The 57,671-nt window shown below is 68.3% G+C and carries 39 protein-coding genes (1 of these 39 cut by a window edge); 4 read left to right on the top strand and 35 right to left on the bottom strand.

Annotation, left to right across the window (positions count from 1 at the left end):
• A protein-coding gene (locus IMX13_RS08690; protein ID WP_193396204.1) for a hypothetical protein crosses the window boundary here: on the top strand, positions 1-717 show its 3' portion. Its footprint begins 243 nt before the window's first position; the window shows 717 of its 960 coding nt (coding positions 244-960); its start codon lies beyond the left edge, outside the window; it ends in the stop codon at positions 715-717.
• 33 nt (positions 718-750) lie between these two features.
• Here the strand turns inward: IMX13_RS08690 and ribD are convergent, their stop codons facing one another.
• The 5 genes from ribD to IMX13_RS08665 all read right to left on the bottom strand — a co-directional run bounded on the left by ribD (position 751) and on the right by IMX13_RS08665 (position 5,090).
• Positions 751-1,836: a bifunctional diaminohydroxyphosphoribosylaminopyrimidine deaminase/5-amino-6-(5-phosphoribosylamino)uracil reductase RibD gene (gene ribD / locus IMX13_RS08685; RefSeq protein WP_193396203.1), complete on the bottom strand. Its 1,086-nt coding sequence runs from the start codon at positions 1,834-1,836 to the stop codon at positions 751-753.
• 120 nt (positions 1,837-1,956) lie between these two features.
• Positions 1,957-2,478 (bottom strand): transcriptional regulator NrdR, encoded by a 522-nt coding sequence (gene nrdR, locus IMX13_RS08680; protein ID WP_053518899.1) that lies wholly within the window; start codon positions 2,476-2,478, stop codon positions 1,957-1,959.
• A gap of 215 nt (positions 2,479-2,693) precedes the next feature.
• Positions 2,694-3,128: a hypothetical protein gene (locus IMX13_RS08675; protein WP_065175824.1), complete on the bottom strand. Its 435-nt coding sequence runs from the start codon at positions 3,126-3,128 to the stop codon at positions 2,694-2,696.
• Between the two features lie 82 nt (positions 3,129-3,210).
• Positions 3,211-4,464 carry a serine hydroxymethyltransferase gene (gene glyA, locus IMX13_RS08670; RefSeq protein ID WP_065175825.1) on the bottom strand — a complete coding sequence of 418 codons (1,254 nt, stop codon included), beginning with the start codon at positions 4,462-4,464 and terminating at the stop codon, positions 3,211-3,213.
• A gap of 146 nt (positions 4,465-4,610) precedes the next feature.
• Positions 4,611-5,090: an RcnB family protein gene (locus tag IMX13_RS08665; protein WP_065175826.1), complete on the bottom strand. Its 480-nt coding sequence runs from the start codon at positions 5,088-5,090 to the stop codon at positions 4,611-4,613.
• Between the two features lie 251 nt (positions 5,091-5,341).
• Here IMX13_RS08665 and ettA point away from each other — a divergent pair, with 251 nt between their 5' ends.
• Both ettA and IMX13_RS08655 read left to right on the top strand, forming a co-directional pair.
• Entirely contained in the window at positions 5,342-7,006 is a 1,665-nt protein-coding gene (gene ettA, locus IMX13_RS08660; protein ID WP_005415249.1) for an energy-dependent translational throttle protein EttA, read from the top strand.
• Between the two features lie 84 nt (positions 7,007-7,090).
• Complete coding sequence (locus tag IMX13_RS08655; protein ID WP_074901828.1) at positions 7,091-8,407, top strand: NCS2 family permease; 1,317 nt, start codon at positions 7,091-7,093, stop codon at positions 8,405-8,407.
• Positions 8,408-8,448: 41 nt separating this feature from the next.
• Here the strand turns inward: IMX13_RS08655 and bcsZ are convergent, their stop codons facing one another.
• From bcsZ to IMX13_RS08590, 13 genes are all read right to left on the bottom strand, one after another.
• Positions 8,449-9,585, bottom strand: a complete 1,137-nt coding sequence (gene bcsZ, locus IMX13_RS08650) for a cellulose synthase complex periplasmic endoglucanase BcsZ (RefSeq protein ID WP_053518890.1) — start codon at positions 9,583-9,585, stop codon at positions 8,449-8,451.
• The gene (gene bcsC, locus IMX13_RS08645) at positions 9,569-13,150 is read right to left on the bottom strand and encodes a cellulose synthase complex outer membrane protein BcsC (protein ID WP_193396202.1); all 3,582 of its coding nucleotides are present in this window, start codon (positions 13,148-13,150) and stop codon (positions 9,569-9,571) included. The genes bcsZ and bcsC overlap by 17 nt, the downstream gene beginning before the upstream one ends.
• Positions 13,147-15,522 (bottom strand): cellulose biosynthesis cyclic di-GMP-binding regulatory protein BcsB, encoded by a 2,376-nt coding sequence (bcsB, locus tag IMX13_RS08640; RefSeq protein ID WP_193396201.1) that lies wholly within the window; start codon positions 15,520-15,522, stop codon positions 13,147-13,149. Before bcsB ends, bcsC begins: the two co-directional genes overlap by 4 nt.
• Entirely contained in the window at positions 15,519-18,146 is a 2,628-nt protein-coding gene (bcsA, locus tag IMX13_RS08635; RefSeq protein ID WP_065175829.1) for a UDP-forming cellulose synthase catalytic subunit, read from the bottom strand. The genes bcsB and bcsA overlap by 4 nt, the downstream gene beginning before the upstream one ends.
• Positions 18,143-18,898 carry a cellulose biosynthesis protein BcsQ gene (gene bcsQ, locus IMX13_RS08630; protein ID WP_053518884.1) on the bottom strand — a complete coding sequence of 252 codons (756 nt, stop codon included), beginning with the start codon at positions 18,896-18,898 and terminating at the stop codon, positions 18,143-18,145. The genes bcsA and bcsQ overlap by 4 nt, the downstream gene beginning before the upstream one ends.
• Positions 18,895-19,071: a cellulose biosynthesis protein BcsR gene (gene bcsR / locus IMX13_RS08625; protein ID WP_080375313.1), complete on the bottom strand. Its 177-nt coding sequence runs from the start codon at positions 19,069-19,071 to the stop codon at positions 18,895-18,897. The genes bcsQ and bcsR overlap by 4 nt, the downstream gene beginning before the upstream one ends.
• On the bottom strand, positions 19,071-20,699 hold the full coding sequence (bcsG, locus tag IMX13_RS08620) for a cellulose biosynthesis protein BcsG (RefSeq protein WP_193396200.1): 1,629 nt from the start codon (positions 20,697-20,699) through the stop codon (positions 19,071-19,073). Before bcsG ends, bcsR begins: the two co-directional genes overlap by 1 nt.
• Complete coding sequence (gene bcsF / locus IMX13_RS08615; RefSeq protein WP_193396199.1) at positions 20,699-20,875, bottom strand: cellulose biosynthesis protein BcsF; 177 nt, start codon at positions 20,873-20,875, stop codon at positions 20,699-20,701. Before bcsF ends, bcsG begins: the two co-directional genes overlap by 1 nt.
• A complete protein-coding gene (locus tag IMX13_RS08610) occupies positions 20,872-22,410 on the bottom strand; it encodes a BcsE family c-di-GMP-binding protein (protein ID WP_193396198.1) in 1,539 nt (512 codons plus the stop codon). Before IMX13_RS08610 ends, bcsF begins: the two co-directional genes overlap by 4 nt.
• Before the next feature lie 215 nt (positions 22,411-22,625).
• Positions 22,626-23,660, bottom strand: coding sequence for a fimbrial protein (locus IMX13_RS08605; protein ID WP_193396197.1), 1,035 nt, complete (start codon positions 23,658-23,660; stop codon positions 22,626-22,628).
• Entirely contained in the window at positions 23,651-26,215 is a 2,565-nt protein-coding gene (locus IMX13_RS08600) for a fimbria/pilus outer membrane usher protein (protein ID WP_065175834.1), read from the bottom strand. Before IMX13_RS08600 ends, IMX13_RS08605 begins: the two co-directional genes overlap by 10 nt.
• A 91-nt stretch (positions 26,216-26,306) precedes the next feature.
• Complete coding sequence (locus IMX13_RS08595; RefSeq protein ID WP_053518872.1) at positions 26,307-27,035, bottom strand: molecular chaperone; 729 nt, start codon at positions 27,033-27,035, stop codon at positions 26,307-26,309.
• 85 nt (positions 27,036-27,120) lie between these two features.
• On the bottom strand, positions 27,121-27,660 hold the full coding sequence (locus tag IMX13_RS08590) for a fimbrial protein (RefSeq protein ID WP_053518870.1): 540 nt from the start codon (positions 27,658-27,660) through the stop codon (positions 27,121-27,123).
• Positions 27,661-28,115: 455 nt separating this feature from the next.
• On the opposite strand from IMX13_RS08590, the gene IMX13_RS08585 reads away from it, so the two are divergent.
• The gene (locus IMX13_RS08585) at positions 28,116-28,481 is read left to right on the top strand and encodes a hypothetical protein (protein ID WP_053518868.1); all 366 of its coding nucleotides are present in this window, start codon (positions 28,116-28,118) and stop codon (positions 28,479-28,481) included.
• Here IMX13_RS08585 and pncB read toward each other — a convergent pair.
• From pncB to purL, 17 genes are all read right to left on the bottom strand, one after another.
• Positions 28,478-29,659: a nicotinate phosphoribosyltransferase gene (pncB, locus tag IMX13_RS08580; protein WP_053518866.1), complete on the bottom strand. Its 1,182-nt coding sequence runs from the start codon at positions 29,657-29,659 to the stop codon at positions 28,478-28,480. The genes IMX13_RS08585 and pncB overlap by 4 nt on opposite strands.
• A gap of 73 nt (positions 29,660-29,732) precedes the next feature.
• Positions 29,733-30,572 carry a glycosyltransferase family 2 protein gene (locus IMX13_RS08575; RefSeq protein ID WP_111186328.1) on the bottom strand — a complete coding sequence of 280 codons (840 nt, stop codon included), beginning with the start codon at positions 30,570-30,572 and terminating at the stop codon, positions 29,733-29,735.
• A complete protein-coding gene (locus tag IMX13_RS08570) occupies positions 30,569-31,420 on the bottom strand; it encodes a glycosyltransferase (RefSeq protein ID WP_193396196.1) in 852 nt (283 codons plus the stop codon). The genes IMX13_RS08575 and IMX13_RS08570 overlap by 4 nt, the downstream gene beginning before the upstream one ends.
• Positions 31,421-31,552: 132 nt before the next feature.
• A complete protein-coding gene (gspD, locus tag IMX13_RS08565; protein WP_065175838.1) occupies positions 31,553-33,754 on the bottom strand; it encodes a type II secretion system secretin GspD in 2,202 nt (733 codons plus the stop codon).
• A gap of 9 nt (positions 33,755-33,763) precedes the next feature.
• On the bottom strand, positions 33,764-34,570 hold the full coding sequence (locus IMX13_RS08560; RefSeq protein ID WP_193396195.1) for a general secretion pathway protein GspN: 807 nt from the start codon (positions 34,568-34,570) through the stop codon (positions 33,764-33,766).
• Positions 34,560-35,258, bottom strand: a complete 699-nt coding sequence (gene gspM / locus IMX13_RS08555; protein WP_164151713.1) for a type II secretion system protein GspM — start codon at positions 35,256-35,258, stop codon at positions 34,560-34,562. Before gspM ends, IMX13_RS08560 begins: the two co-directional genes overlap by 11 nt.
• Positions 35,239-36,396: a PilN domain-containing protein gene (locus IMX13_RS08550; RefSeq protein ID WP_128989084.1), complete on the bottom strand. Its 1,158-nt coding sequence runs from the start codon at positions 36,394-36,396 to the stop codon at positions 35,239-35,241. Before IMX13_RS08550 ends, gspM begins: the two co-directional genes overlap by 20 nt.
• Positions 36,393-37,256, bottom strand: a complete 864-nt coding sequence (locus tag IMX13_RS08545; RefSeq protein ID WP_074902114.1) for a general secretion pathway protein GspK — start codon at positions 37,254-37,256, stop codon at positions 36,393-36,395. The genes IMX13_RS08550 and IMX13_RS08545 overlap by 4 nt, the downstream gene beginning before the upstream one ends.
• A complete protein-coding gene (locus IMX13_RS08540) occupies positions 37,253-37,885 on the bottom strand; it encodes a type II secretion system protein J (RefSeq protein WP_193396194.1) in 633 nt (210 codons plus the stop codon). Before IMX13_RS08540 ends, IMX13_RS08545 begins: the two co-directional genes overlap by 4 nt.
• Positions 37,882-38,298, bottom strand: coding sequence for a prepilin-type N-terminal cleavage/methylation domain-containing protein (locus IMX13_RS08535; protein WP_053520017.1), 417 nt, complete (start codon positions 38,296-38,298; stop codon positions 37,882-37,884). Before IMX13_RS08535 ends, IMX13_RS08540 begins: the two co-directional genes overlap by 4 nt.
• A complete protein-coding gene (locus IMX13_RS08530) occupies positions 38,298-38,792 on the bottom strand; it encodes a GspH/FimT family pseudopilin (protein ID WP_074901860.1) in 495 nt (164 codons plus the stop codon). The genes IMX13_RS08535 and IMX13_RS08530 overlap by 1 nt, the downstream gene beginning before the upstream one ends.
• Before the next feature lie 6 nt (positions 38,793-38,798).
• Positions 38,799-39,242: a type II secretion system major pseudopilin GspG gene (gene gspG / locus IMX13_RS08525; RefSeq protein ID WP_053520019.1), complete on the bottom strand. Its 444-nt coding sequence runs from the start codon at positions 39,240-39,242 to the stop codon at positions 38,799-38,801.
• Between the two features lie 48 nt (positions 39,243-39,290).
• Positions 39,291-40,511 carry a type II secretion system F family protein gene (locus IMX13_RS08520; RefSeq protein ID WP_065175845.1) on the bottom strand — a complete coding sequence of 407 codons (1,221 nt, stop codon included), beginning with the start codon at positions 40,509-40,511 and terminating at the stop codon, positions 39,291-39,293.
• Between the two features lie 24 nt (positions 40,512-40,535).
• Positions 40,536-42,257 (bottom strand): type II secretion system ATPase GspE, encoded by a 1,722-nt coding sequence (gspE, locus tag IMX13_RS08515; RefSeq protein ID WP_193396193.1) that lies wholly within the window; start codon positions 42,255-42,257, stop codon positions 40,536-40,538.
• A gap of 140 nt (positions 42,258-42,397) precedes the next feature.
• Positions 42,398-44,251 (bottom strand): S8 family peptidase, encoded by a 1,854-nt coding sequence (locus IMX13_RS08510; protein ID WP_065182835.1) that lies wholly within the window; start codon positions 44,249-44,251, stop codon positions 42,398-42,400.
• Between the two features lie 157 nt (positions 44,252-44,408).
• Positions 44,409-52,865 (bottom strand): ESPR-type extended signal peptide-containing protein, encoded by an 8,457-nt coding sequence (locus IMX13_RS08505; RefSeq protein ID WP_193396192.1) that lies wholly within the window; start codon positions 52,863-52,865, stop codon positions 44,409-44,411.
• 441 nt (positions 52,866-53,306) lie between these two features.
• The gene (gene purL, locus IMX13_RS08500) at positions 53,307-57,191 is read right to left on the bottom strand and encodes a phosphoribosylformylglycinamidine synthase (RefSeq protein ID WP_193396191.1); all 3,885 of its coding nucleotides are present in this window, start codon (positions 57,189-57,191) and stop codon (positions 53,307-53,309) included.
• Positions 57,192-57,671: the final 480 nt, after the last annotated feature.

Raw genomic sequence — 57,671 nt, 5'->3', positions numbered from 1 at the left:
TTTGTAGACGAGGCAACCGCGCGCAACCGCTTTGCCAGCCAGGGCGTCCGGGTCGACCGTCTGGAATCGGTCACCAGCGAGGGGCGGACGATTCCGGTGGTCATTGGCAGCCAGATCGCCCACGGTTACACCTTCGACAAGTGGGTTGCGCTGTTCAGCGGCTCTCCAACGGTCATGATCACGATCCAAGCCCCGCGCGAACATGGGCTGACGCACAAGCAGGCAATGCGTGCTCTGGCCTCGGTGACCCTTGGCGCACAGGCCACGCTTGAGCAGAAAGTCGCCGCCATGCCCTTCAGCGTCAGACCCGAGCCACCCTTCCGGCTGATCGACACCCATGCAAACTCGGCCGTAATCCTTACGGCCGGTGAACTGGATACGGATCCCGAGGGTCGCCAACCTCTGGTGGTCGTCGCCTCCCAGCTTTCTCTGCCGTTTGATTCGGACGATCTGGCGGAGGTATCCGATCAGTTGATTGCTGGAACTGTCCGCATCCAGGGAGGGACCGTTGCCTCGAGGAGCAACGTGCCGTTCGGCGGCATCGAGGGACACCGCGTTGATGGACTCACACCCGACGGGCGTCACTACCGCCACTACCTTGCACTCTGGCCAGGTGAGCGGTTTGTCCGTCTGGCCGCGATTCTGCCGGCGGAGAGCACGCAGGACGTGGAAGAGGCGATTGATGCCATCGCCGCCTCGGTCCGATTCCACGAATGACAGTGCAGACCGGGGACGGCATCTGCTACCGCATCATGTGCGCAGCAGCAGGCGCAGGTCCTCACCTACCTGGCATTGCTCGACCACGCGCAGCCGGCGTTGCTGCTGCATCGCCTCGATGCCCAGTCCGGCCAGCAGCGGGCGGGCGCGTTCCCCCAGCAGGGTGGGCGCCTGGTACAGCAGCAGCTCATCCACCCAACCGCCGCGCAGCAGCGCACCGGCCAGCGTAGCGCCGGCTTCGGTATGCACTTCGTTGATGCCGCGCCCGGCCAGCAGGGTCAGCATCGCGCCAAGATCGAGACGGCCGTCGGCACTGGGCACGCTGGCGAATTCGGCATCGGCTGCATCGGGTGCACTGACCGCCGCATCATGCAGGTACAGCGTCGGTGCCCCACCCTCGCGCACGCGGCTGAACTGCAGGGAACGCAGGCGCGAATCGAGCACGACGCGCAGCGGCGGCATCACGTCGACGTCCCGCAGGCGCACGGTCAGCATCGGATCATCAGCCAGGACGGTATCGGCACCGGTCAGGATCGCGCCGGCGCGTGCACGCCAGTGCTGCACGTCTTCGCGCGCCGCTGCTCCGGTGATCCATTTGGACGCGCCGTCGGCCATCGCCGTACGCCCGTCCAGGCTGGCGGCCAGCTTCACCCGCAGCCACGGGCGATTGCGCTCCACGCGTGACAGAAAGCCCTTGTTGAGCTCGCGTGCCTGCGCCGCCATCAGCCCTTCGGCGACCTCGATGCCGGCGCCGCGCAGCAGGTCGAATCCGCCGCCATCGACCTGCGGGAAGGGATCACGCAGCGCAGCGACCACACGCGATACACCGGCCTCGATCAGTGCCAGTGCGCAGGGGGGTGTGCGCCCGTAATGCGCGCAGGGCTCAAGGGTGACGTAGGCAGTGGCACCGCGCGCCTCATCACCGGCCTCGCGCAACGCGAATACTTCGGCATGCGGGCCACCGGCACGCTGGTGCCAGCCCTGCCCGACCACACGTTCACCATGGGCGATCACGCAGCCGACCATCGGATTGGGGCGGGTGGTGTAGGCGGCGCGCTCGGCCAGGCGCAGCGCGCTGGCCATGTGCAGATGGTCGAGGACGGAGAATGGGGTGGTCATCTGGCCATGGTAACGCTGCCGGTGTTGATCCATGCCATCGGTGCCAACCAAGGTTGGCACCCACCAGTGAATGCGGCCATCGGTGCCAACCGAGGTTGGCACGGGCCACCGCAGAGGCGGTCAGCCCTTCTTCTTCTTGGCCAGGGCGATCACATCGCCCAACAGCTGCAGTTGTTCGGTGCTGGCCGGCAGCTCGCGTTCGAGTTTTTCGATTTCCTCGCGGAAATCGGCCACATCCTCGAAGCTGCGGTAGACCGAAGCGAATCGCACGTACCCCACGTGATCGAGCTTGCGCAGCTCGTTCATCACGAACTCGCCCACCTTGATCGAAGGCACTTCACGCTCGCCACTGAGGCGCAACTGATGGACCACCGCACGCACCGCCGCTTCGATCTTGTCTTCCGGCACGGCACGCTTCTGCAGCGCGCGATCAAAGCCGGCGCGTACCTTGCGCTGGTCGAAGGCCTCGCGGGTGCCATCGCTCTTGACGATGGCCGGCAGCTTCAGTTCGACGGTTTCCAGGGTGCTGAAGCGCTCGTTGCAGGCCTCGCACTCACGCCGACGGCGGATCGTCGCGCCGTCTTCAGAGACGCGCGAGTCGATGACCCGGGTATCGGCATGTTGGCAGAAGGGGCAATACATGGAACGCCTGGCTCAGGGGACAACCTAATGCCACGGTCATGGCAGCGTCGCAAAGGTACCTGAGAAGGGGCTTTCCGGCAAATTTCATGTGCGGTACGGTCCCTCGTCAAGGGCAACCCTGCAGCCGTCCCAGATGCACCCAGATACTCAGAAACACCCTGATGCGTGAGGCTGGACATGCCATCCCTACACCACCATGCGACTTGCCTGAAAAGTCAGGCGCCCGGAAGGTGAGCAGGCCGCCAGCGCAGCCAGGCCAGATGCGCCGCGGGCAGCAACAGCGGCGGGCCGAACAGCAACAGGCTGAAGCCGTCCATGCGTTCGGTCAGGCCGACCACCAGCCCCAGCACGACGGCGGGCACTGCTGCCAGCGCGCCCAGCGCCAGCAACGCCCACCACACCCGGCCCACTGCCTGCAGGCCAGACCGGCCCTGCAGGAGGAAACCGGCGCCGATGTACAACCAGGCAACAATGCCCAGCGCCCCGGCGGTGCCCCAGCACACCAGCAGCAGCCGGCTCGGCAGGCGGGTTTCCTGCGTCAGGCCGGAGTACACGCCCACCAGGGCCACGGTGCCTCCCAGCAGCACGCCTGGCAGCCCGAACAGCAGGGCCTGCACGAGGTGCAGGCGCTTGTGCAGACGTTCATCCATACGCTCATCCATGTGCGTTGCTCTCCCTGGGCCGGGGTCAGAGCCCTTCCCCTGCGGGACGGGATCCGACCCCATTACCCGATCAACCGTAGACCGGGTACTTGCGGCACTGCGCGCTGACGGCATCGCGTACGCGGGCGATCACGGCGTCATCGTTCGGCGCATCGAGGACATCGGCGATCCAGTTGGCCAGATCCACGCAGTCCTGCTCGGTGTAGCCACGGGTGGTCACCGCCGGCGTACCCAGGCGCAGGCCGGAGGTCACGAACGGCGAACGCGGGTCGTTCGGCACCGAGTTCTTGTTGACGGTGATGTGCGCCTTGCCCAGTGCCGCTTCCGCGTCCTTGCCGGACACGTCCTTGCCGATCATGTCCACCAGCATCAGGTGGTTCTGGGTGCCGCCGGAGACGATCTTGTAGCCGCGCGCGATGAGCGTGCTGGCCATCGCCTGGGCGTTCTTCACCACCTGCTGCTGATAGGTCTTGAAGGCCGGTTCCAGCGCTTCCTTGAAGGCCACCGCCTTGCCGGCGATGACGTGCATCAGCGGACCGCCCTGGATACCCGGGAACACGATCGACTGCAGCTTCTTGACCAGGTCCTCATCGGCACCCTTGGCGACGATGATGCCGCCGCGCGGGCCGCGCAGGGTCTTATGGGTGGTGGAGGTGACGACGTGGGCGTGGTCCAGCGGGCTCGGATAGACGCCGGCGGCGACCAGACCGGCGACATGGGCCATGTCGACGAACAGGTAGGCGCCGACCTTGTCGGCGATGGCGCGGAAGCGTGCCCAGTCGATCACCTGCGAGTAGGCCGAGAAGCCGGCCACGACCATCTTCGGCTTGTGCTCCAGGGCCAGGCGCTCGACTTCGTCGTAGTCGATCAGGCCCTGGTCGTTCACGCCGTACTGCACGGCGTTGAACAGCTTGCCCGAGGCGTTCACCTTGGCGCCATGGGTGAGGTGGCCGCCGTGGGCCAGGCTCATGCCGAGGATGGTGTCGCCCGGCTGCAGCAGCGCGAAGTACACGGCCTGGTTGGCCTGCGAGCCGCTGTGTGGCTGCACGTTGGCATAGTCGGCGCCGAACAGCTGCTTGAGGCGGTCGATCGCCAGCTGCTCGGCGATGTCCACGTATTCGCAACCACCGTAGTAGCGCTTGCCCGGATAGCCTTCGGCGTACTTGTTGGTCAGCTGGCTGCCCTGCGCTTCCATCACTGCCGGGCTGGTGTAGTTCTCGCTGGCGATCAGCTCGACATGGTCTTCCTGGCGCTGGGTCTCAGCGGCGATGGCCTTGGCCAGTTCGGGATCGTAGGATTCGATGCGGACGTCACGCGGGAACATCGGGTACTCCAGCAGGCAGGGAAAGGGGGTGTACGGCTCAGCCCCTGATTGTAGCCCCGCACCGGCCGGCTGGGGCCGAAACGGACGGGGCCGGATCCCTCGAAGGAATCCGGCCCCGTATGGTTCCGAGTGATGTTGCGGGGTCCTCAGCGGCTGCTGAGCACGTACTGGGCGATCACGCCGGTGGCGATGGCCACCAGCAGCATGTTGCCGCGGTCATCGCGGATCCAGTGGTGGCCATGCGGCGGACGGCGCAGGTGGTAGCGCGGATAGTCGTTCACCACGTAGATCGGGCCGCGATAGTAGTCGCGGTAGCGGTGCCCCACCTTCCAGCCATAGCCGGGGCCGTAGGCAGGGCGGTAGACCACACGCGGCGGCGGTGCCGGGCGGTAGTAGCGGTCATGGTCACGGTGCCACTCGCGGCGGTCCTGCCGGTAATCGCGCCGGGCCTCACGGCGGTCGCGCTCCCAGTCACGACGGTCCTGTCGCCACTCGCGACGATCCTCCCGCCACTCGCGGCGGTCGTGACCGCGGCCGCGGTGGTCGTCGTCGGCAAATGCCGGGGCAACCGCGCCGAGCGCCAGCACAGAGGCCACGGCTCCGGCCATTACTCGATTGATGCGCATGTCAGACCTCTGCTTGGGTGGTGGTGACCCCATATTGCGCACCGGATCTGAACCGTTTCCGGCTGGAAACGCTTCCCGCTTCAGGACTGTGACGGCGATTCAGGCCGCGGCCAGCCCGGCCGGCTCCCCGTGGCGCGGCGGGTAACCGGTTCCGGCTATAATTGGCGGTATTCCATTCAAGTCTGTGCCCGCTGCCGCACCGGGAAACCTCCCGTGACGGTCGGGCGCAGGGTCGCGCCTACGGAGACCTCATGTCCTCGCAATACATCTACACCATGAACCGCGTGTCCAAGGTGGTCCCGCCCAAGCGGCAGATCATCAAGGACATCTCGCTGTCCTTCTTCCCGGGCGCGAAGATCGGCCTGCTGGGCCTGAACGGCGCCGGCAAGTCGACCGTGCTGAAGATCATGGCCGGCGTGGATACCGATTTCGAGGGCGAGGCACGCCCGCAGCCGGGCATCAAGGTCGGCTACCTGGCGCAGGAACCGGAACTGGACCCGAACAAGACCGTGCGCGAGTCGGTCGAGGAAGGCGTGGGCGAAGTGCTGCAGGCCCAGGCTGCGCTGGAGGCGGTGTACGCCGCCTACGCCGAGGAAGGCGCCGACTTCGACGCACTGGCCAAGGAACAGGAGCGCCTGGAGGCGATCCTGGCCGCCGGCGACGCGCACACCCTGGAAAACCAGCTGGACGTGGCTGCCGATGCGCTGCGCCTGCCGCCGTGGGATGCCAAGATCGCCAACCTGTCCGGCGGTGAAAAGCGCCGCGTCGCGCTGTGCCGCCTGCTGCTGCAGAAGCCGGACATGCTGCTGCTGGACGAACCGACCAACCACCTCGACGCCGAGTCGGTGGAATGGCTGGAACAGTTCCTGGCGCGCTACACCGGCACCGTGGTGGCCGTTACCCACGATCGCTACTTCCTGGACAACGCCGCCGAGTGGATCCTGGAACTGGACCGCGGCCGCGGCATTCCGTGGAAGGGCAACTACACCGAATGGCTGGTGCAGAAGGATGAGCGCCTGAAGCAGGAAGAAAACCAGGAAAAGGCCCGCCAGAAGGCGATCCAGAAGGAACTGGAGTGGTCGCGCCAGAACGCCAAGGGCGGCCGTTCCAAGGGCAAGGCCCGTCTGGCCCGCCTGGAAGAGCTGCAGTCGCAGGATTACCAGAAGCGCAACGAGACCAACGAAATCTTCATCCCGCCGGGCGAGCGCCTGGGCAACATGGTGATGGAGTTCAAGAACGTGTCCAAGAAGTTCGGCGACCGCCTGCTGATCGACAACCTGTCGATGCTGATTCCGCCGGGCGCGATCGTCGGCATCATCGGCCCGAACGGCGCCGGCAAGTCGACGCTGTTCAAGATGATCACCGGCCAGGAGAAGCCGGATTCGGGCGAGATCGTGATCGGCCCGACCGTGCAGCTGTCCTACGTGGACCAGAGCCGCGACAAGCTGGAAGGCAACCACAACGTCTTCCAGGAAATCGCCGGTGGCCTGGACATCCTCAACATCAACGGCATCGAGATCCAGTCGCGCGCCTACATCGGCCGCTTCAACTTCAAGGGCCAGGACCAGCAGAAGATGGTCGGCTCGCTGTCCGGTGGTGAGCGTGGCCGCCTGCACATGGCCAAGACCCTGCTGCAGGGTGGCAACGTGCTGCTGCTCGACGAACCGTCCAACGACCTGGACATCGAAACGCTGCGTGCGCTGGAAGACGCGCTGCTGGAGTTCCCGGGCAACACCTTCGTGATCTCGCACGACCGCTGGTTCCTGGACCGCATCGCCACGCACATCATCGCTTTCGAAGGCGACTCGCACGTGGAGTTCTTCCAGGGCAACTACCGCGAGTACGAGGAAGACAAGAAGCGCCGCATGGGCGATGACGCTGCGCCGAAGCGCCTGCGCTTCAAGGCACTGAAGTAACGCAACAGGAAAGGCCGCGCTCGCGCGGCCTTTCTCCTTCTGTGGGTCGCCCGCTTGCTGGGAGACACCTTCACGAGAAGCCCTATGTCCCTGTTCGAACGCCTGTTCCAGCTGCAGCAGCACGGCACCACCGTGCGCACCGAGCTGCTGGCCGGTGTCACCACCTTCCTGACGATGTCCTACATCGTCTTCGTCAACCCCGAAATCCTCGGCACCACCGGCATGGATGCGGGCGCGGTATTTGTCGCCACCTGCCTGGCGGCCGCGCTGGGCTCCACGGTGATGGCGCTGGCAGCCAATTTCCCGGTCGGCATGGCTCCGGGCATGGGCCTGAACGCGTTCTTTGCCTTCACCGTGGTCGGCGCCGCCGGCCTGCCCTGGCAGCAGGCGCTGGCGGCAGTGTTCATCTCCGGCCTGGTGTTCCTGGTGCTGTCGCTGACCGGCGTGCGTGCCTGGCTGGTATCCGGCATTCCTTCGTCACTGCGCTCGGCCATCGTCGCCGGCATCGGCCTGTTCCTGGCCATCATCGCCCTGCAGAAGTCCGGGGTGATCATCGGCAACGAGGACACGCTGGTGGCGCTGGGCCCGCTCAACACCGCCCCACCGCTGCTGGCACTGGCCGGCTTCCTGCTGATCGCCGTGCTGGAGGCGCGCCGCATCCGCGGTGCGATCCTGATCGGCATCCTGGCGGTCACCGCGGCCGGCTGGGCGCTGGGCGACGTGCAGTATCAGGGACTGGTGTCCCTGCCGCCGAGCCTGGCGCCGACCTTCCTGCAGCTGGACCTGCCGGGCCTGCTGCACCACGACGGCGGTGCCCCCATCGCGGTGCTGCTGCAGGTGGTGCTGGTGTTCGTGCTGGTGGAGGTGTTCGATGCCACCGGCACGCTGTACGGCGTGGTCGGCCGCGCCGGCCTGCTGAAGCTGCCAGGTGCGCAGAAGCGTTTCGGCCGTGCACTGCTGGCCGACAGCACGGCGATCGTCGCCGGCTCCATGCTGGGCACCAGCAGCACCACGGCATTCGCCGAAAGCGCCTCGGGCGTGCAGGTGGGCGGCCGTACCGGCCTCACCGCCCTGGTGGTCGCCGCGCTGTTCCTGGCCGCCCTGCTGTTCTCGCCGCTGGCCTCGATGGTGCCAAGCTACGCCACCGCACCGGCCCTGCTGTTCGTTGCCGGGTTGATGCTGCGCGAGCTGGTGGAAGTGGACTGGAGCGACCTCACCGAATCGGTGCCGGCGGCCCTGTGCGCGCTGGCGATGCCGTTCACCTACTCCATCGCCAATGGACTGGCTTTCGGCTTCATCGCCTACGCCGCGCTGAAGGCCGGCACTGGCCGCTGGCGCGAGGTGCATCCGGCGGTGTGGCTGGTGGCCGTGCTGTTCGTGCTGCGCTTCGCGCTGGAGTAATCAGGGCAGGGGCCCGCTGTCACGGCGGGCTGGTGGTGTACTCATCGCCAGGCCGGTCGCAGCTGGCCATCCACGCCGAAACGCCAGCGGCCCTCGGCCCAGCCCCGGCCGAACAGGGCCAGCATCTGCGAATAGTAGGCCGGTGCCTCGGCACGCTGCTGTTCCGGGCTGGGCAGGCTGGCCAGCAGCGACTTCGCCAGCCCCTGCTCGCGCTGTGCCAGCACACAGGGCAGTACAGCCGCGCGGAAACCATAGTTGCCTTCGCCCTGCCCCTGCCCGCTGCGGGTATCGACCTTTTCCCAGAGTGCCGCACCGCTGCGCAGGCGCTGCAGCGGACCGGACAACGCCGCCAGCTGCCGCCGGAACAACGGATCGCGCGGGGCCGTCATGCCTGCCCATGTATAGCAGCGGATCGCGTCGTAGCCGCCCACCGCTCCGTTCACGGGATCGACCACGAAGCGTCCCTGCTGCCACGCCGCCCAGTCCGGTGCATAGCCATGCGGGCTGGTCTGCTCCAGCAGCGTGGTCGCGTTGTCCGCCAGTTCCGCCCAGGGCCCACTGCGATCGGCCGCGGCAAAGCGCCGCAGCAGCGGCAGCGGCAGATAGCTGGGATTGACCCGGGTCGCATCGCCTTCGATGAATCCCTGCGGTGCCGGCAGCAGCATCGGCCCGAGACCGCGCAGCTGCACGACTTCCCTTTCCCGTACCTGCCCCAGCATGCCCCCGGCGATGGCCTGCAACGCAGGACGGTGCCAGAGCCGCCCCGCTTCGAGCAGGGCGTAGGCCAGCCACAGATCGGAATCGGACGCCGGATTGTCGTCCAGTACGCGCCAGCCGCCCTTGTCATCGCGGCCCCACAGCCAGGCCGGCAACCGCTGCCGCATATCGCCCCCGGCCAGGTTGTCCTGGGTCCAGCCCAGAACGCGATCAAACAGCGCCTGATCGTTGTCGACCAGCGCGAAGAACAACGCATACGACTGCCCTTCCGACGTACTGCGCTGGTCGTCCTGGCTGCGATCGATCATGCGTCCGTCGTTGCTGAGGCTGCTGTCCAGCAGCACCTGCCAGGCCGGCCAGCGCGGCGCTGCGAGCGCACGCCCTGCGCCCATGGCCAGCAACGGCAAGGCGGCCGTCGCCTGCAGCAGTCGGCGGCGTTGCGGGTCAGCGGAACTCGCCATAGGGCACCAGTGGCGACACGGGCAGCGGCAGGTTGCCCTGCCAGGGCTTGAAGGTATAGCGCAGATAGAGCTGGAATGTGTTCGGCGAGAAGTCACGGCTGCGCTGCAGGGTTCCCGCCGCGCCCAGGACAATGTGATCGCCCAGCCGCCGCTCCACGGCCGCGTAGAGCCGATAGCCGGTGCCGGTGCTGCGGCTGTCGCCGGTGTACAGGCCAGCCTCGTCCAGCGCGAGAGCACCGTACTGCGGCTCCAGCTGTGCCACCACGCGCTCGATCAGCGCCTGGTCCGGGAAGCGGCTGATCGACGCCGTACGCGCGCTGGAAACACTGACCGACCCATCCACCCGCAGCGACCACAGATCATTGCGCCAGGCAAAGCTGGCCGGCAGGCTCAACGAGGCATAGCGCTGCGGGCTGTAGTAGCCGCCCTGGCCCAGCGAGTAGCCGCCCAGATCCTTCTGGTAACGCCAGTACATGGCCGTGGTGCCGACGTCCAGGCGCATGTCCGTACGCTGGATCAGCTTGTGGTACCAGCCGACCATCGCACGCGCACGCGTGTTGTCCGCGACGTTGTGACCGGTCAACCGGTGCCAGCTCCAGTTCGACCAGACACCATTGCGCCCGCCCTCATCGAAGCCCAGGCTGAAGGTGATGCCATTGGCGGTCACCCCACCCCAGGCAATGCCGCTGCGAGGATCGTAGGCACCGGCCTGTGACAGCAGGGAGTTGGTCATCGGCCGCCGCGACAGCGTCGCCCCCCAGCCGAGACGGCCCAGATCGCCATTGGCGGTGATGCCTCCCAGCCAGTTGCCGATCACATAGTGGGACGGCGTATGGCCAAGGTCGACATTCCAGCGGTCGTCCAGCGTGCGCCAGCCGGCCGCGAACCCTGCGCCGGAACTGCGCCGCTGATGCACGAAGCGGGTACATCCCGGGGCCTGCAGCCGGGAGCCGTCGGCACGCAGCAGCGACAGGTCGCAGCTGCCGAAATCCTCGTCGTAAGTGCCGTCGGCGCCGGTGCGGAACCGCCCTGCGTCGAAGTGCACCTGTTCGATGCGCGCCCAGCCGAGCCCGCCTGCAAACGGCGCATCCAGATGCGCGATGCGGGTATCGCGCCCGAGGCGGGAAATGCCGGGCGTTCCATCACTGCGACGACCGGTATCCTGCATCACCGTCAGCGTGGGATTTTCCTGCTGGTACAGCGTTTCCACGTCGCTGCGCAGGCTGCGCCGCAGCCAGTCGTCCCCCGCGGTCTCGCGGCTGGCCAGGGTCAGCGCGCGGTTGTCGCGCGGCTGTGCCTGCGTTGCGGCCAGCAGGCCGTTGTCGGCCATCGCCTGCGCGTACATGTCCAGCGCCTGCTGCGGATCCTCGCGGCGCACCAGTCGCGCCGCGTCGCGCCAGGACTGTGGATCCGGACCGTCCCTGCGGGCCAGCAGCGCGCGCAGGATCGCCAATGCCTTGGCGTCCTCGTGCAGGTCGGTCCAGATGCCGGCCAGCTGGCGCTGCTGGCCGAGCGCATCTTCGGCGACCACCGGGGGCGACAGCCGCATCTGCCGCCGCGCGTTGTCCAGATCGCCGGCACCGATCCAGGCCTGCACCTGGCCAAGCTGTGCATCGACGTTGTCCGGCTGCTCCGCAAGTACCCGCTGGTAATACTGCAGGGCCTGCGGGTGGTCGCCGCGCAGGCGCGCCCAGTCGGCCAGCAGCAGGTTGTTCTCGGCACTGGCCGGTTGCTGTTGCAGCAGGGCGATGGCTTCCGGCTCGCGTCCCTGCGCACGCAGCGACCAGAGATGATCGATGAGCTGCTGCCGGCGCAGCCGTGCGGACAGTGCGCGGATATCGTCATCCCATTCCGCCAGCGGCACCGCGTCCAGCACTGCCAGTGCCTGCGGCAGGCGATCGGTGCCGGACAGATACAACGCCTGCGCGTAGCGTGCTTCAGCGCTGTCATTGCGCGCCACCATGTCCGCGACCACCGCATCGGCCTCGGCAGGCCGACCCGCGGCCTGCAGCTCAACGGCCAGGGCACGGGCGAGCCACGCATCGGCGGGCAGCTCCACGCGCAGCTCATGCCCGAGCGCAAGGGCGGCCTCCGCATCGCCGGCCGCCAGGGCCTGCTCACGTCGTTCGCGCAGGCGACTGATCCGCAGCTGACGCAGATCCTCGGCGTACAACCGGCGCTGCGCGGCCGGCAACGCATCGATGAAGGTCTCCAGACGCTGCGGATCGGTCCTCCCATACAGCTGCACCAACCTGCGGATCACGTTGGCATCGTTCGGCGCCATCCGCCTCGCGGCCTGCAGCTGGCGTTCGGCCGAGGCGTCGTCGCCACGGGCCACGGCAACATCCACCTGCCCCAGCCGTGCGTTGACCTCGCGTGGCTGCTGCCGTCGCGCCTGCGCGTACAACGCATCCGCCTCGTCCAGCCGACCGGCACCGAGTGCGGCATCGGCCTGGTCCAGCAGCAGCCAGTAGCGCGTACTGGCAATGAGGTCGCGCCATTTGTCGCTGCTCTCGCCGACGGGCGTGGCCTGGATCGCGCGTTCAAACAGGCTGATCGCCGACGCGCGACGGCCCTGTCGCATCTGCGCCATGCCCAATCCGCCCAGGAAGGCGGCTTCGCGCGGATAGGCCCGCAACGCCTGCCGGAAGGCACGTTCGGCCTCGGCATCGCGCCCGCGTTCAAGCAGTTGCTGGCCACGCAGACCCGCCCGCCAGGCCGGATCACTGACCTGCCTGTGCTGCTCGGCATAGCGCTCGCGCACCAGGGCGATGTCATTGAAGGTGGGATTGCGGGTGATGAACTCCTGCAGGCGACGCACGCCGCGCTCATCGGCGGGCTGGTCCTGCAGGTACGCCCACTCGGCATCGGCAGCCAGCCCGCGGGCGTCGGGGTTGCGGCCCATGCGCCGCAGCGCGTCGAGCGCTTCATCGTCGCGACCCGCCGCGAACAGCAGCTGCGACAGCGTCTGCAGCAGCCCGGTGTTGCCTGGATACGCCTGGTCCAATGCGGTCAGCTCCCGGATCGCCAGCGCGCGGCCATCCGCCTGCGCGCCACGCAGACGCCAGTACTCCAGCCCCAGCTGCAACCCCGGAGGCGCGTCATTGAACAGGCGGCGGTAGATCGCCAGCGCATCGGCACTGCGGCCACCGGCTGCGAACAGGCGTGCCTGCTGCAGCTCCTGCTGCAGATCGCCCTGGTAGGCCTGCCAGAGGCGATCACCCGCAGCGAGTTCGCGACTGCCCGCACCGACCTGCCGCAATCGTTGCAGCGTCGCGGTCGCATCCTCCACCTTCTGCTGCGACAACTGCACCTCCAGGATCGCCAGCAGGGTGCCACGATCATCCGGTGCCAGCATGCGCAGCCGGGCCAACGCATCTTCGATCAGACTCTGGCGCCCGGTCGCCTCGCCGATGCGTACCTGCTGCAACAACCACTGCCGCTGCTCGGCCGCAGTGCCGTCGGGCATTTGCGGCAGCGCCTGTGCCGCGCATGCGCCGGTCCCGGCCAGACCCAGCAGCACCAGCCGGGACGCCATCAGCAGCGGCGGCGAGGTCCGCCTCATTCCTTGCCCGCATCCAGGCGCCGCGCGGCGACCCAGCGCAGTGCACGCCAGAGCAGGAAGGCGACCATCAGCACCACCAGCGTGGCCAGCACGGCCAGCAATGCCGGATGATCGGCCAGGTGGTACCACAGCAGCAGCCACCACGGCAGCGCGCCCACGTAGTAGTGTTCGCCCACGAACTGGCTGTTGATGCCGGAACTGCGCAGGATCGCCACCGATCCCGCAATGGCCTCGCGCTTGCCGGTGTCGCTGAGTGCATCATCGAGCAGTTGATAGTCGGCCGGATGGCTGGCCGCCAGCGAGACGATGCTGCGTTGTGCATGGCGGGGCGACTGCAGGCCGACGATGGCCGCGAAGGGCGCCTGTGCGGTGACCGCCACGCGGGTGACCGCAGGATCGCCCGCGCGGCTGCCGCGACGGGCCTGCTGCACCGCCAGCTCCGGCGATGACCACTGGCCATTGAGCAGGCGCGTGCGTTGATCGTCGATCAGCAGTGACAGCTGCTGGCTGCCGCGCAGCTCATCCGGCAACGCGCCCAGGACCAGCAGGTCCGCATCCAGCGCACTGGCCTGTTTCCAGTCCGCGGACAGGCGCAACCCGTAGGCCGGGTACCCACTCTGCACGCCCAGGCCTCCGATCAGGTTGAGCAGCAGGCTGACCTGGGCCTCGCTGGCGGACGGCGGCACCAGCACCACGGTTTCAGACAGGTCCGCCATGCGTGTGAACGGGAAGCCGCTGAGCGCGAACGCGGACAGGTCCGGCAGACCCATGTAGTGATGGAAGCCGGAGAAGTCGATGGTCGAATCCTCCTCGATGGCCGCCTGCAGGTTGGGCGGCAGCACGGTCTGGCAGTGGTCGCGCTGGGCACTGCCCATCACGCTGGCAAAGTTGAAGTCGAACCTCAGCTGGTTGCGGTCACCCAGCTTCAGCGCCGGAATCAACAGGCGGCCATCGTCGGCGCCGGCATCGCCAGCGAGCACAGGCAGGCGGATTTCCGCCACACCCTGCTTGCCGGTGCGGCGCACCAGCGGGAAGCTTGAAATGAACTGGTCGTTGATCGCCACGCCCAGCCGCGACTCATCACTGCCAAACGGCGGCGTGTAGCGGTAACGCAGGTTCAGTGGAATGCCCTGGTTGCGCCAGATGAACAGGTCCGGTGGCAGGTTGAGGTTGACCGTGATCGGCTGCGGCGATACCCCGTTGGCATGCAGCTGCTGCGGATAGTCCAGCAGCTCGGCCAGGCGCACCGCGCGATCGGTACGCACCCAGTTCGGCGCGTCGTACGGCCTGCGTGGCGCCAACGGCTTCATTTCGTCGATCGCGACCTGGCGGCCGCGGAACAGGACATTGCCGGCCGCCATCGCCGAAACGGCCTTCTGCAGGTCATCGTCGTTGCGGCCCAGCACCAGCAGCAGCTTGCGCTGCGGATCCTCGGGCAGGGCCATCAGCTCGATCACCGGCCCCTGCACAGGCGCGTGGTTGGCGATCACCGGCGGGAAGCGGCCATTCACCGCCAGCACCACCGCGTGGCCCTGCTCGGGCAGGGTGCCGAAGCTCACCGGGAAACGGGCCTGCCGCCACCATCCCGCCAGGCTGCCGAAATAGGACGCCATGACCGCCGCAGCCCGCTGCTGCGCCAGCGTGGGCGCCGCTGCAAACACCACCGGCAGTTCCAGCCGCGCGGTGTCGCGCGGATCGAAGAAGGGCAGCGGGAAATTGGCCAGATCATCCTGCATGTCCAGCGGCTGGCCGCCCAGCCTCAGCGTGCTGTTGCTCGAGAGGTTGACCCACAGCGAGCTGTGCGTGGGTTCTTCGCAGATGTCGGTGTAATGGCCGACGAATTCCAGGCGGACCTGGTTGAAATCAGCGATCAGGCGCGCATCCAGCGGCAGCTTGGCCTGCACGGGGCGTCCCAGCTGGTCGTTGCTGATCGGTACCACGCCCATCATCGCGTCGTTCAGATAGACCCGCAGGTGCGACAGCGTCGGCAACAGCGACGGCGAGGGTGTGAAGCTCAGATCCAGTTCCGCTTCGCGCGCGAGGCGATCGCGGCGCACCTGGAATTCGAACGTGGTGCTGTTGCGGACGCCGGACAGCAGCGTGTCCTGGCGGCGGCCAAGCTGTGCGAAGGTGCTGTGCCGTTGCCAGGGCCAAGTGCTGCCGGCCCAGGTATCGGGCAAGGCCGGTTCGCCGCGCGGCGCGGGCACCGATGCCGCTGTGGTCGGGGTCGGTACCGCAACCTGCGCGGCCGGGGCATCCGGCGTTGAACCGGTGGCAGGCGCCGGCACGGGTGCTGGAGCGCCATTGCCGGACACCACTGGCAGTACCAGCAACGGCAGCAGCAGCCAGCGCAGAGAGGTCGGGATGCTCATGGACGAAGCCCTGGGTCAGCGGCTGGGTCAGCCGGGTGGGAGGGAAGCGGACGTTGTGGTGCGAAACTGGCCAGCCAGCGCAGCAGGCGACCGCTCCAGTGCACCGGGCGGTCGAGATCGAACGGCGTGAAGTCGCCCATCCGCCGATAGCCTTTCCAGCCCAGCACCAGCACGCTCCACAGGCTGCGTGGCAGGCTCTTGGGCTGGTAACCGGCATGCCAGTCCAGCCACGCATCGGCGCGGGCGAATGTGCATTGGGCGAACTCCACGCGCTGGCGCTCGTTGTCGAACTGCAGCAGCAGGCCAAGGCGATGGCCGACGCTGCGCTGTACCCGAGCCGGGAAGGCGAACTCGCGCCGGCCACGCCCGAGCAGCAGGTGTACGCGCGTGCCTTCGGCCAGTTGCGGATCCAGTCCCAACTCCAGGCCGACGCCATCGTTGGAATAGTCCTGCAGCACGCCCCGCAGTCGACGCCCATCGGGTATCTGCAGCGCCATCGGCAGGCGCGTGGTGACCCGGTGGGTGCGCCGCACCTGCTGTACCTCCGCCGCCACCGCCAGCGCGCCGCCGATGATCAGCAGGTTGTACAGCACCCACAACGAACTCACGACCACGGTGCCGCGCTCATCGGCAGGCCCCTCGATGAAACGCCACACGGCGAAGCACAGCCCCAGCACGTTCAGCAGCGCCAGTACCAGGTAGGGGCGCGCCACCCGCCAGTCGAAGCGGTCACCCGCCTGCGTGCCGCCCTTGTCGGTGACATTGAACTTGCCACGGCCGGGACTGAACAGGGCCACGGTGGTCGGCCGCGCGATGTACCAGGCCAGCACGGTTTCATAGACCTCGCCCCAGAACGGGCGGCGGTACCGGCCCTGGATGCGCGCGTTGGTCAGGCTGGCGTGGGCCATGTGTGGAACGACAAACAGCAGGATCGCCAGCGCGGGGGCGTAGATGATGTAGACATGCAGCAGGAGGAAGGCCAGCGGCGCGGTGAGGAACACCAGCCGCGGGATGCCCGCGAGGAAGTGCAGCATCGCATTGGCGTAGCAGAAGCGCTGGAACAGGCTCAGGCCCTTGCCAAGCAGCGGATTGTCGATGCGGAAGATCTGCACCATGCCGCGCGCCCAGCGGATGCGCTGGTTGACATGCGCGCCCAGGCTGTCGGTGGCCAGGCCGGCCGCCTGCGGAATGCGAAGGTAGGCCGAGTTCCAGCCCTGGCGATGCAGGCGCAGGGCGGTATGCGCATCCTCGGTGACGGTCTCGGTGGCGAAGCCGCCGATGGCATCGATGGCCTCACGCCGCAGCACCGCGCAGGAACCACAGAAGAATGCGGCATTCCACAGGTCGTTGCCGTCCTGCACCAGCCCGTAGAACAGCTCACCCTCGTTGGGATCACTGCGGAACACCTGCAGGTTGCGCTCGAAGGGATCGGCCGAGAAGAAATGGTGCGGCGTCTGCACCAGCGCCAGCTTCGGATCGCGCAGGAACCAACCACAGGTGATCTGCAGGAACGAGCGCACCGGCAAGTGATCGCTGTCGAAGATCGCCACCAGCTCACCGTCGATCAAGGTCAGGGCGTGGTTTAGGTTGCCGGCCTTGGCGTGCCGGTTGTCGCTGCGGGTGATGTAGTTGACGCCGGTCTGCTCGGCGAAGGCACGGAACTCCTCGCGCTTGCCGTCATCGAGAAGGTGGATGCGCAGTCTGTCGGCCGGCCAGTCCAGCCCCATGGCGGCATGGACGGTATGCCGCACCAGTGACAGGTCTTCGTTGTAGGTGGGAATCAGCACATCCACCGTGGGCCACTGCCGGATGTCGGCCGGCAAGGGCGCCGGACGCCGTCGCAGCGGCCAGGCAACCTGTACGTAGCCCAGCATCAGCACCAGCCAGGAATACGTCTCGGCCACCAGCAGCACCAGACCGCAGACCAGGTCGAAGGTGCTGCTCCAGTTCAGGGTGGCGGTATAGCGCCACCAGAGATAGCGGCAGGACACGGTGATCGACAGCACCACCAGTACCAGCGTCGCATAGCGGCCGGGCATGCGCCGTACCAGCAGCGCGATGACCCATAGCAGCAGCACGAACACGAACTGCGCCAGGTAGCTGAAGGGCTGGGTGATGCACAGTGCCGCCAGACCCAGCGTAGCCAGACCAGTGAGCGCGGTCAGCGCCTGACGCGCGCGGGGCGGCAGGTGCTCCAGGCGCTGTGCGAGCCACGCCGCGAGGCGACTGTTGCCGACATCGGCAGGTGCATCACGCATCGCCCGCAGGTAGCGCAGGCGACCGCGTCCTGCCGCTCCGCGCAGCTCGGCGATGCGCTGGCGCCGGGCCTGGGCCAGGCGCTGGCGGCGCAGCGAGGTATGCGGAACCAGCCGCACCAGCGACAGCCATGCGGCCTGGATCAGCAGCCGCAGTGGATCTCCGGGGCGCCAGCGGCGATCACCCTGCAACTGCGGGAACGCACGCCGCAGCCGCGGCGCCAGCGCCTGCCACGCAGGTCCTTCCAGCCTCAACAGCGCCCAGCCCAGCGCCTGCAGCGACCACAGCAGCGCGCACAGTGGCCATGCGGCGTACACGCGCTCACGCAGCCGGTTCCAGTGCAGATAGTGGATGCGTGCGCCCTTCATCGCCCGCTCTCCCGATCCTGCCGCCGCGCCGCCTCGGCCAGGCACCACAATGCCAGGCCGGCGACGTCGGCAGCCGCCAGCGCATCGGCCGCATGCTGCCCCAGCGGCTGCTTGCTGGCCAACGCGGCCGGCACCCGCGCATCTTCGTGCAGAGGCTGAGGCACCAGCATCGACGCGTGCGCATGCAGCCACAGCTGCATCAGATCGCGCTGCACCGGAACCGCCGGGTCATACCGGTTGGCCAGCAGACGGCGTGGATCGTCGTGCTGCCGCTGCAGGAAGACGTGGCTTGCCGGATCGACGCACGCCAGGCGCAACGGCAGCGTACAGCGCGCATATCGGTTGACCGCCGCCGCGTGTGCCGGCAGCCGCTGCGGCAGGTCGAACAGCAGCCAGTCGAACTGCGCCGACAGCACTGGCACGCGATCATTCCAGGTGTCGGGTGCCAGACTCAACGCCTGCTCGATCTGCAGGGCTTCGGCCGCGCTGACACGGCCGTACGGCAGCACTGCCAGGCCCGGTGCGCAGGCGAAGGCCGCATCACGCCAATCGCGGCCGTCCAGCATCGCCCGCGCCCAGCCATCGGCCTCCCGTGCGGCCAACCCGACATGCAGGCCCAGCATCTGATCCGGACTGCACTCGACCAGCAGCACGCGCTGGCCCTGCGCATGCAGCGCCTGTCCCAACGCGGCCAGCACCGTGGTGACGCCTGTGCCGCCGTGCACGCCCTGCAGGGACAGCAGTACGCTCATGGCTGCCGCTCCAGCTCGGCCAGCAACGGCCAGCGTGCCAGTGCCCGGGCACGTTCGTTCTGCGCCGAGAAGTCCACGTAGGGCAACCCGGGCATGCCCAGGCTGCGACGCAGCAGATCGATGTCGTCCTCCTCCACCGAAAGCGTACTGGCAACGGCCAGGATGTCGGCCATCAGCGTTTGTCCTCCGGGTACGGGTTCCAGGCCTGGCTTCCCTGCAGCTGCAGCCAGGGCTTGCCGCCGTAATCGATGACCTTGGCGCCTTCGTTCTCCGACACCGTGGGCGTACGTGGCAGCCCCTGCAGCAGGCTGTCCCAATCACGCGCTCCCGGCGGCGACTGCGCGTTCAGCGCATACACCCGCGACACCAGTTCGGAGAGGGCCAGATAGCTGCTGGGCTCGGGCACATGACGCGGCCCACCGCTGGCCGGCGTGCCCATCCCGACCAGCTTGACGCCGACCGGCACATGGGTGATCGAAGGGCTCGGAATCTCCCGCATGCCGGGAATCTGCATGCGGTCGCCATGCAGCGCCGCGCCATGCTCGGGCACCACGACGATCATGGCGCGACGGCCACTGCGCTCCACCGCTTCGACGAAGCCTGCCATGTCACCCAGCACCATCTGCGCGCGGGCCTTGTAGTCAGCCGCGTTGGCACGACCGTCGGCGCCGACGATGCGGTTGCCGTCGTGCAGGGAGATCGTGTTGTAGAACAGCGCGACCTGCTGCGCCTGTTCGGCCTGGCGCTGCTTCCACCAGGCGTTCAGCACGTCACCATCGCGGCGCAGCGGCGACTTGTCGAACGCGACCAGCGCCCGTGGAAACGCGCTGATGTCCATCGGCCGTGCCTGCAACCCACCGTACTGGCTCAGTTCGCCGATGAAGTTGTCGAAGTGCCCATCGTGGTTCATCGCCAGCTCGCTCTGGAAACCCAGGCGCTGCAGGTTGGAGAACAACTGGCATTCGGCTGGCACCGGGTCGAACAATGCGGTGTGCGAGGTCTGTCCGCAGCTGGCGCGCAGCAGGCGGATCGCCGCCGGTCCGCTGTAGGCGGTGGCCGAGTTGAAATCGTCGAAGATCAGGTCCATGTGGTCCAGCAGCGTGTTCTGGCGCATGCCGACTTCGTCCAGATCACTCCATGCCAGCGAACAGATGTTGAGGATGATGACGTCGAACGGCGCAGCGCTGGCCGGCGCCGGGAACACCGTCTTCAGGCCCGACTGCTGCTGGTAGAAGGCTGCCAGCCAGGCATTGAGTGTCTCGTTGCTGGCCGGCGCAAGTGCGCCGGCAGCGGCGTCAGCACCGCCGGTCGCTGCGGTGGCCTGCGACGTTCCCCAGTTCAGGCCCGCCGGCAATGGCAGTGCCACCACCGCCATGCCCAGCATGCCCAGCACGCTCAGCGTCGTGATGCGCAGCCACGGTTTCAGCAGCAGGTAGGCAACCACCAGCAGCGCCAGCACCGCGACCATCTGCCAGTTGATGAAGCGCTGCGCCAGCTCCAGCCAGTAGTCGGCGGAGAAATCGAGCACGCCCGGCTGTGCGAGAAGACGTTGGAAGGGCGGCCACCAGGTGTCCTGGTAGTAGAGCACCACGGCCACCGGCATGGCGACGACCGTGCGTGTGATGCGTGCCCATCGCCACGGCAGTGGCACCAGCAGGGCGGCCAGGAGCAACAGGTTGGGCAGGATCTTCAGGTCCAGCGCGCCCATCCAGGCCAGCACCACCTTGGACAGGAAATACAGGTTCCAGCCGCGCAGGTCCGACCACACGAACCGCGATGCGGGCGTCAGCTGTGCGCTCATTACGGCCTCCGCGCATCGCGCACCCGCACGCCCGCCCGCCGCAGGTGCCGTGGGGGCAGCCAGGACGCTGCGCGGCGACGCATCGCGCGCCACAGCGCGCCCAGCATCACGCCGAACGGGATCATCACCAGCGCACAGGCCGCGATCAGCGTCCACAGCTGCTGGTCGGTGGTCATGCGGAATCTCCCAACCGGAACGGGATGGGGGCGTTGAATGCGACCTCGTTGACCGGGGCCGCGGGTTGCGGCAACGGAACGGCAGGGGCGGGCAGCGTCTCGGATTCGGAGTCGCTGCCGCGGGCATTCATCGCTGCGATGTCGTACTCGGCCAGGCGCTGGTAGCCATCGAACAGCTCGCGCCAGGGCAGCCGGTACAGGTTGGAGAGCGCCTGTTCGACCGCATCGCGGCGGCAGCCGAACAGGAACAGGCGGACCTGGCCGCGGTACACGCAGGCCACATCCCCCTGCCTGCGGATGTTCAACTGCTGCAGGGTCTGTTCCGCGCGCAGCCCGGCCACCGGCTGCAGCGCCAGCACGGCGCTTTCCACCGCGCTGCCGTCCTGATCGATGCGTTCGCCGACGATCTGCCGGAAGCGGTCGGCCGCCACGATTCCATTCACTTCCGGTGGCCGGTGGGCACGGATCAACGGTTCGGGGTCGGCCGCCAGCTGCCCCTGCCAACACTGCCGCTGCACCGTCTCCAGCAGCGTCAGCAGCCGCGGCAGCGGAGTCGCCGCCGGCACCACCATGTTGCCGCCGCACTGCAGCAGCAGGCGCTCGTCGGCGTAGCGCAGGCACGGTTGCACCTCGCGCACCACCAGCTTCAGCAGGTCGCCGCGCTCGCGGCGCAGCCGATGCAGCAGGCGTGCCAGTGTGTCCACCTGGTCGTTGCTGCGGATCGCCAGCACCACCGTAGCCTCCCGCGCCTGCAGCGCCGAAGGCAGCAGGTCCGCCCAGCCATCGTGGAGCCGCCAGGCGGGCGACAGCGGCGGAGCGCCTTCCAGCACGTCGGCCTCGGCCAGGTACAGATCACGATCGCCGCCGCTGGCCTCGACCGCAGAGAGCACGCTGTCCGCCTCTTCTGGCACGCGGCGCAACCCGCCTTCTGCCGCTTCGATCGCGAAGGCACGGCGGGCCACCACACCATGGGCGTTGGCCCAGTAATGCAGCAGCAGCTGCAGCGCACCGCGGTGCGGATGCAGCTGGGCGACGCCGGAACAGGTCCGGTTCAAGGCCAGCAGGCGCGGCGCCAGGGTGGCCACTTCACCGTGGCAAAGCAGCAGCAGCACCGTGCCGGCCTGCTCCGCCCAGGCTTGCAGCTGCCGGTTCCATGCCGCCAGCCGGGCATCGCTCCAGCCTTCCAGCGCCGCCAGCGGAAACTGCACCATGCACAGGCGGGTCGCGGCGGTGGCCGCGCGGGGAAGATCAACCGCCAGACCGCGCAGGGTCCGCTGCATGGCAGCGGCCGAGGAACGGAACAGACGCAACCGCGCCGGCCCCTCCCCCGGCGGCAGCTCGGCCAGCATCGCATCGGCGCCGCGCCCCAGCGTCGCCAGCACGGCGTCTCGCACGTCGCTGGCCGACCCCAGCACACCTGCGCCGACCAGGTCGGCCGGCGCGCTTCCGGCCGCGACGACCCAGTACAGCCCACCGCCGTGCATCTCGACGAACTCGGGCGGCAAACCGGCGATGGCAAGATGGGGCGCTGTCATGCCGGGTCCTTTCAGCGGACCTCAGCCGAGCCGACGCTGCGGCAGCGGAGGTGCTGTGTTGGGTGACTCGAATTTCATGACGCGCATCACACTCGTGCTGCGATACGTTCATGGCAGCTCCGATCTTGGTATTTCCGGGATCAAGACGCAGTCAACGTCGCCTGCGGAACAGGCAACGTTGGGGCACAGCGCAGCGGTGGAACGGCCGTTGGCCGCTACTCGTACTGGATGGTGAAAGTCGCCTGTCCGTTCGCGACACCGGCACCGACGGTACCGGCCTGGGTCTGTACATAGCGGGCGCGCAGCGGCAGGGTCATGGTGCTGGTGCCCGGTATGGTGGTGCCGACATTGATCGCCTGGCCGAAGCGCACTTCGCGCTCGGTGGTGCCATCGCGCTGGACCATCTGGATGCCGATGCGGGTCGCGCTGTTGGCAGCCGCGCTGAGCTTCAGCACGCCCGGCATGTTGGAGCTGTCCTGGTCGGCATCCAGGCGGATGCCGATCTTGCTCTGGTAGGCAGCAACATTGCTGCCCTGGCAGTTCAAGCGGATGTCGAAGTCACGGTTGACCGCGCGCGAACCGACGCCGGTGAACGAGGTGTTGGGGACACTGCCGAAGTCCACCGCGATGTTTCGGCTGCCGGCGTCCACCTCGCAGGTCGGGCTGACCACGGTGGTGCCCGATCCCTTGAAGGTGGAGGTCAGCACCGGCCGGCTGGCACCATCGCCATCGTAGTAATAGGTGGTGAAACGTCCATTCGGCGCGATAACGCCCGATCCTGTCTGAGCTGCCGTCTTGATCAGTTCGACACGGAAGCGGCCTCCGCTCAACGAGACGTTGGTATTGCTTCGCAGGATCAGCGTGTGAGGATAGTAGGTCTGGATATCACCGGAATCGCGATAGACGCGAATGCCAACACCTGCCACGTCGGTTGCGTATACGTTGCTGAATCCTGGTACCGGCGTCTGCTGTGCCGCATTGACGAAGCGACCGCTGGCGTTGCCGCCCCGGCTATCGCAGTAAGCGACGCTGTTGCGTTGATTGATGTTGACAATGAGTTCCTTGATCACGCCGCCGACCGGGGTGCTGGGAAGAATCACGATCTGGCCCATGTCCATGGTCACGTCTTGGGGTTGGAACCCGGACTGGGTGATGTAGCAACTGGCAAACGCAGGCGCCGCCACGAGGGCGCCCGTGAGCACGGCCAGTGCGGCCAGCGCCTTGCGGCCACGGGAAAGAATCATCGGCATGCTGCCTCCAGCGGGATGAAGCCGGTCTTGGACGCATCGGCGCCCGCCGGAACCTGGTAATCGACGGTGCAGCGCTGGTCGGCGCCGGCGCCCCACTCCACCTGCAGGCGGCCGTGATCCTGCTCGCTGCGCACATACAGGCGGCCACCCTGGCTGACCATGCCCACCGGCTGGCCCTGCTCGTCCTTGACCTGTGCGCCAAACGGCAGGGTGCGGCCATCGGGATTGCGCACCTGGATCAGCAGCGCGTTGCCCTTGCGGGTATCGAAGCGCAGGTAGCTGATGGCACCGGCAAACGGTGCAACCGACTGGCTGCTGCTTTCCAGCTCGACGTCATGCGCCATGCCCTGCGGATCCAGGGTCACGGTGTTCAGGCGGTACGGCGATACGTACGGCACCACGGCGTAGCCGCGACCATCGATGCGCAGGCCCGGTGCGTTGGTCACCTGCGCGTCGCGCGCGCCCGGCGCCTCGACCAGCACCATGGTATCGCCACGCTGCGGAGTGAAGGTGACGCCGCCCGGATGCATGACCACGCTGCCGTTGGCGCCCACCGATGCCTGGCGGAAATCGCTGGAATGGCTGTAGGTCGCGTTCAACGCGGTGTAGCGGCTGCGGTACTCGGCGTTGCCGACCGCGGTGGTGTTGCCCTCGCGGGAATCGGACAGGGCCACGCCGTAGCTGAAGTTGTTGTCGACGCCGGCCGAACCGGTGATGCCCACGCGGCTGTTGTCGTAGCCACCACGGTCACGCGCGCCCAGGTCGGCGCTGAACGACACCGGATGGGTCCCGCGGCCCAGCGGAACGCTCATTGAGAACAGGTACTGGGTGTCGGCCCGGCCGAGGATGCCTTCTTCGGTGCGCAGTGCCGAGAAACCGTAGTTCACCGAGCGCCAGGCGTTGTTGTAGCCCACCTGGTACTGCTTGGAGGTGCCGGAACGGTCGTAGAAGTCACGCACCGAACCGGTGACGTACAGCGCACCGGCACGGCGGCCCAGCGGCTGGTTCAGGGTCAGCTGGAACTGGCTGCGCTGGCGGCCACGGGTGGTCGGGTCGATGCCGCGATCATCCGCGTCGCGTCCGTACAGAGCGTCCTGCAGGCTGTAGTAGCCTTCGGTCGAATAACGATAGGCGGCCAGGGTCAGGTTGGTCCCGGTTTCGCCGATCATGTTGCTGTAGCTCAGGCGCACGCTGGCGCCGGTGTGGTCGCCGTAGTGGTTGAACGACGTGCGGGCATGGGTGACATCGGCCGCGAACGCACCGATCCGGGTGGACAGGCCAATGCCGTACAGCAGTGAAACGTAGCCTTCGCTCAGCGCGCTGCCGCCGTAGAGGGTCAGCTGGTTGCCGATGCCGCGCTGGTAGGTACCCTGCGCCAGCCAGGGTTCATCGCGCAGCAGCTCGTTGCGGACCTGGCCGGCGGTCACCGAGTAGCGGGAGACGCCTTCGCGCAGCATCTGCGGCACCGAACCGAACGGCACCTTGAACTCGCGGCGGCGGCCATCGGCCTCGATCACGCTCACTTCCAGGTCACCGCCGTAACCGGTCGGGTACAGGTCGTCGATGACGAAGCTGCCTGGCGATACGGTGGAGGAATAGATCAGCTGCTGGTTCTGCCGGACTTCCACCCGGGCATTGGTCTCGGCGATGCCGCGTACCACCGGCGCGTAGCCGCGCAGCGAATCGGGCAGCATGCGGTCGTCACTGGCCAGGCTGGCACCCCGGTATCCGATCGACTCGAACAGTTCGCCGGTGGTGTAGGCCTCGCCCACAGTGAGCATGCCGCGGATCTTCGGGATGCCGCGCTGGGCGTAGGTGGCGATGCTCTGCCAGTGGCGGCCGTCGCCCTCGGTCCAGGTCAGGTTGGAATCGTGGCGGAACTGCCAGCCACCCAGGTTCAGGCCGGCATTCAGGCCCAGATAGGCGCTGCGGTTGCGCTGGCCGCCTTCGACGCGGCTGTCGCTGTCGATGGCATTGAAGCTGTAACCGACGAAGCCGGCGTTGATGCCACGGTCCCACAGCGCGGGGTTGACGTAGCCACGCGCTTCGCGGCGCAGGAACACCTGCGGGATGCTCAGGTCGTAACGCAGGTTGCCGCTGTCATAGACGCCATAGGCATTGGCCATGCGCTGCTGCACCGGCACGCACGTGGAGGTATCGGTCGGCACCGACGGATCCTGCTGCAGCAGCACCGCCTCGCTGTCCACGCCCATTTCCTCGAGCATCGGCAGCGCCAGGCAGGCATCGACGCGCCCCTGTGCATCCGCCTTGAACTGCACGTCGCGGCGGCCCTGCCAGGCGCCATTGACGTAGACGTCCACGCGATAGGTGCCGGCGACCATCGGGTTGCCGTTGCTGAAGGCCGCCAGATCGACCTGCTTGGCCTGGCCGGAGAGGAAGCTGGAGTTGAACTGCGCCGACTCCGGCGCACGCGCGGTCGCCGCCCCAGTCTGCGCCATCAGCGCCTGTTCGCCGAGATTGGCCGGGGCAGCCAGCGCCCATCCTGGGCAGGCCACGCCGGCAGCCAACAGGCAAAGCGCCTGATGGATCGACAATGTCAATCTGTTTCCGATCACACTGACATTCCTTCAATTCGCCGCACGGCGGCGGTGGCGGGATGCGCAGGCCCTGGCCAGCGCGGCGCGTTCAGCCCCCGGTGCTGTCGAGGCGGACCTTGTGCTCCACCCGACCGCCGTAATCGTTGATGGTGATGAAGCGCACCTCGGTGGTGCCCGCCGGTGCGGCGAACTCCAGGTTCTGCTTCGGTGCGACCATCGTTCCCTTGTCCTCGACCGCCTTTTCGCTGCTGCCGGTCACGGCATGCACTTCGGCCAGGGTCACGTGGAAGGGGCTCGGGTTCTCCACCCGCAGGCGGTCACCGCTGCGGGTCCAGCGCAGGGCTGCCGGTGCGTCGTTGGCGACGCCCTTCAGGCCCTGCGGCCGATAGAAAAGCTTCAGGCGCGAACGGAACGCGACCTGCAGGTAGTTCTGCTCACCGTTCTCGGCGTTGTCCGGCGACGGCGGCACGTCCAGCACGTTCAGCCAGAACACCGACTCGCGATCGGTCGGCAACTGCGCGCCGGAGAAGATCAGGCGCAGCGCCTGGCTGCGGCCCGGCTCGACGCGGCTGATCGGCGGCGTCAGCACGAACGGGGCATCACTGGTGTCGGCCGTCTGGTTGGCGTCGCCACTGTCGATCCAGGCCTGCACCAGCGCGGGCGAGTCGCCCACGTTGTCGACCTGCACGGTGACTTCGCGCGACTGCGCCGGATAGATCACACGCGTGCCATTGACCACCACGCCTGCCATGGCTTCCTGGCAGAAGAGCAGCGTCGACGCTGCCAGCAGCAGCGCCCGGGGAAAGAGAGCTTTCATCGGAAGTACTACGCTCGAGGTGTGTGGCCAGGGGCCGCGGAGCGCTGGCCGGCGCGTACGCCGGCCAGTGCGGGTACGGCGATGATCAGTTGTAGATGATCGTGTACTTGACGCTGCTGGTGACGTCGCCCGGGGTGGCGGCGGCAGTGGCGTAGTACTCCGCGTAGTAGTTCAGGTTGGCGGTGCCGTCGGTGGCAACGGTCACCCACTGCGAGTTGTCCTGGGCCAGACCGGTGCCTGCGGCCTTCACCGGCAGGAACTGGTTGTTCGAGCCCAGCAGCTGCAGCTGCACGTTGCCGGCAGCGTTGGCCGAAGCCTGGTTGATCAGGCGGCCGCTGTTGAAGTCAACGGTCGAACCCGGCTCGAAGTAGGTGGCGACGTTGCCGGCGCTGCACTTGGTCAGGTTGATGGCGAACGGGGTACGGCCCGCGACGGCACCGGCGGTGGCCAGGGTGTTCTTGGACACGGTCGGCAGGGTAACGGCGAAGTCCTTGCCGCCCGGGGTCGAGATGGTGCAGGTCTTGTCGGTCACCTTGCCATTGAAGGTGATGGTGCCGTCGGCAGCGTTGGCGGCCAGCGGAGCAGCGGCCAGCATGAGAGCCGCGATGATGTTGATCTTGTGCATTGCTTTTACCTAACCCTACTGAAGAGATGGAAGTAGAGGAGGAAGCAAGGAGCACTGCCGGGCTTCAAGACCCATCCTTGCGTCTCACCTGTGGCCGGATTCGGACATACCTACCCCTGAATCCGTGACGCAAGTATATGCAGAACTGTGATGAAAGTCCCATTATTTTTCTGAACGATGGTTTATTGACACCCAAAATGTGACGTGATAGGCACTTTTGGCTCGGCGGCCGATGGGGAACTGGCGCGGGCCGGCAAAGGTGGGGGAACGACAGCAGATGACGTCTTCGACCCCGGTGGCGGGCGCGCCTGAAAGAGGCTGTTTTCAGGCGGCCAGCGCCTTATTTGATGCGCATCACTCTTTGTTGGTGATGGCCCTAGCAGATTCGGATTTTGCCTATTAAAGGCCGTCCGGAGCTGTCGCTAACTAGGACACACCGAACCAGAGAACGTGTCATGAGGACTTCCCTTCTGCTGTGCGTGGCCCTGATGTCCGTCAGTGCGCTGGCCCAGGCCAGCAGTGGCAGCATCCGGTTCAGCGGCCGCATCGCCGAGCCGGGTTGCACGACGGCCCTGTCCCAGGGCGAGCTGAGCCTGGCGGCCTGCCCGCCGTCGGCCAAGGGCTCGACGGTGGCGGTGACCGCGGTGGGCGACAGCCAGGCCGCGACGCTGCGCGATGGCAAGCGCCATGGCCAGCAGCTGGCCGTGTCGGCCAGCGCCATGCGCGTCGGCGACATCGCCTTCTCCGAGCGCTACCGCGTGGAAGCGCCGCAGCAGCAACCGCTGCGGGGCGCCTACCTGGTGGTGGTCGACTACCTTTAAGCCGGGTCCGGCAGTTCAAAGACCTGACGCAGGTAGGCCAGGTAGCCGGGGTCGTCGCACATGCTCTTGCCCGGCGAATCGCTGAGCTTGGCCACCGGCTGGCCGTTGCAGCGGACCATCTTGATGACGATGTTCAATGGCGTCGGGCCCAGATCGTTGGTCAGGTGGGTGCCGACGCCGAAGGCCACCTGGCAGCGACCGCGGAAATAGTCGTACAGGCGCATCACCTTGGCGATGTCGAGCCCATCGCTGAACACCAGCACCTTGCTGCGCGGATCGACCCGGCGCTGCTGGAAATGCGCCAGCATGCGGTCGCCCCAGTCGAACGGATCGCCCGAGTCATGGCGCACGCCGTCGAACAGCTTGCAGAAATACATGTCGAAGTCGCGCAGGAAGGCGTCCAGGCCGACCACGTCGGACAGCGCGATGCCCAGGTCACCGCGGTACTCGCGCGCCCATGACTCCAATGCCGCCACCTGCGAATCACGCAGCCGCGGCCCCAGCGCCTGGAATGCCTGCAGGTACTCGTGCGCCATCGTGCCGTGCGGGGTCATGCCGTACAGCCGGGCGAAATGCACGTTGCTGGTGCCGACCAGCTGCGGGCCGAGCGCATCGCGCAGCAGCGGCAGCAGGCGCGCATGCCAGTCGCGCGAGTAGCGACGGCGGCTGCCATAGTCGGCGATGCGGCATTGCTCGAAGCCGGGGGTGTCGCGCAGCAGCGCGGCCTTGGCCTGCAGGCGGCGCTCGCCCTCGGCGAAGTCGGGCGTGGTGGTGTTGCGGAACCAGACTTCGTTGATGATGGCCAGCAGCGGCACTTCAAAGAGGATCGTATGCAGCCAGGGCCCGGTGATGTCCAGTTCGATCTCGCCGGGCACCCGGGTCGAGGCACGCAGCTGGATGTACTTGCGGTCCAGGTGGAACAGGCCGAGGAAATCGGCGAAATCGGGCTTCACGAAGCGCAGGCCACGCATGTAATCCAGCTCGGCGTCGCTGAAGCGCAGGCTGCACAGGTGGTCGATCTCTTCATCGATCTGGTCGATGAAGCGGGCCAGGTCGATGCCGGGCGTGCGGCATTTGAACCGGTACTGCACCTGGGCGCCGGGGTGCTGGTGCAGCACCGCCTGCATCATGGTGAACTTGTACAGATCGGTGTCGAGCAGGGACTGGATGATAGGCATGAGGCGGATTATGCGCCCGGCGGGGTGAACCGGGGGGCCCGCCCATGCGCGCCGCCGCCGGACACGCTCGACACTACAGGGATCTGCGCAGCAGTCTCGGCACCAGCAGCAGCGCGTGCGCCCAGATCGCCCCCCAGACCGCCACCTGCACCAGCAACGAGCGCTGTGGCGCCTCGAACCTGCGGAAGTAACGCCACAATCCGCGGTGCTTGTGCCACTCGACGAAGAAGGGCCGCGAACGGCTGGACACGCCGCGCACATGGGTGACCTGCAGGTCGTTGGCGATCGCCACCACCGCGCCCGCCTCACGCGCGCGCCGGCACAGGTCCAGGTCCTCGGCGTGCAACCGGTAACCGGCGTCCCAGCCACCGAGACGATCAAACAGCGTCCGCGGCATCAGCAGCAGCGCGCCGGACAGCGCCGGCACCGGCTGCAGCGTCTGTGCCGGATCGCGCGGAATCGCCAGTTTCGAGCCGCTGCCCGGCGAGCGCAGCATGGCCAGGAAATCCGGATCACGGCGGCGCACCGCCTCATCGGCATGGCCGTGCTCATCCACCTGCTCGACCCCGAGCAGGCAGTCACCGAGCACGTGTGCGCGATCGCGCAGCCTGGCCAGGGTTTCCGGCTCGACCATCAGGTCCGGGTTGATGAACGCCAGCCATGGGCTGTGCGAATCGGCCGCGCCCTGATTGTTGGCGGCGGCGAAGCCCGGATTGTCCGGGTTGCCGATGAAGCGCACGCGCGGGTCGTGGCTGGCGTGCCGCTGCACGATATCCAGCGTGCCATCCACCGAACCGTTGTCGATCACCCGGATTTCCGCCACATCCTGCGACTGGCGCAGCCGCGACAGGCAGGCATCGATGGTGCTGCCGCTCTGGTAGGTAACGACGATGGCGGCAATGGCGGCATTCAAGCGGTTGGCTCCGACGCGGACGGGACGAACAGATCGCCCTGTTCGCGCGGCATTATCGCCTGCCGCATCCGCTGCTGCAGGTCCGCGCGCAGTTCGTGCAGCGGATCGTGCATCAGGAAGTCGGCCAGGCGTGGCACCCAGCCAGGCCACCGCGCGGCCAACGCATCCAGATCGCCATCGCGGCTGACCGCTTCGCCGGCGCGGCTGACGAACGCGTTCTCGCACAGCACGTTGCGCCAGCCCAGGCCCGCCATGCGCAGGCTCAGATCGACCAGCGCAGCGTTCCAGCCGGCGTAGCTTTCCACGTCCAGTCCGCCGGCACGGCGACGTGCATTGCCGCGCACCAGTACCGCATGCGTGACCGCCGATGGCAGCTCCGGGTGCAGGGTCGGCAGTGCGGCGCAGGTCTGCGCCAGCAGCGCAGTATCGGTGGGCTCGGCATTGATCTCGCCCAGCCGGGGCCAGGCCGCGGTCTCGCCTGCATTGCACCAGGGCGTGGCGGTGGCAATGGCCGCATCGCGGGCGAAGGCGTCCTGCAGCTGCTGCAGCCATCCCGGCGCCGGTACGCTGTCCGGTGCCAGCACGGCCACATCGAGCCCCTCGCAGGCACGCAGCATTTCATCCAGATGGGCCACCTCGCCCAGCGGCCGGGCGCGGCGGGTGTACTCGGCCTGCAGTGGCGTGTTCGCCAGCCAGTGCTCGACGACCGCCTGAGCGCGTGGTCCGGTCTGGGCATCGTCGGCCAACCAGACCGCGGTACCCGGTGCCGTACCGGCATCAAGTGCGGCCAGACACCGGTCCAGCGCCGCATCGTCCACGCACAGCGGCAACAACACGATCGCCCCCATCCCGCCTCCGTGGTTGTCGGTGGCCACAGCGTAGCACCGGGAGGGTGTTGGCCGGGTTGCACCCGGCACGTGCAGAGGCCGGAGCCGAAGCGGGGTTCATGGAAACGGCGGGTGTCGCCCCGCCGTAACCCCCTACTTCTTTGCGCGCGGCTGGTTCAGCGGCTCCATCGCCCGGAAGCGCTCGCTGTACTCGTCGGTCAGCGTGCGCGCTTCCTGCGCATTGCGAACGATGCTGGGCGTCAGCAGCACGATCACCTCCGAACGACGGCTGGTGCGGCTCTTCTGCCCGAACAGTGCGCCGATCACCGGAATCCGGCTCAGGCCGGGAATGCCGCTGCTGCCATCGGTGGCCGAGTCGGTGATGAGGCCGGCCAGCATGATGGTGTCGCCGCTCTGTACGGCGGCCTCGGTAGCCAGCTTCTTGGTGGAAATGCGCGGGTTGCAGTTGCGCTCCTGCGGATTGCAGTTCTCCGGCACATCCGACGCGCTGCTGACTTCCTGCACGATGTCCAGGAACACCGTGCCGTCGCGGGTCACGCGCGGGCGCACCTTCAGGATCACGCCGGTATCGATGTACTGCACCGAGCTGTAGCTGCTGGTGCCGACGCCGGTGTTCACCGTGGTGGTGCTGATCGGCACCTTGTCACCCACGTTGAGCGTGGCCTCGGCGTTGTTGCGCACGAACACCGACGGGGTCTGCAGCAGTCGCACATCGGTGACCTTGTCCAGCGCGCTCACCACCGCTGCACCATTGTGGCCGGTGAACGCCCAACCCAGGCCTTCGCCGCCGGTCGCAGCACCGGCGAAGCTGCTCCAGGAGCCACCCGCCGCGGCCGGCAAGGTCACACCGCTCAAGGCTCCGGTCAGTGCACGCCCGGCCACGGCGTTGTCGAAGAACCAGTTCACGCCGTACTTCAGGTCGCCATCCAGAGCGACCTCGGCCACCTGGGCCTCGATATGTACCTGCAGTGGCATCACGTCCAGCTTCTCGATCACCTCGCGGATCGAGCGCCAGGCCTGCGGCGTCGCGCGCACCAGCAGCGTATTGGTTTCCTCCACCGCCGACACGCCGACCCGGTCGCCTTCCACTTCCAGGCTGACGCTGACGTTGCCGGACTGGCGCTGCGGCAGGTTCAAGCTGCCATTACCGCCACTGGAACTGCTGCCCGGGGTCGAGCCGAAGCTGCTGCTGTTGTTGCTGTCGATGCCACGGTCGCTGTCGCTGTCCAGCTGCGACGGAATGGCACCCGGGGCCAGCGATGCAGGGCTCGAGCCGCCCCGCTTGCCGCTGCTGGCGAACGCCTCGCTGAGCCGCTCGGCAAGATCGCGCGCCTTGATGTAGCGCAGCTCATGGGAGAACAGGCGAGCACTGCCACCGGCCGTATCGATGCGGTCCAGCCATTGCTGGATCTGGTCCAGGTAGCGCACCTGCGGGGTGATCACCAGGACCGCGTTGGCGTTTTCCAGCGGCAGGAAGCGGAACATGCCGGCGCTGGGCGTCTTGCTTTCCTCGCCGAACACCTTCTCCAGGTCGCTGGCAACCTGCTCGGCCTTGCCGGACGTGATCGGGAACACGCCCACCGACATGCCCGACAGCCAGTCCACATCGAAGATCTCGACTGTGCGCAGGTAGTTCTCCAGCTCGGCACGGGTGCCGCCGAGGGTGATCACGTTGCGGCCGCTGTCGACGTTGACGATGGCGTTGGGCCGCGCGTACGGCTCCAGCACCTTCTTCATCTCGGTGGCGGAGATGAACTGCAGCGGCACCACCCGGACCTCGAAGCCGCGCGCGCTGGAGGCCGGTGCGGTGCTCGGCGCGACAGTGCCGGCCAGCGCCTGGTCGGCGGCAACGATGTTGTAGCGCCCGCCGCTGTACACCATGCGCGCGTTGTTCCAGCCCAGCACCATCTCCAGCAGGTTCAGCGCCTGTGCCGGCGAGACCGGCTTGGGCGTGGCCAACGTGACCGTGCCCTGCACCCCCGGCGCGATCACATAGTTCTGGCCCAGCATGTCACCGAGGATCGCCTTGACCACGGCATGCAGCGATTCGCCCTCGAAGTTGAACGTGGCGCTGCCGGTGCCGGCCGCATGCAATGCCGGCGACGGCGCGCGCGCGGCCTCGCGGTTGATCATCGTGCCGGTGCCACGGCGGATGACCGCCTGCGGTGCCCCCTGGCTGTCGGCCGCCGCATCGGCCTGGACGTCCGCTGCGGCCTGGCCGGCGCTGGGCGCAGGCTGCAGGGCGCCCTTGCGCTGCACATGGGGGCTGGAGACGGTACTGCAGCCCACCAGCAGCGCGAGCACGAAGGACCAAGGAAGAAAACGCAGGCTCATGCTCTCACTCTACCGGTTGGCGCCATTGCCCGAAGGCGGCGGCGACTGTTGTTGCTGTTGCTGTTGCTGTTGTTGTTGCAGCTGGCGGCGGCGGGCCTGGATGCGCTCGCGGATGGCCTGCATCTGCGCTTCGCTGGGCCCGTTGCTGTTGGCCGGCGGCGGGGGTGCGGCAGCAGACGCCGGCGCGGGTGTGGCGTCGGCTGCACGTTGCGGTGCGGTCGCCGCCTGTGCCGGCGCGGCCTGCGCCGGCAGCGGCACTACCGGCGGTGGCACCGGCACACCCGGTGCGGATGCACCGGCACTGCCGCGCAGGACCGTCGGTGGCTCCCCGCCCTGCCCGTTGAACACGGCAAGTTCCAGCACCTGGCTGCCGCCCGGGCCGATCACCGTCGCCTGGCGGGGCTGCAGCGCAACCAGCTGCCAACCGTCGACCGCGTCACCATTGAGGCGCAGGCGCAGCGAGCGGTTCTGCTCCGTACTGAACGTGGCCAGGCCGAAGTCGTCCGTGAGCAGCACACCGGTCAGGCGCAATGCGGCACTGGCGCTGGGTTCACTGCCGCCCAGCAGGTAAGGGCGCGGCCTGCGGTCTTCGGCGAACAGCGGACGCGCGGCGATGGCACTGTAGCTGTCCGCACTGGCCATCCGTTCCGGAGCGAACGCCGGCAGCACCGGCAGTGCTGCCGCGGGGTCGGCGTCGGCCCCGCCGGCCGGCAGGCGACTGCCCAGTCCGAAACCGGTGGCCAGCCATATCGCGGCGGACCAGCCGGCCAGGGCCAGCAGGAAACCGGTGCGCAGGCTGATGGGCTCACGTTTCATCGGCGACCTCCTCTCCCTCGGCGGCCGCCGGTGGCGGCGGCTCGACCGGGGCCGGGGCGGCCGCGGCGGGCTCCGCTGCGGGAGGTACTGCCGCAGCGCCACTGGCGGCACCGGGCAACAGGTAGCCGGCCAGTTCGAAGGAGACGTCCAGGCCCAGCCCGGATTCGTTCGGCGACTGCTGGAAGCGCTGCGCGATGAGATTGAGGTTGTCCACGAACAACCGCGGGCTGCCGGTTTCCAGGCTGTGCAGCACGGTCGCCAGTTCCGCCACGCCGCAGCGCAGGCGTACCTGCATGGCGACACGGACGAACTCGGCATCACGGCGATTGTCGGTCAGCGGCGTGCGATTGCTGATGGTGCAGCTGCGGTTGCCGGGGCTTGCAGTGGCCACCGCATCCTGCAGGCGCGCGCCGAGCGCGGCGGCCGCGGCTTCGGCAGTGGCCTCCTGCAGGAAGCCGGGTTGCCGTTGCAAGGCTTCACGGGTGGCGCGCAGCCGCTGTTCGATCTGGGGCTGCTGCTGCAGCTGCGCCTGCACGCGCTGCTGGCGCTCGCGCAGGGCCGCGACATCGGCATCGATCTCGCGCAGCGGCTGGGTGAACCAAGGGTGCACCAGCAACAGGTAAGCCAGGCCCAGCACCGCCAGCAGCAGCGCCAGCGCCAGCCAGCGGTCACGGCGTGCGCTTGGCATCGGCCGCCTCCGGAGTCGCTGCTGTCGGCGTTGCCGGTGCCGCCGCGGGCAACGGCTGAAGTTCGGCAGTCATGGTGAAGCGGTCCCGGCCGCTGCCGGCGCCGTCCGCCTGCAGCACACCGGTCAGGTTGACCTTGCGCCATTGCGGAGCATCCTGCAGCAGCTGCACCAGCTGCGAGGCTTCGCGGCTGAGCCCGATCAGCTGCAGACCGTTGTTCTCGATGGCCAGCTTCTCCAGATAGGTTCCTTCAGGCAGACGGCGGGTCAGCTCGTTCCAGATTTCCACCGTGCCGGCATGCTGGCGGCGCTGCGACTCCAGGAAGGCCGCGCCGTCGATCAGTGCCTGCAGCTGGGCGCGTTCACTGGCTACACCCCGGGCACTGCGCGCGCTGCGTTCTACGTCCGCACGCAGTGCGTCGGCGGCGGCGCGGCGGTTGTCCAGCAACTGCAGTCCAGCAAGTACCAGCATCACCAGCGCGGCCAGGGCCAGCAGCAGGTTCCAGCGCCGCATCGGATCGGGCCGCGACTGGCGCTGGGCGCTCGGCAACAGGTTGACCTGCAGCGTGCCAGCCTGTGCATCGATCGCGTCGACGCCGGCCAGGGCGTCGCCCCATTCGCCCACGCTGGCACGCCAGGCCTCCATCTGGCGCAGCGGCCAGGCCACCAGTTCGACCTGCAGCTGGCCTTCCCCTGCCACGCCCAGTTCACGCACGTCATAGCTGACCTGGCTGGCCTCGAACGGGGTCTGCCGGTCGATCTCATAACCGACCACCGCGTGCAGCCGGTCGCCGGCCGCCGCCGGCAGCCGCAGGGTGCGACGCAGGACCCGTTCCACCGGCAGCAGCCAGAATCGCGGCAGGCTGCGCAGGCGCGGCTCCAGCACGCGATCCAGTGCGGCCGGAGACGAGGGCCACGGCAGGGTGACCACCGCCTCGCGGCGCTCGCCCGCTTCGCGCCAGACCTGCAGCTGGTCACCCTCGCGCTGCAGCAGCAACCGTGCCTGGGCCCAGCCCAGCGCCCATTGCCAGCGCGCCGGCACCCACGCCAGCAACGAGTGCCGCCACCAGCGCAGGAAACGGCCGGCGCCAGGACCGATCTGGCCCTGCACCTGCCGCAGACTGTCCTGCCAAGCCGTCATCTTGCCGTCATTCCCTGCTCCCAGCGAAGCACTGTGTAGGACCGCCCGGGAATCCCCCCGGAGCCATTGCGAACCACTGCCTGCAACACCGACCTGCGTCCACTGCCGTCGATGACACGGGACTCGATACTATAGGTGCCGCTGCTGCTGGCAAGCGCTGAAGATCCATCCGCCGGATCGCCGTCACGCTCCGGCTGGTTCCGCTGCGCCAGCACGAGGTCGGCATCCAGGCCCAGCGCGGTCAGCACGGGAGCGCTGGCGAATCGCGGATCCGGTCGTGCCTGGCGGCTGTAGAGGGTCAGGTGCGGCAGCATCTTCCGGTACAGCGGCCCGTTCATGCCCAGCACCCGCTGCAGCTCGCCCAGCGTCTCGAAGCGCTTGTTGCGTGGCCCATACGGCAGCCCGGCCGCGGCGTAATCCTGTGCCTCGGCACCGCCGCCGGGCTGCAGCAGGCTGTCCTCGTCACGCCAGTCGACGATCGCGCCTGCCAGCTGGCGCGCGTTGTCCACCGGTTCGCCAAGTGCCTGCAGATATGCGGTCAGCAGCGCCACGTCGGCCAGGTTCAGGTTGATCTTGCCGTTCTCGTCCAGCACCTGGATCTCGATGCGGGCACCGTCGAACTGCCAGCGATAGGTGCGACCATCGGCCTGCCACGGCGCGCGCAGCGGATCCGGTGACAGCCGCATCAGTGCGTACTCAAGTCCCGCACGGGCACGCTCCTGGCCACGTGCATCGTCGTCGAGCACGCGCTCCTGCAGATGCTCGACGCGGGCGCTGAGCGCGAACGCGCCGACCAGTGCGGTCATCAGCGCGATCAACCACAGCACCAGCACCAGTGCGGCCCCGCGCGACCGCATCAACGCCCCCCTCCACCGCCGCCCAGGCGGGGGGCCACCACCAGGGGCGGCCATGCGGCACCGCGGACCGGCACGATCCGCAGTTCCACCAGCAGAGGCAGGCGACGGGTGTCTTCCCAGCGCGGCAGCCACTCGGTCATCTGCCCGCTGCCGGCATCGATGCCGCGATAGCGCATCTCCACCGCCTGCAGGCCATCCACCAGCACCTCGGGCGGGCGTGGCGGCGTTTCGGCGATGCGCTCGCCCTCCTGCAGCAGGACCAGGTCCAGCAGCAGACGCTGCTGGCCGGCCTTGCCATCCACCTGCAGCGCATGCAGATAGGGCCCGCCGCGTCCGAGGTAGCCTGGCAGATCAGCGACGAACAGCATCCGTTGCTCTTCGCCCTGGAAGAACACCGGCTCGCGGGTCGGGTCAGGCACTTCCAGCGGGCTGCGCATCGCCCCGGCCAGCTGTCGCCGCAGCAGGGTCTGCACCGCGCGCATCCGCTCGCTTTCGGCGGCGATCTGTTCACCCCGCTGGCTGACCGCCATCGCCGAGCGCACGCTGGCGAACGCCAGCGCCAGGCCACCGGCAAGCAGCACGGTCGCCAGCATCACTTCAACCAGGGTGAATCCCGCAGCGCCCCGCTTCATCGCGCACGCTCCAGGTCTGGTGGCAGCAGGCGCAGGCTGCGCCAGCGCAGCTGTTCGCGCTCGCCATCGCCCCACCGCACCTGCAACTGCAGTTCGGCCAGCCACGGGGCACCCGGCGACTGCGTGGCCGCGGCGTTGCCGGCGCGTGGCTCGGTCCAGGGCTGCACCTGCAACTCCCAGCGATAGCGCCCGTTTTCCCAGTCGCCCTGCTGCTGCCCCACCTGCAGCGGCGCATCCACGCCCGCCGCAGCCAGCAGCGATTGCGCATGCAGGACGGCGCGCGTGCGCAGTTCGGCCTCGCGCACCTGCCTGGCACCGCCGGACAGGCTGCCCAACAGCAGGGTCAGCGCCAGCCCGAGCAGAGCGAAGGCCACGATCACCTCCAGCAGCGTGAAACCGCGCGCCCGCCGCATCACTGCGCCTGCCATGGGCCGGAGCGGACTTCACCGGTCAACCAGCCGACATCGATGCGCCATTCGGCGGCATCACGCTGCAGGCGGATGCGGCCGCCACTGGAACCGCCATCGGGATGGAACTCGATCACACCCTGCCCCGGCGCAGTGGCCAGCTGCGCCGCACCTTCGAAACGCACCGTCAGCTGTGCCGGCAGTTCGCCCTGGCGCTGGTTCGCCCCCTGCCAGCGATGCCGTGCCGGCTCGATCACGAACCGCTGCGGTTCGCCGCGCGCGATCGCCTGTGCACGCACCATGCGCAGCTGGTTGGCGATGTCCTTGCCGGCGCTGCGCAACTGCATGCCGGCGAAGCCACGCGACAGTCCCGCCGCGGTGATCAGGCCGATGGCCGCGATCAGCGCGATCACCAGCAGCATCTCCAGCAGCGACAGCCCCGCCGGGCGCCTGCCGTGCAGGCGCGGTCGGGGCAACCGGCGCGGCAGGAAATACGTCATGCGGGATTACGGCTGGTAGCGGATGTCGGCATCGACGCTGCTGCCACCGGCCTTGCCGTCCTTGCCCAGGCTGATCAGCTCATACGGCTGGCCTTCGCCGGGTGCGCGGTACTCCAGCGCGTGCCCCCACGGATCGTTGAGGTCGGCCGGCTTGGCGTACGGGCCGAGCCAACCGCCAACGCCGGCCGGTGCGGTCACCAGATCGGTGAGCGCGCCCGGCAGCTTGCCGGTATCGATCTGGTAGTTGTCGATCTTGGATGCCACGGTCTGCACCTGCGCCTTGGCGATGTTGGCCTTGCCCCGGTCGGCACCGCCCAGCACGCGGCTTGCCACCAGGGTCAGCACCGCGCCGATCAACACGATGACGATGATGATCTCCAGCAGGCTCATGCCCGACTGGTGCCGCGCGGCGGTGAAGGACAGGCGGATGGGTCGACGGTTAGCGATCATGATCGGTCCTTTCGGTTGCGTTGGGTCGAAGTGCGGAAGAGTCCATCGTCAACCGATGGCATTGGTCAGGTCGTACAGCGGGACCAGCACGGCGACGATGACCGCACCGACCACCGAAGCCAGCACCAGGGTGATCGCCGGGACCATCGCCGCCAGCAGGCGATCGATGCGCCGGGCGCTGTCCTGCTCGAAGGTATCCGCCGCCTTCAGCAGCATGGTGTCCAGCGCGCCGGATTCCTCGCCGACCTGGATCATCTGCAGGGCAAGCCGCGGAAAGCGCTTGCCGCGCGACAGTGCCAGCGACAGGCCCGCACCGTTCTTGACCTCGTCGGCGGCGGTATCCACGTCGGCTGCCAGCGCGCGGTTGCCCAGTACGTTGCGGGCGATGCCCAGCGCACCCAGCAGCGGCACACCGTTACGCAGCAGCGTCCCCAGCGTGCGCGCCAGCCGTGCGGTTTCCAGCTCGCCGAGCAGGCGGCCGATGCTGCGCCGTTGCAGCAGCCAGCCGTCGAGGGCCAGGCGGAAGGCCGGCTGCCGCAGCTTGCGCTCGAACAGCAGGGCCAGCACGCCCGGTACCACCAGCAGCAGGATCCACCAGTCGCGCACGAACAGGCCCAGCTGCAGCACGGCATTGGTGAACCACGGCAGCGCCACGTCCAGGCTCTCGTACATCTGCGCGAACTGCGGCACGACGTAACCCAGCAGGAACAGCAGCGCGCCGCCCACCACCACCAGCAGGATGGCCGGGTAGACCAGCGCATTGATCACCTTGCCCTGCAGCGCACGCGCGCGCTCAAGGTAATCGGCCAGCCGCTGCAGGGTCTCGTGCAGGCTGCCGCCGGCCTCGCCGGCACGCACCATGTTCACGTACAGGCGCGAGAACAGGCCATGCTGGCGCTCCAGCGCGGTCGACAGCGGCGCACCACCGCGCACCACGTCGCGGATGTCGGTGATCGCACGACGCGAGCGCTCGTCCTCGGGCAGGCCCAGCAGGATCGACAGCGCGCGATCCAGCGGTTGGCCGGCACCGAGCAGGGTCGCCAGCTGCTGGGTGAACTGCAGCAGCGCCGGTCCCTGCAGTGGGCGCTGGTGGAACAGATTGCGCCAGCTGCCCCCGCCGATGGACCCCGCATCGGCCAGCTGGGTTTCCATCGGCAGATGCCCCTGGTCCTGCAGGCGCGCGATCAGGTCGGCCTCGCTGGCCGCTTCCATCTGCCCGTCGAAGATCTCGCCATGCGGATTGAGGGCCTTGTAGCGGTAGTTCGGCATGTCAGCCCCGGGCTCCGGCGCGCATCAGCTCTCCTCCGTCACACGCAGGACTTCCTCGATGGTCGTCTGCCCGGCAAGGGCCTTGGCCAGGCCATCCTCGTACATGGTACGCATGCCGCCTTCGCGCGCGATGTGCTCCAGCTCGCCCATGCCATCGCGGCGCATCACCGCGCGCCGCAGCGCGTCGTTCATCACCAGAAATTCCATGATGGTGGTGCGGCCCAGGTAGCCGGTCGGTGCCAGTGCCGAGGGGCGCGGCCGGTACAGGTGAATCGCCCCCTCCGGCTGCAGACGGCGCAGCTCGAAACGATCGATCTCTTCCGGTGACGCCGGGTAGCGCTCGGCGTGGGTCGGTTCCAGGCGGCGCACCAGACGCTGCGCGAGGATGCCGTTGATGGTGGAGGTCAGCAGATAGTCCTCCACACCCATGTCGAGCAGCCGGGTGATGCCACCGGCGGCATTGTTGGTGTGCAGGGTGGACAGCACCAGATGGCCGGTCAGCGCCGACTGGATCGCGATGCGCGCGGTCTCCAGATCGCGCATTTCGCCGATCATGATGATGTCCGGATCCTGGCGCACGATGCTGCGCAGCGCATTGGCGAAGTCCAGGCCGATCTGCGGCTTGGCCTGGATCTGGTTGATGCCTTCGATCTGGTACTCGACCGGGTCTTCGACCGTGATGATCTTGACGTCGGCGGTATTGAGCTGGCTCAACGCGGTGTACAGCGTCGTGGTCTTGCCCGAACCGGTCGGGCCGGTCACCAGCAGGATGCCGTGCGGCTGCTCCAGGACCTTGCGGAACTGCGGCAGGAATGCATCGGTGAAGCCAAGCCGATGGAAATCGAACACCACGGTTTCGCGGTCAAGCAGGCGCATCACCACGCTCTCGCCGTGTGCGGTCGGTACCGTGCTGACGCGAAGGTCCAGCTCCTTGCCCTGCACGCGCAGCATGATGCGGCCGTCCTGCGGCAGGCGGCGCTCGGCGATGTTGAGCCGGGCCATGATCTTGATGCGGCTGATGACCGCGGCGGTCAGGTTGGCGGGTGGGCTCTCGCCCTCCACCAGCACGCCATCGACGCGGTAACGGACTTTCAAACGGCTTTCGAAGGGTTCGACATGGATGTCCGACGCACGCAGTTCCACCGCGCGCTGGATCACCAGGTTGACCAGGCGGATCACCGGCGCTTCCGAGGCCAGGTCACGCAGATGCTCGATGTCGTCCACCGCGCCGCCTTCACCATCGGCGGTTTCCACGATCGCCCCCATCGCGCTGCGGCCCTGGCCGAACCAGCGCTCGACCAGATCGTCGATCTCCGCCCGCATGCCCAGCACCGGCGTGACCGGCACGCCCAGTGCCAGCTGCACGGCCTGCTGCGGGTAGACATCGTGGGCATCGGCCAACCACAGCCGTACGCCGTGTTCATCCAGCGCCAGCGGACAGACGTGGAACTGCTTGAGGAAGCGCAGTGACAGCGGCAGGCCTTCGGCGAGGGACTGCGGCGGCGTCTCGGGCACCTGCTTGCCTTCCAGCAGTGGCAGGCCCAGCACATCCGCGCTGGCCTGCGCCTGGTCCCGCTCGGACACCAGCCCCAGGCGCACCAGCAGGCCGAGCAGGCTGCCGCCGGCCTCGGCATGCAGCGGCCGCGCCCGGGCCAGGTCTCCTTCCTTGAGCCGCCCACGCGCCAGCAGCGCATCCAGGATGCGGCTCTCGGCGTCGTCGGCAGTGGTTGCAGCGAGCGCGTTCACGTGACTCTCCTGTCGATCGGCCCGACTTTAGCAGTTAAGCCGTGGTTTCCGCCGCCATCGCGCCGCCTTTCGAAAAATGACAACGCCCGCCACCGCGGGGTGACGGGCGTCGCCAGTTCATCTACGACAGTGCGATGGCATTACTGCGTGGCGAGGATGGTCACCCCGCTGTAGGCGGCTTCACCCACCACCTTGACGTAGTACGTGCCGGCCACCGGCTTGTTGACGCGCACGGTTTCGGCGTTGCCCGCACGTGTGGACTTGGCATCGTTGTCGCTCGCGCTGGGCTCGCGGCCCTGGGCCAGGTACACCGACACGTTGCCACTGCCACCGTAGGTGATCACGCTCAGCGATTTGCCCGCCACCGCTTCGAAGCTGTACAGGGCACTGCCGCCGGTCGCACCGGACAGGCCGCCGACAGCGACCTTGTTGGTCAGCGGCGTGGCTACCGGGCCACAGTCCTCGGTGCACGGTTCCTCCAGCGCCTTGGCCAGTGCGGCCTTGGCGTCGACGATGCCGGTACCGATCGGGGTCGCCGACGGGATGGCCACCGGGAACGGGCGTGCGGTTTCCTTGAGCAGGGTACGCATGGCTGCCGGAGCCAGCGGCTCCTTGCCATCGGCGATCAACGCGCTCTGCACCAGTGCCGCCACCGCCGCGACGTGCGGCGAGGCCATCGAGGTACCGCCCATGCCCATGTAGCTGTAGCTGCCCGAATCCGGCGTGGTCGCCGCGTCGGAACCGGCCTGCCAGACATAGCCACCCGGATTCCCGTCCACGCTGCCACCACCACCGGGGCCGGAAAGATCGACGCGGGTGCCGTAGTTGGAGTAGTAGGTGATGCCGCCGGTGATGCGGGTGGCCCCCACCGTCACCACACCAGCGCAGCTGGCAGGACGGTAATTGGACGCGTTGTCGGTCTCGTTGCCGGCGGCCACCACGACCGTGGTGCCGCGCGAGATCGCGCCATTGATCGCATCCTGGTAGGTGCCATCGCAGCTGCCGCTGCCACCCAGGCTCATGTTGATGACTTCGGCCGGGTTGGTATTGGCCGGAATGCCGGTCACGGTGCCACCGGAGGCCCAGGTGATGGCGTCGGCGATGTCGGAGAGGTAGCCGCCACACTTGCCGAGTACGCGGACCGGCAGCACCTTGGCCTTGTGCGCGACGCCGGCCATGCCGACACCGTTGTTGGTCTGCTCGGCCACGGTGCCGGCGACGTGCGTGCCGTGCCAGGAGCTGTCTTCAGCCAGCGAACCGGTGTAGCACTCGTTGTCGTTCTCGACCCAGTCGCCATAGTCCTGTGCGCCCGGTACACGGTCGTCGGTAGCGCGACGTGAGGTCTCGGCATCGCTGATGAAGTCGTAGCCCTCCAGCAGGTTGCCGACCAGATCCGGGTGCTGCGGCAGGATGCCGGTGTCGAGCACCGCCACCACCACGCCCTCGCCCTGCGAAACATCCCAGGCTGCCGGCGCGTTGATGCCGCCGGTCGCGTTGTGCAGGTGCCACTGGTACTGCTGGTAGTACTGGTCGTTCGGCACCAGCGCCGGCTGCACGTCGCCGGCACGCAGTTCGCTGCGGCGCAGCTTCACGTCGGCCTCGGCGTACTGCACCGCCGGATCGGCCTTCAGCTCCTTCAGCACGCGCTGCAGTTCAGCCGGGGCCAGGCGGCCCTGCAGGCGGATCACATCGGCGCCGACGCCGAGCTTGCGCACGACCTGCGGGCCCAGGGTACTGGCGCGCGCAGTGCCGCCGGACAGGCTGGCGCGGGTCAGCGCCGACTGCACCGTGGACAGCTTGGCCGAACGATCCAGCGCAGCGGCCGTGCCGGCGCGGTACTTGACGATGATGCGGTCGGTGCCCGGCTGTGCGGTGCGCGCCTGGCGTGCCGGTTCCTGCGTCGGCAACCCGGCGGCATGGACGGCACCTACCGCGGTCATCGACAGCACAGCGGCGGCAAGCACGTTGATGCGAAGGTTCTGCTTCTTGATCACGTCGAAATTCCTCTTCTGGGTCATGGATCGAACCAACACTGCGGCCATCATTCCTTGACGACTCCCGGCCGGCCCAGCCGGGATTGCCGTGACCTCCCCCAGGCCCTCGTTGCGGGTGTGGCGCCGGCGTGGGTGGCCGCCGGCGCGATGGAGTGGCTTACCAGCCGAAGCCGGCACCAACGCCGACCGAGCTGTCGTCGCTGCTGAAGGCTCCGCCGAAGGTGACCGTGGCGCGGTCGCTGATTGCACGCTGGTAACCCAGCGACAACGCCGACTCGCCGCCCTGGAAGCCGACACCGACGCCGACCCGGTTCTGGGTACGGATGCCGGCGGCGCTGGTGGCCATGTTGAGCATCGCCGCGCTCATCGCGCCCTGACGATCGATGCGACGGTCCATATGACGCAGGCGGCCATCGACTTCGCCCTTGAACACATCGAAGCTGTCGGTCACGGCCTTCACCTGGCCATCGGTGTAGCTGTTGGCCGTGGCGACACCACGGTCCAGCTGACCCTTGTTGACCGCGTCGGTGGCAGCGCTGCCGGCCGCGACATTGGTGACCTGGCGCTCGTTGCCTTCGCTGCCGACAGAGACGGTGTTGGCACGATCGGCAACCGAGCCCTGGCCCAGCGCCACGGCGTTGGCGGCCGTCGCACTGGCCCCCTGGCCGATGGCCGTGGACGACGCGCCGCTGGCAACGGCGCCCTCTCCCACGGTGACCGCGTTGAAACCCGCTGCCGGTGTGGCGACCGGGATGCCCGAGCCCGCTGCGGCGGCGGTCGGCGCGCCCTGTACCCGGGCGCTGCTGGCAGTGGCCACGGTGGGGACGGCATCGGCGCTGGCCGTCTCCGCGGCCAGGCTGCCGGCACCCCCTTCCAGCGGCGTGCTGGTCGAACGCAGGCTGGCGGTGCGGGAGCGGTTCGCCCCCCCGGTGCGCTGGTCGATCTCGCTGACCTTGCGGTCCAGTGCGCCGAGCGCATCGCCGACATTGCTGTAGCTGGCGCCCTGGATCACGTAGTTCGGCGCGACGAACACACCCTGCATGCCGACACTGGCGCCACCGCCGAGGAAGCTGGCGGCATCGCTGAGCGACTGGAACAGCTGGCCGCCATTGATCGCCTGGCGACTGCCTGCGGCGATGCTGCCGGCGCCGACATTGTCGATCGTGGTGCCCTCGATGCCGGCCAGGGTCAGCCGGTCGCGGCTGGCGTCGTCATAACCGACCGCATTGGCAGTGGACGTTTCCACGGTCGCGATACGCGAATCGAAATCGCCGACCCGGGTTTCCACCGCACCGACGCGCTGGTTGGTGACGTTGAGCTGCGAACCGGTGACCGCGTCGCTGCTGCCTGCGGCGATGCGACCGTCGGCGACGTTGACGATGCGGCGCGTCGCCGGACCATCGGTACCGTTGCCACCGCCGACGGACACCACATTGGCGTCCAGCGCGCGCGCGCCACTGCCCAGCGCCACCGAGTTCGCACCGGTCGCGCCGGCGTTGGCGCCGACGGCCAGCGCCGCATTGCCGATGGCGCTGGCACTGCTGCCCAGCGCATTGCTGCGGTTGCCGCTGGCACTGGCACCGGAACCGACGGCGACCGCGTTGCTGCCCGTGGCGCTGGCGGTCCCGGTACCGGTCGCACGGAAGTGGCGGCCGGTGGCATCGGCGGTGGCCGCCACCACATCCAGCTGGCCCTTGTTCACCGCATCGGTCGCCTGGGTACCGGCCGCGACATTGGTGACCTGACGGTTGATCGCGCTGTGGGTAACGCCCGCTGCATCAACCCAGTCCTGCGCCGCGCCGACCGATACCGCGTTGGCACGATCCGCCAGCGATCCGGCACCCAGCGCGACGCTGTTGTCGGCGGCCTTGGTCGTCCAGGTATTGCTGCCCAGCACCGTGGCATTGGTTGCCTGCGCGTAACTGTTGTAGCCGACCACGGTGGCCCCGTCCTCGGTCGCCCACGCCTCGCTGCCGATGGCGGTGGTGTGCTGACCGCTGCCGACGCTGTTGGCATCCTGCCCGGCCAGTGCGTTGAAGCCCACCGCCACGCCATTGAGGCCGGTGGCCGCGTTGTTGCCGAGCGCGGTACCGTACTCGCCGGCGCGTGCCTGTACGCCGAAACCCGCACCGGCGATCTGCGCGGTGGTGCCCTGGCCGACCGCCGTGGCGACGTCGGCCGCCTGCGCGCCACTGCCCAGGGCCGTGCCGAAGAAGCTGGACGTGGCACCCGCACCGTAGGCTGTGGACTGCCAGCCATTGGCATAGGCGAAGTTGCCGACCGCAGTCGCTTCGCGACCGTCGGCCGTGGCCCCGTAACCGACGGCGGTGGCGGCCAGGCCGCTGGCCTGGGCGATGCCACCTACCGCAACGGCACCGATGCCCTCCGCTTCCGACTGCGCGCCCAGGGCGACGCTGGCCGGCCCGGCGCTGCTGCTCTGCGCACCGAGGGCGATCGCGCCGCCAGCGGTACTGCTGGCGCTGTTGCCGATGGCCACGCCATCCTCACCCGTCGCCACCGCGTTGAAGCCCACGGCAGCGGCATTGGCGGCGACCGCCGTCGCGCCACTGCCCAGTGCGGTGGCACCGTTGCCGATCGCGTTGGCCGCTTCGCCGGCGGCCAGCGCGTTGTCACCTTCCACATAGGCGCCGGCGTCGCTGTCGGCACTGCCACTGGCCTGGAAGTAGCGGCTGGTGTTCTCGGCCACCGACGCCACGGCGTCCAGCTGGTTCTTGTTGACCGCATCGGTGCCTTCGGTACCCGCGGCGACATGGGTGACCTGGCGTTCGCTGCCCGTGCTGCCAACCGCCACCGTGTTGTCGCGGTCTGCCTTCGATGCAGCACCGAGGGCGACGCTGTTGCTGCCGTTGGCGGTGGCATTGGCGCCCAGTGCGGTGGAGTCAGCTGCGTCGGCCCACGAGTTCCAGCCGATGGCGGTGGCGTAGTCGTCGGTGGCCCATGCACCCGCACCGAACGCCGCGGCGCCGTAGCCGCTGGCGCGGGCCGGGATCAGACCGAAGAAGGTGCTGCCGCCGATGGCGACGCTTTCATCGCCGCTGGCTTCACTGGAATCACCCATGGCCACCGCGCTGGCGCCGCTGGCCGTGGCAAACACGCCCGTCGCAGTACTGTTGGCCCCGCTGGCGATCGTGCCGTAACCCAGTGCAGAACCGAGACGACCACTGGCTTCGCTGTAACCACCAACCGCCGTGGTGCCATCGGCCGACGCCGCGCTGCGGAAGCCGCTGGCCAGCGACTGCGCACCGCTGGCCAGCGCTTCCGAGCCGCTGGCGGTGCTGTACACCGCCGTGGCCTGTGCCCCCGCGCCGGTCGCCGTGCTGCCGATCTCGCTGGCAACCGCACCGCTGCCCAGCGCCGCACTGTTTTCACCCGTGGCCTGTGCGTTGCTGCCCACCGCTGCGGCATTGCTGCCGCTGGCCAGGCTGTCCAGGCCTACGGCGGTGGCACTGGCGGCGACCGCCGTCGCACCACTGCCCAGTGCGGTGGCACCGTTGCCGATCGCGTTGGCCGCTTCGCCGGCCGCCAGCGCGTTGTCACCTTCCACGTAGGCGCCGGCATCGCTGTCGGCACTGCCACTGGCCTGGAAGTAGCGGCTCGTGTTCTCGGCCACCGACGCCACGGCGTCCAGCTGGTTCTTGTTGACCGCATCGGTGCCTTCGGTACCTGCCGCCACGTTGGTCACCTGGCGCTCGTTGCCGGCACTGCCGACGGCCACGCTGTTGGCGCGGTCGGCAACGGAACCTGCACCCAGTGCCACGCTGTTCGCAGCATTGGCGGTGGCACTGGCACCGAGTGCGGTGGAATCAGCTGCGTCGGCCCAGGAGTTCCAGCCGATGGCGGTCGCGTAGTCGTCGGTGGCCCAGGCGCCGGCGCCAAACGCCGACGCACCGGTACCGCTGGCCCGGGAAGGAATCAGGCCGAAGAAAGTGCTGCCACCGATGGCGACGCTCTCCTCGCCACTGGCTTCGCTGGACTGGCCCACCGCCACGGCTCCGGTACCGGCCGCGGCCGCACCGAACCCGACGGCCGTGGTGTTGGCGCCGGTCGCGGCGGTGCCATAGCCGAGCGCGGTGCCGAGGCGACCCGTTGCCTCGCTGTAGCCACCGACCGCCGTGGTGCCATCGGCCGACGCCGCGCTGCGGAAGCCGCTGGCCAGCGACTGCGCACCGCTGGCCAGCGCTTCCGAGCCGTTGGCGGTGCTGTACACCGCCGTGGCCTGTGCGCCCGCGCCGGTCGCCGTGCTGCCGATCTCGCTGGCGACCGCACCGCTGCCCAGTGCCGCGCTGTTTTCACCGGTGGCCTGTGCGTTGCTGCCCACCGCTGCGGCATTGCTGCCGCTGGCCAGGCTGTCCAGGCCCACCGCGGTGGCACTGGCGGCGACCGCCGTCGCACCACTGCCCAGTGCGGTGGCACCGTTGCCGATCGCGTTGGCCGCTTCGCCGGCGGCCAGCGCGTTGTCACCTTCCACATAGGCGCCGGCATCGCTGTCGGCACTGCCACTAGCCTGGAAGTAGCGGCGGGTGTTCTCGGCCACCGATGCCACGGCGTCCAGCTGATTCTTGTTGACCGCATCGGTGCCTTGGGTACCTGCCGCCACGTTGGTCACCTGGCGGGTGTTGCCACCACCACCGACCGATACCGTGTTGTCACGGTCTGCAATCGAATCGGCACCCAGCGCGACGCTGTTGGCGCCGCGCGACTCGGCCGCATTGCCGAGCGCGGTGCTGTTGATGCCCGGCGACCATGCGCCACCACCGACGGCCGTGGAGTAGTTGCCGGACGCCTCGGTGGCGAGAATGCCGAACAACGAGCCGCCGACAGCGACACTGTTCGTACCGGTGGCCAAGCTGCCCTGACCGGTGGCCGTGCTGTAGTCGCCGGAGGCTTCCGAGTCGCCGCCCAGCGCCACGCTGTTGGAGCCGGAGGCATTGGCAAAATTGCCGAACGCGGTGGCGTTGAACGCCGAGGCGCTGGCGAAACCGCCGATGGCGGTGCTGTAGCCACCCGTGGCTTCCGCACCGATGCCGAACGCAGCCGAGGCCGTGCCGCTGGCCACGCTCTCGCTGCCGACCGCCGTGGCCGCTTCACCACTGGCAGTGCTGAAGTAGCCCACCGCCGTCGCCTCTTCTGCGGAGGCTTCGGACAGCACGCCGCTGGCGGTGCTGCCGGCGCCACTGGCGATCGAGGCAGCACCGAAGGCCGCGCTCTGTTCACCGCTGGCTTCACTTTCCGCGCCATGCGCGGTGGCGTACTCGCCAGTCGCCTGTGCGTTGGCACCGATCGCGCTGGCATTGGCCGCGGTGGCCACGGCATTGAAGCCCAGCGCCTGCGCGTTGCTGGCCAGTGCATTGGCGCCGCTGCCCAGGGCGATGGCGCCGTCGCCGATGGCGTTGGATGCCTCGCCGGCAGCCAGTGCGTTGTCCCCTTCCACGTAAGCGCCGGCATCGCTGTCGGCACTGCCGCTGGCCTGGAAGTACTTGCCGGTGGTGGAGGCTTCCGCCGCGACGGCATCCAGCTGTGCCTTGTTCACCGCATCGGTGGCCTGCGTACCTGCGGCCACGTGGGTCACCTGGCGCTCGTTGCCGGCAGCGCCAACCGCCACGCTGCGGTCACGATCAGCCACCGAGCCTGCACCCAACGCGACCGCGTTGCTGCCGCTGGCGTTGCTGCCGGCACCCAGCGCGATCGCGCTTTCACCGCCGGCCACCGTATTGGTGCCGATGGCGATGCTGTTGACCGTGTTGCCCAGCGCCTGGTAGCCCAACGCTACGCTGTAGTCGCCGTAGCCGAAGGCACCGCGGCCGACGGCGGTGGCGCTGGTGCCGTTGGCCCAGCTGTTGTAGCCGATGGAGGTGGCGCCACTGCCGCTGGCCCATGCTGCATTGCCGAAGGCGGATGCGTTGGTGGCGGTGGCCCATGCGCCCGAACCGAATGCGCTGGCGCCACTGGCGGTGGCCCAGCTGTAGCCGCCGACGGCGGTGCTGTCGTCGCTGCTGGCGAACGCACTGTCGCCCACAGCGACCGCGTAGCTGCCGGTCGCCCGCGACTTGCCACCGGCAGCCACGCTGTTGTCGCCGGTGGCTTTGGCCGCGCTGCCGAACGCATTGCCCGACGCACCCGTTGCCTGCGCACCATTGCCGACGGCGGTGGCATCGGCGCCGGCGGTGGTGCCGACACGTTCTGGTTGACCGTCATCGCCGATGATCGGCTGATTGTACTGGTCGTAGGCCTGGCCCAGTCCACCGATGGCGACCCCGCCGTTGCCACTGGCACTGCTGTTGCGACCGATGGCGACGCTGTCATCGCCCACGGCGGAAGCACCCGCGCCCTGGGCGACGGCACCGGCGCCGATCGCGTTGCTGGACGAACCGGCGGCCACCGCACCCTCTCCCTCGGCAAACGCACCGGCATCGCTGCCGGCTTCCGGCTGGGCCTGGAAGTAATGGGCGGTGGTATCCGCGGTGCTGGCCACGGCGTCCAGCTGCGCCTTGTTCACTGCATCGGTGGCTTCACTGCCGGCAGCGACGCCGGTGATCTGCCGCTCGTTGCCGGCACTGCCCACGGCGACGCTGTTGTCACGGATGGCTTCAGAGTTCGCGCCCAGGGCGACACTGTTGGCGCCGCGCGCCGTGGCGTAGTAGCCGACCGCCGTGCTCTGCGCGCCGCTGGCCCAGGTCTGCGCGCCCAGCGCGCTGGCCCCTTCTCCGGGTGCGTAGGCGAAGTAGCCGATGGCCGTGGCTTCGGCGCCGGAGGCTTCGGTCAGGCTGCCGTTGGCCACGGTCCGGTCACCGCTGGCGATCGCGCCGGCACCCACAGCGGTGGCGGCTTCGCCGCTGGCCTGGGTCTGCACGAAGAAGCCCAGGCCGGGAATCAGGTCAGCCGGGCCACCCACGGCCACGCTGCTGGTGCCGGTCGCGTTGCTCTGGGTGCCGACTGCGGTGGCGTAGTCGCCGATGGCGTTGGCCACCGCGCCGAATGCGGAGGACTGCGCGCCGGCCGCATAGGCACCCACGCCATAGGCGGACGCAGCGAAGCCAGCCGCCTCTGCGCTGGCACCGACCGCAGTGCCGCCGACACCGGCACTGGTCGCACCGGTCTCCACCGGCACGCCGCCGTTGGTGATGAGCGGATTGCCGTTCTCGTCCACGGCGGCGCCACCCACCGCGACGCTGCCAGGTCCTGCAGCCTGCGCGTTGTTGCCGAACGCGGCGCTGTTCTGTCCGGCGGCCAGGGCGTTGTTGCCGACCGCCGTGGCGTTCTGCGCGACCGCGGTGGCGCCGGCGCCGACTGCGGTGGTGCCATCGCCGAGCGCGTTGGCCGCTTCACCGGCAGCCAGCGCGTCATCGCCTGCGGCCAGCGCACCGGCGTCGCTGTTGCTGCTGCCGGTGGCCTGGAAACGCTTGGCCGTGGCATCGGCCACGGCCGCGACGTCCCGGAGTTGGCCGACATTGGCCGCATCGGTGTCTTCGGTACCCGCCGCGACACTGGTGATCTGCCGGGTCAGACCGTACTCGGCTGCGCCCACCGATACCGTATCGACCCGGTCGGCCAGCGAGCCGGCGCCCAGCGCCACACTGCCGGTGGCAACCGCTGCCGAGTTCGAACCCAGCGCGGTGCTGTATTCACCCACGGCGGTGCTGAACGCACCGACCGCGATCGATGCTTCATTGGCGGCCGTTGCGCCACGACCCACGGCGGTACTGCCCGGGCCCATGGCCACGGCTCCGCCACCGACCGCCGTTGCGCCGTCCGCACTGGCCTCGGACAACGCGCCCAGTGCGGTCGCTGCGCCGTTCTCGCTGGCCGCAACAGCGCTGGCACCTACGGCGGTATCTCCCAGTCCGAGCGCAACGGCACTCTGGCCGACGACGACGCTGGCATCACCGATGGCCAACGCGTTCTGGCCGAACGCACTGGCGCCCAGACCGGCGGCCACGGCCTGTGTGCCGACGGCCGTAGTGGCGTTGGCCAGCGACTGGCTGCCGCTGCCGACCGCAATCGCGCCCTGCCCTTCGATCTTCGCCGCGTCGCTGTCATCACCGGCGCCGTCGGCCTTGAAGTAGCGACTGCTCTGGGCTGTCGCTTCGGCCAACGCCGCCTGCGTGGCCCGCGCCTGTGCATCCAGCTGCGCCTTGTTCACCGGATCGGTTGCCTCGGTGCCGGCGGCGACGTGGGTCACCTGCCGTTCCTTGCCCGCATCACCGACGGCAACGGTATTGGCACGCGTTGCTTTCGAGCCGGCGCCCAGCGCCACGCTGTTGGCACCGGTTGCACGGCTGCCGGTGCCCACGGCGACCGCATTGGTGCCGGTGGCCGAGGCGCTGCCATCCACCAGGCACTTGTCGACGATCGAGCTGTTGAGCACCACGCAGTTGGCGTTGCCGCCGATCTCCACCGACTGTGCAGAGGCGACGCCGGTCATGCCCAATCCCAGTGCCAGCGCCAGTGCGGCAGCCAGTACAAAGGGCCTGGCCTGTGTCGCATCGCGGCGTTGGTCGACGACCCCGCCGCAACTGTCGGACGAGGCCAGTTCCGAGGCCACGACCAACTGACCCAGTGCTTTGTTCCAGACCTTGCGATAAATCCGATTCATCGGTACGGCTCCTGATTGGACTGGTTTTGGGCAAAGCAACGCCACCGCCGGACCTTCTGGTCCAACGTCCCCTGGGGGCGTTTATTCGCGTGATTTACTGCGGGGTGTTGCCGAACGGCGCGCAGCGACAGAAAACCGAGCGCGTGCGCCAAGCGGTTACTGCGGGATGAATGGTTCTGAAACGGGGTTCAAGTGTTAACGGCAACTTTCCATATCGTCAAGACTTTGACACAGCAAATCACATTGCCGTGAAGCAGCTCACTCTTTCACGCGTTTATAAACCGATTTTGTTAGTTGCACGTGACGATTGTCTGGCGCATGGAAATGCATGTAACTCATGGTGGCGACAGGAGTTTCATCCGCGCAAAGAAAAACCCGCCGGCAACGCGGCGGGTTTTTCCATACGCATCGGCATCGACGCCTGCGCGAAGCGGTGCGCGATCAGCCGCACCACACCCGGGCATTGCGGAACATCCGCATCCATGGTGAATCACCCTGCCACTCGGCCGGCGCCCAGCTCAGATTGAGTGCGCGCGGGGTGCGTTCCGGATGCGGCATCATGATGGTGACGCGGCCGTCCGTGCTGGTCAGGCCAGTGATGCCATCCGGTGAGCCGTTCGGATTGAGCGGATACTGCTGGGCGATGGCACCGTTGCCATCGATGTAACGCAGTGACACGCGCGCAGCGGCCTGATCGACGGCGTTGTCGAACACCGCCTGGCCTTCGCCGTGCGCCACCGCCACCTGCAGGCGGGAACCGGCCATGCCACGCAGCAGGATCGACGGCGATTCCACTACTTCCAGCAGTGCGGTGCGGGCCTCGAACTGCTCGCTGGCATTGCGGCGGAACTGCGGCCAGTGTTCGGCGCCGGGGATGATGTCCTTCAGCTGGCTCATCATCTGGCAACCGTTGCATACGCCAAGGGCAAAGCTGTCCTGGCGCTCGAAGAACGCGGCAAAGGCATCGCGCAGCGCGCTGCGTTCCAGGATCGAGGTCGCCCAGCCACGGCCGGCACCCAGCACATCGCCGTAGCTGAAACCGCCACAGGCGACCAGGCCGGTGAAGTCCTGCAGGGCCACGCGGCCCTCGATCAGGTCGCTCATGTGCACGTCGAACGCGCGGAAGCCTGCACGTTCGAAGGCATTGGCCATCTCGATCTGGCCGTTGACACCCTGTTCGCGCAGTACCGCCACGCGCGGACGCGCACCGGTGCTGATGAACGGCGCCGCCACATCCTCGTTGAGGTCGAAGCTCAGCTTCGGCTTCAGGCCCGGTGCGTTGAACGCGCGGGCGACATCGCGCTCGGCATCGGCGCTGGCCGGATTGTCGCGACGCTTCTGCATGGCATGGGTGACCGACCACCACGCATCGAACAGCTGCTCCCAGCGCCACTCGGCCAGGTTCTCGCCTGCCAGCGATACGCGCACCACCGGTGCGGTGGTCGGCCTGGCGATGCGCTGCGCGCATTCGGTAAGGGCGTGGCGCTCGACCAGGTCGGCAAAAGCGGCGCGATCTTCGCGGGCGATCTGCACCACCGCACCCAGTTCCTCATTGAACAGGCTGCGGAACGGGTCATCGCCCCACGCGTCGAGGGCGATATCCAGGCCCAGGCGCGAGGTGAACGCCATTTCGCACAGCGCGGCGAACGCGCCGCCGTCGCTGCGGTCATGGTACGCACGCAGCAGGCCGGACTGGCGCGCATCCCGGATCAGTTCGAAGAAGGCACGCAGGCGCTGCGGGTCGTCCAGGTCCGGCGCGGCACCGGCGAAGGCCGGCAGTTCGCCGTGGTCGGCGTGCACCTGCGCCAGGATCGAGCCGCCCAGGCGCTGCTTGCCGGCACCGAGACCGATCAGCCACAGCTCGCTGTCGACGTCGCGATCAAGCAGAGGCGTCAGCTGCTGGCGCACATCGGCAACCGGCGCGAACGCCGAGATCACCAGCGACACCGGCGACACGCTCTTGTGTGCCTCGCCCTGGTCATGCCACTGCGCCTGCATGGACAGCGAGTCCTTGCCGACCGGGATGCTGATGTCCAGCTGCGGGCACAGTTCCATGCCCACGGCCTTCACTGCGTCGTACAGCAGCGCGTCTTCGCCCGGATGGCCGGCAGCAGCCATCCAGTTCGCCGACAGCTTGATGCCATCCAGCGCATCCACCGGGGCCGCGCACAGGTTGGTCAGCGCTTCGCCCACGGCCATGCGCGCCGACGCCGCGGCGTCGAGCAGGGCCAGCGGCGTGCGCTCGCCGATCGACATCGCCTCACCGGCCACGCCATCGAAATCAGCCAGGGTGATGGCCACGTCGGCCACCGGCAGCTGCCACGGGCCGACCATCTGCTCGCGGGCGGTCAGGCCGCCGACGCTGCGGTCACCGATGGTGACCAGGAAGTTCTTCGAGGCAACGGTCGGGTGCGCCAGCACGCGCAGGCCGGCTTCCTGCAGATCCAGGCCACCGGTCTTCAGCGCCGGCCAGCGCGGTGCCGGCGGGTGGGCAGTGTCGCGGTGCATTTTCGGCGGCTTGCCGAACAGCACGTCCATCGGCAGGTCGATCGGTGCGTCGGCGGGAACATGGCCCGGCACCGCGCCGTACGCCACCACCAGATGCTCCTCGGCGGTCGCCACGCCCACGGCGGCGAACGGGCAACGCTCGCGCGCGCACAGCGCGGCAAACTCGGCCAGTCGCTCCTGCGCGACGCCAAGCACGTAGCGCTCCTGCGATTCGTTGCACCACAGCTGCATCGGCGACAACGACGGATCGTCGGTGGGCACCTTGCCCAGGTCGATGATGCCGCCCACGTTCGAATCGTGCAGCAGCTCGGGAATCGCGTTGGACAGACCACCGGCACCGACGTCATGGAAGAACTTGATCGGGTTGTCGGCACCCATCGCCACGCAGCGGTCGATGACCTCCTGGCAGCGGCGCTCCATCTCCGGGTTGTCGCGCTGCACGCTGGCGAAATCCAGGTCTTCGGCGCTTTCACCGGAGGCCACCGAGCTGGCCGCACCGCCACCCAGGCCGATCAGCATCGCCGGACCGCCGAGCACGATGACCGCATCACCGGCCTGCAGCGGGATCTTGTCGACCTGGATACGGTCGATCGCACCGAGGCCGCCGGCCAGCATGATCGGCTTGTCGTACGCACGGACCAGGTCAGCGCCTTCAGGCAGCTCGAAGCTGCGGAAGTAACCGAGCAGGTTCGGGCGGCCGAACTCATTGTTGAACGCAGCGCCGCCGAGCGGGCCGTCGGTCATGATCTCCAGCGCCGGCGCCATCCGCGGATTCAGCGCGCGCGGCGCTTCCCACGGCTGCGGCAGCTCGGGGATGCGCAGGTGCGAGACCGAGAAGCCGGTCAGGCCGGCCTTCGGCTTGCCGCCGCGGCCGGTTGCGCCTTCGTCGCGGATTTCGCCACCGGCACCGGTGGAAGCCCCCGGGAACGGCGCGATCGCGGTCGGGTGATTGTGGGTTTCAACCTTGATCTGGAAGGCGCTGGGCACCTGCGGCTCGCGGCGGTACTCGCCACTGGCCGGATCCGGACGGTAACGCGACGCCGGATGGCCTTCGATCACCGCAGCGTTGTCGCTGTACGCGCTCAGGGTGTGCTGCGGCGTCTGCTGGTGGGTGTTCTTGATCATGCGGAACAGCGAGCGTTCCTGCGCCTGCCCGTCGATGGTCCAGCTGGCGTTGAAGATCTTGTGCCGGCAGTGTTCGGAATTGGCCTGCGCGAACATCATCAGTTCCACGTCAGACGGGGAGCGCCCCAGTGCGGTGAAGCGCTCGCGCAGGTAGTCGATCTCGTCCTGGGCCATGGCCAGGCCAAGGCGCTGGTTGGCGGCTTCCAGCTGCGCCACCGGAACGCGCTCCAGTTCACCGCGGGCCGGCGCCGAGAACAGGGCCTGGCCCTGCTCGACGTGGTCCAGCACCGACTGCGTCATCGGGTCGTGCAGCACCTTCACCAGCGACTGCTGGGTGGCGGCATCGTCCGGCCAGCCCAGCACGTCGATACGCAGGCCGCGCTCGACCCGGCTGACCGGCTGACCGGCCCCGCGGACCAGTTCGGTGGCCTTGCTCGACCACGGCGACAACGTTCCCAGACGCGGCACCACGATGCGGCTGACGGCCCCTTCGGCGACCTTCCCGGCGTGCGGCTGTGCTTCCAGGATGCGGCACAGGGTGGCCTGATCGGGCACGGCCGAGCCTTCCGGCTGCACGAAGTAGACGTGCCAGGCACCACTGATGCGCAGGGAGGGAGCGATGGACTGCAGGCGGGATTCAAGACGTTCGCGGCGGAACGGCGACAGGGCGGGCGCGCCCTCGAGGACCATCATGTCCGGGGAACCGTAGTTGGGAAACGGGCCCGATATTGTACCGGAAGCGGGGGATGGGCTTGGGCCGGGCTGCGCCCGCCGAAGCAACGGCCGAAGCAACAGCAACGTCAAAAGCCGGTTTCCTGCAGGTTGGCGGGGTGGGTCCGGTGGCGGGGGACGCCGTGAACCCATCCCTGGGGGCTTGGCCGCGGCATCCATGCCGCGGACACCCCCGCCACCGGACCCACCCCGCCTTCGACGGATTTCCGCGATCTGTATTCGGTCCACGCCATGCGCGGATGCTCCGCGGCAGTGCCGGCCGAATGAAGAGCGAAGCGACCGGCTCTTGCTTTTGATTTTGTTCTGTCTTTCGTGGCTGGCAGCCGCAGGAACCTGTCCGTGGCCGGGTGGGTGGGCTGCGCAGGGGCGTAAGCGCCATGGATGGCGCGCCCGAGCCTACAGGGACGTATTCACGGCGTCCCCTGCACAGCCCACCCACCC

Source organism: Stenotrophomonas sp. B2, assembly GCF_014947095.1.
Lineage (GTDB): Bacteria > Pseudomonadota > Gammaproteobacteria > Xanthomonadales > Xanthomonadaceae > Stenotrophomonas > Stenotrophomonas maltophilia_P.
This window is presented reverse-complemented; position numbering and strand designations above follow the sequence as displayed.

Excerpts from the sequence above, each read along its gene's own strand:
- glyA (WP_065175825.1), bottom strand. The coding sequence starts at position 4,464 with ATGTTCCCGCGTGACGTCCGCATCGAATCCTACGATCCCGAACTGGCC.
- ettA (WP_005415249.1), top strand. The coding sequence starts at position 5,342 with ATGTCCTCGCAATACATCTACACCATGAACCGCGTGTCCAAGGTGGTC.
- IMX13_RS08605 (WP_193396197.1), bottom strand. The coding sequence starts at position 23,660 with ATGCCGATGATTCTTTCCCGTGGCCGCAAGGCGCTGGCCGCACTGGCC.
- bcsR (WP_080375313.1), bottom strand. The coding sequence starts at position 19,071 with ATGGCCGACATCCTGGCCGTTGCCAGTACGCTTTCGGTGGAGGAGGAC.
- IMX13_RS08520 (WP_065175845.1), bottom strand. The coding sequence starts at position 40,511 with ATGCCGAACTACCGCTACAAGGCCCTCAATCCGCATGGCGAGATCTTC.
- IMX13_RS08595 (WP_053518872.1), bottom strand. The coding sequence starts at position 27,035 with ATGAAAGCTCTCTTTCCCCGGGCGCTGCTGCTGGCAGCGTCGACGCTG.
- pncB (WP_053518866.1), bottom strand. The coding sequence starts at position 29,659 with ATGCCTATCATCCAGTCCCTGCTCGACACCGATCTGTACAAGTTCACC.
- IMX13_RS08550 (WP_128989084.1), bottom strand. The coding sequence starts at position 36,396 with ATGACGGCTTGGCAGGACAGTCTGCGGCAGGTGCAGGGCCAGATCGGT.
- IMX13_RS08665 (WP_065175826.1), bottom strand. The coding sequence starts at position 5,090 with ATGCGCATCAATCGAGTAATGGCCGGAGCCGTGGCCTCTGTGCTGGCG.
- gspD (WP_065175838.1), bottom strand. The coding sequence starts at position 33,754 with ATGAGCCTGCGTTTTCTTCCTTGGTCCTTCGTGCTCGCGCTGCTGGTG.
- IMX13_RS08570 (WP_193396196.1), bottom strand. The coding sequence starts at position 31,420 with ATGGGGGCGATCGTGTTGTTGCCGCTGTGCGTGGACGATGCGGCGCTG.
- IMX13_RS08530 (WP_074901860.1), bottom strand. The coding sequence starts at position 38,792 with ATGACGTATTTCCTGCCGCGCCGGTTGCCCCGACCGCGCCTGCACGGC.
- IMX13_RS08540 (WP_193396194.1), bottom strand. The coding sequence starts at position 37,885 with ATGAAGCGGGGCGCTGCGGGATTCACCCTGGTTGAAGTGATGCTGGCG.
- IMX13_RS08610 (WP_193396198.1), bottom strand. The coding sequence starts at position 22,410 with ATGACAGCGCCCCATCTTGCCATCGCCGGTTTGCCGCCCGAGTTCGTC.
- bcsB (WP_193396201.1), bottom strand. The coding sequence starts at position 15,522 with ATGAGCATCCCGACCTCTCTGCGCTGGCTGCTGCTGCCGTTGCTGGTA.
- bcsA (WP_065175829.1), bottom strand. The coding sequence starts at position 18,146 with ATGAAGGGCGCACGCATCCACTATCTGCACTGGAACCGGCTGCGTGAG.
- bcsC (WP_193396202.1), bottom strand. The coding sequence starts at position 13,150 with ATGAGGCGGACCTCGCCGCCGCTGCTGATGGCGTCCCGGCTGGTGCTG.
- IMX13_RS08590 (WP_053518870.1), bottom strand. The coding sequence starts at position 27,660 with ATGCACAAGATCAACATCATCGCGGCTCTCATGCTGGCCGCTGCTCCG.
- gspM (WP_164151713.1), bottom strand. The coding sequence starts at position 35,258 with ATGCCAAGCGCACGCCGTGACCGCTGGCTGGCGCTGGCGCTGCTGCTG.
- IMX13_RS08585 (WP_053518868.1), top strand. The coding sequence starts at position 28,116 with ATGAGGACTTCCCTTCTGCTGTGCGTGGCCCTGATGTCCGTCAGTGCG.
- IMX13_RS08560 (WP_193396195.1), bottom strand. The coding sequence starts at position 34,570 with ATGAAACGTGAGCCCATCAGCCTGCGCACCGGTTTCCTGCTGGCCCTG.
- IMX13_RS08535 (WP_053520017.1), bottom strand. The coding sequence starts at position 38,298 with ATGCGGCGGGCGCGCGGTTTCACGCTGCTGGAGGTGATCGTGGCCTTC.
- IMX13_RS08655 (WP_074901828.1), top strand. The coding sequence starts at position 7,091 with ATGTCCCTGTTCGAACGCCTGTTCCAGCTGCAGCAGCACGGCACCACC.
- bcsG (WP_193396200.1), bottom strand. The coding sequence starts at position 20,699 with ATGAGCGCACAGCTGACGCCCGCATCGCGGTTCGTGTGGTCGGACCTG.
- nrdR (WP_053518899.1), bottom strand. The coding sequence starts at position 2,478 with ATGTATTGCCCCTTCTGCCAACATGCCGATACCCGGGTCATCGACTCG.
- IMX13_RS08505 (WP_193396192.1), bottom strand. The coding sequence starts at position 52,865 with ATGAATCGGATTTATCGCAAGGTCTGGAACAAAGCACTGGGTCAGTTG.
- bcsQ (WP_053518884.1), bottom strand. The coding sequence starts at position 18,898 with ATGAGCGTACTGCTGTCCCTGCAGGGCGTGCACGGCGGCACAGGCGTC.
- gspG (WP_053520019.1), bottom strand. The coding sequence starts at position 39,242 with ATGATCGCTAACCGTCGACCCATCCGCCTGTCCTTCACCGCCGCGCGG.
- ribD (WP_193396203.1), bottom strand. The coding sequence starts at position 1,836 with ATGACCACCCCATTCTCCGTCCTCGACCATCTGCACATGGCCAGCGCG.
- bcsZ (WP_053518890.1), bottom strand. The coding sequence starts at position 9,585 with ATGGCGAGTTCCGCTGACCCGCAACGCCGCCGACTGCTGCAGGCGACG.
- bcsF (WP_193396199.1), bottom strand. The coding sequence starts at position 20,875 with ATGACCACCGACCAGCAGCTGTGGACGCTGATCGCGGCCTGTGCGCTG.
- IMX13_RS08675 (WP_065175824.1), bottom strand. The coding sequence starts at position 3,128 with ATGGATGAACGTCTGCACAAGCGCCTGCACCTCGTGCAGGCCCTGCTG.
- purL (WP_193396191.1), bottom strand. The coding sequence starts at position 57,191 with ATGATGGTCCTCGAGGGCGCGCCCGCCCTGTCGCCGTTCCGCCGCGAA.